58 protein-coding genes and 4 tRNA genes (2 of these 62 only partly in view) are annotated in these 55,127 nt (G+C 70.8%); 5 read left to right on the forward strand and 57 right to left on the reverse strand.

All coding sequences use genetic code 11. The features are described 5' to 3' along the window. The 32 genes from rpsE to H9624_RS04890 all read right to left on the reverse strand — a co-directional run. Window positions 1–221, reverse strand: partial view of a 30S ribosomal protein S5 gene (rpsE, locus tag H9624_RS04735; RefSeq protein WP_251838718.1) — the 5' portion only. It extends 457 nt beyond the left edge of the window; only the first 221 of its 678 coding nucleotides appear in the window; the start codon lies at window positions 219–221; its stop codon lies beyond the left edge, outside the window. Window positions 222–255: 34 nt separating this feature from the next. Continuing rightward, window positions 256–627: a 50S ribosomal protein L18 gene (gene rplR / locus H9624_RS04740; RefSeq protein WP_251838719.1), complete on the reverse strand. Its 372-nt coding sequence runs from the start codon at window positions 625–627 to the stop codon at window positions 256–258. Continuing rightward, on the reverse strand, window positions 627–1,166 hold the full coding sequence (gene rplF, locus H9624_RS04745) for a 50S ribosomal protein L6 (protein ID WP_251838720.1): 540 nt from the start codon (window positions 1,164–1,166) through the stop codon (window positions 627–629). Before rplF ends, rplR begins: the two co-directional genes overlap by 1 nt. Before the next feature lie 18 nt (window positions 1,167–1,184). Beyond that, entirely contained in the window at window positions 1,185–1,583 is a 399-nt protein-coding gene (gene rpsH / locus H9624_RS04750) for a 30S ribosomal protein S8 (RefSeq protein WP_110852542.1), read from the reverse strand. Between the two features lie 54 nt (window positions 1,584–1,637). After that, on the reverse strand, window positions 1,638–1,823 hold the full coding sequence (locus tag H9624_RS04755; protein WP_110852541.1) for a type Z 30S ribosomal protein S14: 186 nt from the start codon (window positions 1,821–1,823) through the stop codon (window positions 1,638–1,640). 1 nt (window position 1,824) lies between these two features. Beyond that, a complete protein-coding gene (gene rplE / locus H9624_RS04760; RefSeq protein WP_251838721.1) occupies window positions 1,825–2,391 on the reverse strand; it encodes a 50S ribosomal protein L5 in 567 nt (188 codons plus the stop codon). A 1-nt stretch (window position 2,392) separates the two neighbouring features. Then, on the reverse strand, window positions 2,393–2,734 hold the full coding sequence (rplX, locus tag H9624_RS04765; RefSeq protein ID WP_152187621.1) for a 50S ribosomal protein L24: 342 nt from the start codon (window positions 2,732–2,734) through the stop codon (window positions 2,393–2,395). Between the two features lies 1 nt (window position 2,735). After that, window positions 2,736–3,104, reverse strand: a complete 369-nt coding sequence (gene rplN / locus H9624_RS04770) for a 50S ribosomal protein L14 (RefSeq protein ID WP_110852538.1) — start codon at window positions 3,102–3,104, stop codon at window positions 2,736–2,738. A 73-nt stretch (window positions 3,105–3,177) separates the two neighbouring features. After that, window positions 3,178–3,462, reverse strand: a complete 285-nt coding sequence (gene rpsQ / locus H9624_RS04775; protein ID WP_152187619.1) for a 30S ribosomal protein S17 — start codon at window positions 3,460–3,462, stop codon at window positions 3,178–3,180. 8 nt (window positions 3,463–3,470) lie between these two features. Next, on the reverse strand, window positions 3,471–3,710 hold the full coding sequence (gene rpmC, locus H9624_RS04780; protein WP_110852537.1) for a 50S ribosomal protein L29: 240 nt from the start codon (window positions 3,708–3,710) through the stop codon (window positions 3,471–3,473). Then, window positions 3,710–4,129, reverse strand: a complete 420-nt coding sequence (gene rplP / locus H9624_RS04785; RefSeq protein WP_110852536.1) for a 50S ribosomal protein L16 — start codon at window positions 4,127–4,129, stop codon at window positions 3,710–3,712. Before rplP ends, rpmC begins: the two co-directional genes overlap by 1 nt. 5 nt (window positions 4,130–4,134) lie before the next feature. Further along, window positions 4,135–4,962 (reverse strand): 30S ribosomal protein S3, encoded by an 828-nt coding sequence (rpsC, locus tag H9624_RS04790; RefSeq protein ID WP_251304047.1) that lies wholly within the window; start codon window positions 4,960–4,962, stop codon window positions 4,135–4,137. Then, entirely contained in the window at window positions 4,962–5,360 is a 399-nt protein-coding gene (gene rplV / locus H9624_RS04795; protein WP_110852534.1) for a 50S ribosomal protein L22, read from the reverse strand. Before rplV ends, rpsC begins: the two co-directional genes overlap by 1 nt. 50 nt (window positions 5,361–5,410) lie before the next feature. Next, the gene (gene rpsS, locus H9624_RS04800; RefSeq protein WP_110852533.1) at window positions 5,411–5,692 is read right to left on the reverse strand and encodes a 30S ribosomal protein S19; all 282 of its coding nucleotides are present in this window, start codon (window positions 5,690–5,692) and stop codon (window positions 5,411–5,413) included. Between the two features lie 18 nt (window positions 5,693–5,710). Beyond that, a complete protein-coding gene (gene rplB, locus H9624_RS04805; RefSeq protein ID WP_152187613.1) occupies window positions 5,711–6,547 on the reverse strand; it encodes a 50S ribosomal protein L2 in 837 nt (278 codons plus the stop codon). A gap of 34 nt (window positions 6,548–6,581) precedes the next feature. After that, the gene (rplW, locus tag H9624_RS04810; protein ID WP_110852531.1) at window positions 6,582–6,887 is read right to left on the reverse strand and encodes a 50S ribosomal protein L23; all 306 of its coding nucleotides are present in this window, start codon (window positions 6,885–6,887) and stop codon (window positions 6,582–6,584) included. Continuing rightward, window positions 6,884–7,540, reverse strand: coding sequence for a 50S ribosomal protein L4 (gene rplD / locus H9624_RS04815; RefSeq protein WP_251838722.1), 657 nt, complete (start codon window positions 7,538–7,540; stop codon window positions 6,884–6,886). The genes rplW and rplD overlap by 4 nt, the downstream gene beginning before the upstream one ends. A 2-nt stretch (window positions 7,541–7,542) precedes the next feature. Next, window positions 7,543–8,211: a 50S ribosomal protein L3 gene (rplC, locus tag H9624_RS04820; RefSeq protein ID WP_251838723.1), complete on the reverse strand. Its 669-nt coding sequence runs from the start codon at window positions 8,209–8,211 to the stop codon at window positions 7,543–7,545. 11 nt (window positions 8,212–8,222) lie between these two features. Further along, window positions 8,223–8,531 (reverse strand): 30S ribosomal protein S10, encoded by a 309-nt coding sequence (gene rpsJ / locus H9624_RS04825; RefSeq protein ID WP_110852528.1) that lies wholly within the window; start codon window positions 8,529–8,531, stop codon window positions 8,223–8,225. 681 nt (window positions 8,532–9,212) lie between these two features. Then, complete coding sequence (gene tuf / locus H9624_RS04830) at window positions 9,213–10,406, reverse strand: elongation factor Tu (RefSeq protein WP_251838724.1); 1,194 nt, start codon at window positions 10,404–10,406, stop codon at window positions 9,213–9,215. 121 nt (window positions 10,407–10,527) lie between these two features. Continuing rightward, window positions 10,528–12,630 (reverse strand): elongation factor G, encoded by a 2,103-nt coding sequence (gene fusA / locus H9624_RS04835; protein ID WP_251838725.1) that lies wholly within the window; start codon window positions 12,628–12,630, stop codon window positions 10,528–10,530. A 48-nt stretch (window positions 12,631–12,678) separates the two neighbouring features. Then, window positions 12,679–13,149, reverse strand: coding sequence for a 30S ribosomal protein S7 (rpsG, locus tag H9624_RS04840; protein ID WP_110852525.1), 471 nt, complete (start codon window positions 13,147–13,149; stop codon window positions 12,679–12,681). Beyond that, window positions 13,149–13,523, reverse strand: a complete 375-nt coding sequence (gene rpsL, locus H9624_RS04845) for a 30S ribosomal protein S12 (RefSeq protein ID WP_110852524.1) — start codon at window positions 13,521–13,523, stop codon at window positions 13,149–13,151. The genes rpsG and rpsL overlap by 1 nt, the downstream gene beginning before the upstream one ends. A gap of 287 nt (window positions 13,524–13,810) precedes the next feature. Then, on the reverse strand, window positions 13,811–17,701 hold the full coding sequence (locus tag H9624_RS04850) for a DNA-directed RNA polymerase subunit beta' (protein ID WP_251838726.1): 3,891 nt from the start codon (window positions 17,699–17,701) through the stop codon (window positions 13,811–13,813). A gap of 92 nt (window positions 17,702–17,793) precedes the next feature. Beyond that, window positions 17,794–21,309: a DNA-directed RNA polymerase subunit beta gene (gene rpoB / locus H9624_RS04855; RefSeq protein ID WP_251838727.1), complete on the reverse strand. Its 3,516-nt coding sequence runs from the start codon at window positions 21,307–21,309 to the stop codon at window positions 17,794–17,796. A gap of 324 nt (window positions 21,310–21,633) precedes the next feature. Beyond that, entirely contained in the window at window positions 21,634–22,023 is a 390-nt protein-coding gene (gene rplL / locus H9624_RS04860; RefSeq protein ID WP_251838728.1) for a 50S ribosomal protein L7/L12, read from the reverse strand. A gap of 76 nt (window positions 22,024–22,099) precedes the next feature. Beyond that, window positions 22,100–22,624, reverse strand: coding sequence for a 50S ribosomal protein L10 (rplJ, locus tag H9624_RS04865; protein WP_251838729.1), 525 nt, complete (start codon window positions 22,622–22,624; stop codon window positions 22,100–22,102). Between the two features lie 291 nt (window positions 22,625–22,915). Beyond that, complete coding sequence (gene rplA, locus H9624_RS04870; RefSeq protein WP_251838730.1) at window positions 22,916–23,632, reverse strand: 50S ribosomal protein L1; 717 nt, start codon at window positions 23,630–23,632, stop codon at window positions 22,916–22,918. Window positions 23,633–23,738: 106 nt separating this feature from the next. Next, complete coding sequence (gene rplK / locus H9624_RS04875; RefSeq protein WP_251838731.1) at window positions 23,739–24,170, reverse strand: 50S ribosomal protein L11; 432 nt, start codon at window positions 24,168–24,170, stop codon at window positions 23,739–23,741. A gap of 91 nt (window positions 24,171–24,261) precedes the next feature. Next, window positions 24,262–25,059, reverse strand: a complete 798-nt coding sequence (gene nusG, locus H9624_RS04880) for a transcription termination/antitermination protein NusG (protein WP_251838732.1) — start codon at window positions 25,057–25,059, stop codon at window positions 24,262–24,264. A gap of 49 nt (window positions 25,060–25,108) precedes the next feature. Continuing rightward, entirely contained in the window at window positions 25,109–25,378 is a 270-nt protein-coding gene (gene secE / locus H9624_RS04885) for a preprotein translocase subunit SecE (RefSeq protein WP_251304060.1), read from the reverse strand. 62 nt (window positions 25,379–25,440) lie between these two features. Then, window positions 25,441–25,513 (reverse strand) — tRNA-Trp (locus H9624_RS04890). Window positions 25,514–25,703: 190 nt separating this feature from the next. Here H9624_RS04890 and H9624_RS04895 point away from each other — a divergent pair. The 3 genes from H9624_RS04895 to H9624_RS04905 all read left to right on the forward strand — a co-directional run bounded on the left by H9624_RS04895 (window position 25,704) and on the right by H9624_RS04905 (window position 29,196). Next, the gene (locus tag H9624_RS04895) at window positions 25,704–26,930 is read left to right on the forward strand and encodes a pyridoxal phosphate-dependent aminotransferase (RefSeq protein ID WP_251838733.1); all 1,227 of its coding nucleotides are present in this window, start codon (window positions 25,704–25,706) and stop codon (window positions 26,928–26,930) included. Window positions 26,931–27,015: 85 nt separating this feature from the next. Next, the gene (locus tag H9624_RS04900; RefSeq protein WP_251838734.1) at window positions 27,016–28,521 is read left to right on the forward strand and encodes a sensor histidine kinase; all 1,506 of its coding nucleotides are present in this window, start codon (window positions 27,016–27,018) and stop codon (window positions 28,519–28,521) included. Next, window positions 28,522–29,196 carry a response regulator transcription factor gene (locus H9624_RS04905; protein ID WP_251838735.1) on the forward strand — a complete coding sequence of 225 codons (675 nt, stop codon included), beginning with the start codon at window positions 28,522–28,524 and terminating at the stop codon, window positions 29,194–29,196. 131 nt (window positions 29,197–29,327) lie between these two features. Here the strand turns inward: H9624_RS04905 and H9624_RS04910 are convergent, their stop codons facing one another. The 3 genes from H9624_RS04910 to H9624_RS04920 form a co-directional block, all read right to left on the reverse strand. After that, window positions 29,328–29,798: a hypothetical protein gene (locus H9624_RS04910; RefSeq protein WP_251838736.1), complete on the reverse strand. Its 471-nt coding sequence runs from the start codon at window positions 29,796–29,798 to the stop codon at window positions 29,328–29,330. Window positions 29,799–29,895: 97 nt separating this feature from the next. Then, window positions 29,896–30,357 carry a hypothetical protein gene (locus H9624_RS04915; RefSeq protein ID WP_251838737.1) on the reverse strand — a complete coding sequence of 154 codons (462 nt, stop codon included), beginning with the start codon at window positions 30,355–30,357 and terminating at the stop codon, window positions 29,896–29,898. 94 nt (window positions 30,358–30,451) lie between these two features. Continuing rightward, complete coding sequence (locus H9624_RS04920) at window positions 30,452–31,666, reverse strand: aminoglycoside phosphotransferase family protein (protein ID WP_251838738.1); 1,215 nt, start codon at window positions 31,664–31,666, stop codon at window positions 30,452–30,454. Window positions 31,667–31,740: 74 nt separating this feature from the next. On the opposite strand from H9624_RS04920, the gene H9624_RS04925 reads away from it, so the two are divergent. Next, a complete protein-coding gene (locus H9624_RS04925) occupies window positions 31,741–32,757 on the forward strand; it encodes an adenosine deaminase (protein WP_251838739.1) in 1,017 nt (338 codons plus the stop codon). Here H9624_RS04925 and H9624_RS04930 read toward each other — a convergent pair. From H9624_RS04930 to H9624_RS04965, 8 genes are all read right to left on the reverse strand, one after another. Then, window positions 32,754–33,893, reverse strand: coding sequence for a UDP-N-acetylmuramate dehydrogenase (locus H9624_RS04930; RefSeq protein WP_251838740.1), 1,140 nt, complete (start codon window positions 33,891–33,893; stop codon window positions 32,754–32,756). The genes H9624_RS04925 and H9624_RS04930 overlap by 4 nt on opposite strands. A gap of 9 nt (window positions 33,894–33,902) precedes the next feature. Then, window positions 33,903–35,114 (reverse strand): MFS transporter, encoded by a 1,212-nt coding sequence (locus H9624_RS04935; RefSeq protein ID WP_251838741.1) that lies wholly within the window; start codon window positions 35,112–35,114, stop codon window positions 33,903–33,905. After that, on the reverse strand, window positions 35,111–35,527 hold the full coding sequence (locus H9624_RS04940) for a MaoC/PaaZ C-terminal domain-containing protein (RefSeq protein ID WP_251838742.1): 417 nt from the start codon (window positions 35,525–35,527) through the stop codon (window positions 35,111–35,113). The genes H9624_RS04935 and H9624_RS04940 overlap by 4 nt, the downstream gene beginning before the upstream one ends. Beyond that, window positions 35,527–36,000 (reverse strand): FAS1-like dehydratase domain-containing protein, encoded by a 474-nt coding sequence (locus tag H9624_RS04945; RefSeq protein WP_372435095.1) that lies wholly within the window; start codon window positions 35,998–36,000, stop codon window positions 35,527–35,529. The genes H9624_RS04940 and H9624_RS04945 overlap by 1 nt, the downstream gene beginning before the upstream one ends. 18 nt (window positions 36,001–36,018) lie before the next feature. After that, entirely contained in the window at window positions 36,019–36,189 is a 171-nt protein-coding gene (rpmG, locus tag H9624_RS04950) for a 50S ribosomal protein L33 (protein WP_251838743.1), read from the reverse strand. Window positions 36,190–36,241: 52 nt separating this feature from the next. Beyond that, window positions 36,242–36,315 (reverse strand) — tRNA-Met (locus tag H9624_RS04955). A 61-nt stretch (window positions 36,316–36,376) separates the two neighbouring features. After that, window positions 36,377–36,449: transfer RNA gene (locus tag H9624_RS04960), tRNA-Thr, on the reverse strand. A 130-nt stretch (window positions 36,450–36,579) separates the two neighbouring features. Continuing rightward, window positions 36,580–36,661, reverse strand: a tRNA-Tyr gene (locus H9624_RS04965). Window positions 36,662–36,760: 99 nt separating this feature from the next. On the opposite strand from H9624_RS04965, the gene H9624_RS04970 reads away from it, so the two are divergent. After that, complete coding sequence (locus H9624_RS04970; RefSeq protein ID WP_251838744.1) at window positions 36,761–37,264, forward strand: YajQ family cyclic di-GMP-binding protein; 504 nt, start codon at window positions 36,761–36,763, stop codon at window positions 37,262–37,264. Between the two features lie 141 nt (window positions 37,265–37,405). On the opposite strand, the gene htpX is transcribed toward H9624_RS04970, so the two are convergent. The 14 genes from htpX to H9624_RS05040 form a co-directional block, all read right to left on the reverse strand. Beyond that, window positions 37,406–38,275 carry a zinc metalloprotease HtpX gene (gene htpX / locus H9624_RS04975; RefSeq protein ID WP_251838745.1) on the reverse strand — a complete coding sequence of 290 codons (870 nt, stop codon included), beginning with the start codon at window positions 38,273–38,275 and terminating at the stop codon, window positions 37,406–37,408. A 2-nt stretch (window positions 38,276–38,277) separates the two neighbouring features. Further along, complete coding sequence (locus H9624_RS04980; protein WP_251838746.1) at window positions 38,278–39,645, reverse strand: FAD-dependent oxidoreductase; 1,368 nt, start codon at window positions 39,643–39,645, stop codon at window positions 38,278–38,280. A gap of 163 nt (window positions 39,646–39,808) precedes the next feature. Beyond that, window positions 39,809–40,813 (reverse strand): polyprenyl synthetase family protein, encoded by a 1,005-nt coding sequence (locus H9624_RS04985; RefSeq protein WP_372435096.1) that lies wholly within the window; start codon window positions 40,811–40,813, stop codon window positions 39,809–39,811. Then, window positions 40,810–42,372, reverse strand: coding sequence for an NADH-quinone oxidoreductase subunit NuoN (gene nuoN / locus H9624_RS04990; RefSeq protein WP_307784927.1), 1,563 nt, complete (start codon window positions 42,370–42,372; stop codon window positions 40,810–40,812). The genes H9624_RS04985 and nuoN overlap by 4 nt, the downstream gene beginning before the upstream one ends. Then, window positions 42,369–43,958: an NADH-quinone oxidoreductase subunit M gene (locus tag H9624_RS04995; protein ID WP_251838747.1), complete on the reverse strand. Its 1,590-nt coding sequence runs from the start codon at window positions 43,956–43,958 to the stop codon at window positions 42,369–42,371. The genes nuoN and H9624_RS04995 overlap by 4 nt, the downstream gene beginning before the upstream one ends. A gap of 17 nt (window positions 43,959–43,975) precedes the next feature. Then, window positions 43,976–45,934, reverse strand: coding sequence for an NADH-quinone oxidoreductase subunit L (gene nuoL, locus H9624_RS05000; RefSeq protein WP_286010676.1), 1,959 nt, complete (start codon window positions 45,932–45,934; stop codon window positions 43,976–43,978). 17 nt (window positions 45,935–45,951) lie between these two features. Then, window positions 45,952–46,251 (reverse strand): NADH-quinone oxidoreductase subunit NuoK, encoded by a 300-nt coding sequence (gene nuoK / locus H9624_RS05005; protein ID WP_251838748.1) that lies wholly within the window; start codon window positions 46,249–46,251, stop codon window positions 45,952–45,954. Further along, window positions 46,248–47,213, reverse strand: coding sequence for an NADH-quinone oxidoreductase subunit J (locus H9624_RS05010; protein WP_251838749.1), 966 nt, complete (start codon window positions 47,211–47,213; stop codon window positions 46,248–46,250). Before H9624_RS05010 ends, nuoK begins: the two co-directional genes overlap by 4 nt. A gap of 8 nt (window positions 47,214–47,221) precedes the next feature. Then, window positions 47,222–47,848, reverse strand: coding sequence for an NADH-quinone oxidoreductase subunit NuoI (nuoI, locus tag H9624_RS05015; protein WP_251839008.1), 627 nt, complete (start codon window positions 47,846–47,848; stop codon window positions 47,222–47,224). 91 nt (window positions 47,849–47,939) lie between these two features. After that, window positions 47,940–49,310 (reverse strand): NADH-quinone oxidoreductase subunit NuoH, encoded by a 1,371-nt coding sequence (gene nuoH / locus H9624_RS05020; RefSeq protein ID WP_504740242.1) that lies wholly within the window; start codon window positions 49,308–49,310, stop codon window positions 47,940–47,942. Further along, entirely contained in the window at window positions 49,310–51,946 is a 2,637-nt protein-coding gene (locus H9624_RS05025) for an NADH-quinone oxidoreductase subunit G (protein ID WP_251838751.1), read from the reverse strand. The genes nuoH and H9624_RS05025 overlap by 1 nt, the downstream gene beginning before the upstream one ends. Continuing rightward, entirely contained in the window at window positions 51,943–53,259 is a 1,317-nt protein-coding gene (nuoF, locus tag H9624_RS05030; RefSeq protein WP_251838752.1) for an NADH-quinone oxidoreductase subunit NuoF, read from the reverse strand. Before nuoF ends, H9624_RS05025 begins: the two co-directional genes overlap by 4 nt. After that, a complete protein-coding gene (nuoE, locus tag H9624_RS05035; RefSeq protein WP_251838753.1) occupies window positions 53,256–54,077 on the reverse strand; it encodes an NADH-quinone oxidoreductase subunit NuoE in 822 nt (273 codons plus the stop codon). Before nuoE ends, nuoF begins: the two co-directional genes overlap by 4 nt. Further along, a protein-coding gene (locus tag H9624_RS05040) for an NADH-quinone oxidoreductase subunit D (protein ID WP_251838754.1) crosses the window boundary here: on the reverse strand, window positions 54,077–55,127 show its 3' portion. It continues 293 nt past the right edge of the window; only the last 1,051 of its 1,344 coding nucleotides appear in the window; its start codon lies off the right edge, out of view; its stop codon occupies window positions 54,077–54,079. The genes nuoE and H9624_RS05040 overlap by 1 nt, the downstream gene beginning before the upstream one ends.

Genomic DNA, 55,127 nt, shown 5'->3' on the forward strand with positions numbered 1-55,127 from the left:
TTGCCGTCCCCGACGACGACGAGAGCGGTGAAGCTGAAGCGACGACCACCCTTGACGACCTTGGAGACGCGGTTGATCGTGACGACGCGCTCGATGAACTCGTTCCTCGGCTCGGCGGCGCCGCGACGGCCCTCGCCCCGGCGACCGCCGGAACGCTCGCCGCCGGCGGCGGGGCCGGCGCCGGTACCGGAACCGGTCCTGCTTCGCTGCGGTGCAGCCATCAGATGTTCCTTTGCTCTCGTACGTTCACGCTGGTCACAGGGCGAGCCCGCCCTCACGGGCGCCGTCGGCGACGGCGGCCACGCGGCCGTGGTACCGGTTGCCGCCGCGGTCGAACACCGCAGACTCGACACCGGCAGCCTTGGCCCGCTCGGCGACGAGCTCGCCGACGCGACGCGCCTTGGCGACCTTCTCGTCGTCCGACGCCCGCAGGTCGGCCTCGAGGGTCGAGGCAGACGCGATGGTGGTGCCGCTCGTGTCGTCGACCAGCTGCGCGACCATGTGGCGCGAGGAGCGGGTGACGACCAGGCGCGGACGCTCGGCCGTGCCGGAGACCTTCTTGCGGACTCGGAGGTGACGGCGCCCGCGAGCGGCGTTCTTGCCCTTGCCCTTGACGGACAGTGCCATCACTTACCTGCCTTTCCGGCCTTGCGGCGGACCTGCTCGCCGGCGTAGCGCACACCCTTGCCCTTGTAGGGCTCGGGCTTGCGGATCTTGCGGATGTTCGCGGCCAGCTCGCCGACCTGCTGCTTGTCGATCCCGGAGACCGTGAGCTTGGTGGGGGCGTCGACGGTGACCGTCACGCCCTCCGGCGGCTCGATGACGACCGGGTGGGAGAAGCCGAGCGCCAGCTCGACGGCGGAACCCTTGGCGACGGCGCGGTAACCCGTGCCGACGATCTCGAGCTTGCGCTCGTAGCCCTGGGTGACGCCCGTGACGAGGTTGGCGATGAGCGTGCGGGTGAGGCCGTGCAGCGAACGCGACTCGCGCTCGTCGTTCGGCCGGGTCACGACGATCGCACCCGCGTCGTCGCGAACGACGGCGATGGGGGCGGGAACGGTGTGGCTGAGGGTGCCCTTGGGCCCCTTGACGGTCACGACCGAGCCCTCGATGGTGACGTCGACACCTGCGGGGACCGGGACGGGGACCTTTCCGATACGGGACATGTCTCTACTCCTTCCCGGCTACCAGACGTAGGCGAGGACTTCCCCGCCAACGCCCTTGGTCTGTGCCTCGCGGTCGGTGAGCAGACCGGAGGAGGTGGACAGGATCGCCACGCCCAGCCCGCCGAGAACTCGGGGCAGGTTGGTGGACTTGGCGTACACGCGCAGTCCGGGCTTGGACACGCGGCGCACACCGGCGAGCGAGCGCTCGCGCTGGGGGCCGAACTTCAGCTGGAGCGTGAGGTTCTTGCCCACCGGGGCGTCCTCGACGTCCCAGCCGGCGATGTAACCCTCGGTCTTGAGGATCTCGGCGATGTTCTGCTTGAGCTTCGAGTACGGCATGGTCACCGACTCGTGGTACGCCGAGTTGGCGTTACGCAGACGCGTGAGCATGTCTGCGATGGGGTCAGTCATTGTCATCGGGCCTCGGCCCTTCCTCGTCGGGGTTTCCTACGGGACCTACGACGTAGTCGTTTACCAGCTGCTCTTCGTGATGCCGGGGAGCTGGCCGGCGAGGGCCATCTCCCGCAGGCAGATCCGGCACAGGCCGAACTTGCGGTAGACCGAGTGCGGACGGCCGCACCGCTGGCACCGGGTGTAGGCGCGCACCGCGAACTTGGGCTTGCGGTTCGCCTTCTGGATCAGGGCGGTCTTCGCCACGTCAGTTCTCCTTGAACGGGAAGCCGAGGTGCTTGAGCAGCGAGCGGGCCTCGTCGTCGGTCTTGGCCGTGGTGACGACCGTGATGTCCATGCCGCGCACGCGGTCGATCTTGTCCTGGTCGATCTCGTGGAACATCGACTGCTCGTTGAGACCGAAGGTGTAGTTCCCGTTGCCGTCGAACTGCTTGGGCGAGAGCCCACGGAAGTCGCGGATACGGGGCAGGGCGATCGACAGCAGGCGGTCGAGGAACTCCCACATGCGGTCGCCGCGCAGCGTGACGTGGGCGCCGATGGGCTGACCCTCACGCAGCTTGAACTGGGCGATCGACTTGCGGGCCTTGGTCACCTGCGGCTTCTGGCCGGTGATGAGAGCCAGGTCGCGGATCGCGCCCTCGATGAGCTTGGAGTCGCGTGCTGCGTCCCCCACGCCCATGTTGACGACGATCTTGGTCAGACCGGCGACCTGGTTGACGTTCGGGTGCTGGAACTCCTCGCGGAGCGCGGGGAGGATGTCCTCGCGGTAGCGCAGCTTGAGGCGCGGGCTCGTTGCGGTGGTGGTCTCGCTCATGTCAGATGTCCTTACCGGAGCGCTTGGCGACGCGGACACGCTGCGTGCGCTCCACGCCGTCGCGCTCGACCGTCTCGGTGCGGATCCCGACCCGGGTGCCCTTCTTGGTCTCCGGGTCGACGACCATGACGTTGCTGGCGTGGATAGCCGCCTCGATGGTCTCGATGCCACCCGTCTTGGCGCCGCGGCCGGACTGACCGACCTTGGTGTGGCGCTTCATGCGCTGCACACCCTCGACGACGACGCGGTCACGCTCGACGTCGACCTCGAGGACACGGCCCTGCTTGCCCTTGTCGCGGCCTGCGATGACGACCACGAGGTCGCCCTTCTTGATCCGAGCCATCTCAGATCACCTCCGGAGCCAGGGAGACGATGCGCATGAACTTCTTGTCGCGCAGCTCGCGGCCCACGGGGCCGAAGATGCGGGTTCCGCGCGGCTCGCCGTCAGCCTTGAGGATGACGGCGGCGTTCTCGTCGAAGCGGATGTAGGAACCGTCGGGGCGACGACGCTGCTTGGCAGCGCGCACGACGACGGCCTTGACGACGTCGCCCTTCTTGACGTTGCCGCCGGGGATGGCGTCCTTGACGGTGGCGACGATGACGTCACCGATACCGGCGTAGCGCCGGCCGGAGCCTCCGAGCACACGGATGCACAAGATCTCCTTGGCACCGGTGTTGTCGGCGACCTTCAGTCGCGACTCCTGCTGGATCATTCGATGTACTCCTGTCGTCGAGCCGGTTCTCAGCCGGAGCTGAGCCTTGCCGAACGGATGGGGGGCTGGTGGGCTACTTGGCCTTCTCGACGATGTCGAGAAGTCGCCAGCGCTTGGTCGCGCTCAGCGGCCGCGTCTCCATGATGCGGACGAGGTCACCGACGCCGGCCGAGTTGGCCTCGTCGTGCGCCTTGACCTTGCTCGTGCGGCGGATGACCTTGCCGTACAGCGGGTGCTTGACGCGGTCCTCCACCTCGACGACGACGGTCTTGTCCATCTTGTCGGACACCACGTAGCCACGGCGCACCTTGCGGTCGTTGCGCTCCTGCGTGGTGGTCTCTTCGGTGTTCTCGCTCATGGCCTCGATCACTTCTCGCTGCTGGGCGCGGTGCGGATGCCGAGCTCGCGCTCGTGCACGATGGTGTAGATACGGGCGATGTCGCGACGCACGGCCTTGAGCCGACCGTGGTCCTCGAGCTGCCCGGTGGCCGAGGAGAAGCGCAGCTTGAACAGCTCCTCCTTGGCCTTCGCGAGCTCTTCAGCCAGGGTCTCGTCGGTCATCCCGTCCAGGTCGAACGGAGTCAGGCCCTTGGAACCGATAGCCATCAGCCTTCACCACCCTCACGGCTCACGAAACGAGTCTTCATGGGGAGCTTGTGCTGCGCGCGGGACAGGGCCTCGCGTGCCAGCTCCTCGGGGACACCGGCCAGCTCGAAGAGCACGCGGCCGGGCTTGACGTTGGCGACCCACCACTCGGGCGAGCCCTTGCCGGAACCCATGCGGGTCTCAGCCGGCTTCTTGGTCAGCGGGCGGTCGGGGTAGATGTTGATCCACACCTTTCCACCACGCTTGATGTGCCGGGTCATGGCGATACGGGCGGCCTCGATCTGCCGGTTGGTGACGTACGCGGGCTCGAGAGCCTGGATCGCGAACTCGCCGAAGGCGATCTCGGTGCCACCCTTGGCCACGCCGGAGCGCTTGGGGTGGTGCTGCTTGCGGAACTTGGTCCGCCGGGGGATGAGCATCTCGCTCAGGCCTCCGTTCCTGACTCGGCGGGGGCTGCGGCCTGCTCGGCAGGCGCGCCCTCGGTCTGCTCGGCCTGGCGAGGACCACGGGCGCCCTCGGGCCGGCGGCCACGAGGACGGTCGGCGCCGCCACGCTCGCCGGCGCGGCCACGGCCACGCGGGGTGGCGTCGGCCTGCTCGCGGGCGAACTCACGCTCGGTCTGGTCGCCCTTGTAGATCCACACCTTGACGCCGATGCGCCCGAAGGTGGTGCGGGCCTCGAAGAAGCCGTAGTCGATGTTCGCGCGGAGGGTGTGCAGCGGCACGCGGCCCTCGCGGTAGAACTCGGAGCGGGACATCTCGGCGCCGCCGAGACGGCCGGAGCACTGCACCCGGATGCCCTTGGCGCCGGCGCGCTGGGCGGACTGCATGCCCTTGCGCATCGCACGACGGAAGGACACGCGGCTGGCGAGCTGCTCGGCGATGCCCTGGGCGACGAGCTGAGCGTCGATCTCGGGGTTCTTGACCTCGAGGATGTTCAGCTGCACCTGCTTGCCCGTGAGCTTCTCCAGCTCACCGCGCAGGCGGTCGGCCTCGGCGCCGCGGCGGCCGATGACGATGCCCGGACGCGCGGTGTGGAGGTCGACGCGGACCCGGTCACGGGTGCGCTCGATGTCGACCTTGGAGATGCCGGCGCGCTCAAGCCCCGAAGCCATGAGCTTGCGGATGGCGACGTCCTCGCGGACGTAGTCGCGATACCGCTGCCCGGGCTTGGTGCTGTCTGCGAACCACCGCGAGCGGTGGTCAGTGGTGATGCCGAGCCGGAACCCGGTCGGGTTGACCTTCTGACCCACTATCGGGTCCTCCCCTTCGTTCCAGCGGCGGATGAGCTCGCGCCGACCTTGCTGTCGTCGCCCACGACCACGGTGATGTGGCTCGTGCGCTTGAGGATCCGGCTCGCGCTGCCCTTGGCCCGGGGCCGGAAGCGCTTGAGCGTCGGTCCCTCGTCCACGAATGCCGCGCTGATGACGAGAGCGTTCTCGTCGAACGCCTCACCGGCCTGGTCGGCCTTGACGCGAGCATTGGCGATCGCGCTCTCCACGACCTTACGCACCGTCTCGGCTGCCGCCTGAGGGGCGAACCGCAGCACGGTCACGGCCTCAGAGGCGCGCTGACCGCGGATGGTGTCCACGACGCGCCGAGCCTTGAGGGGCGTGACGCGCACGTATCGCGCCTGCGCCTTGGCTTCCATCATTCCTGCCTTACTTGTCGGATGTGCGGGTTGCTGGGTCACCAGACGCCTCAGCGGCGTCGGGCCTTGCGGTCGTCCTTGTCGTGCCCGCGATAGGTGCGGGTCGGGGCGAACTCCCCCAGCTTGTGGCCGACCATCGACTCGGTGATGAAGACCGGGACGTGCTTGCGGCCGTCGTGCACCGCAAAGGTGTGGCCCAGGAAGTCGGGCGTGATGACCGACCGGCGGGACCAGGTCTTGATGACGTTCTTGGAGCCCGTCTCGTTGGCCGTGTCCACCTTCTTGAGCAGGTGGCCGTCGACGAAGGGACCCTTCTTGAGGCTGCGAGGCATCTCGTCGCTCTCCTACTCTCAGCGCTTCTTGCCGGTGCGCCGGCGGCGCACGATGAGCTGGTCGCTCGGCTTGTTCGGACGGCGGGTCCGGCCCTCGGGCTGACCCCAGGGGCTGACCGGGTGGCGACCACCGGAGGTCTTACCCTCACCACCACCGTGGGGGTGGTCGACGGGGTTCATCGCGACACCACGGACGGTCGGGCGCTTGCCCTTCCACCGCATGCGGCCGGCCTTGCCCCAGTTGATGTTCGACTGCTCGGCGTTGCCGACCTCACCGATGGTGGCGCGGCAGCGGGAGTCGACGTTGCGAATCTCACCGGAGGGCATCCGCAGCTGGGCCATCGTGCCCTCACGGGCGACGAGCTGGACCGACGCACCGGCCGAGCGGGCGATCTTCGCGCCGCCACCGGGCTTGAGCTCGATGGCGTGGATGACCGTACCGACGGGGATGTTGCGCAGCGGCAGGTTGTTGCCCGGCTTGATGTCCGCACCGGGGCCGTTCTCGATGACGGTGCCGACCGAGATCTTGTTCGGCGCGATGATGTAGCGCTTCTCGCCGTCGGCGTAGTGCAGGAGCGCGATGCGCGCCGTGCGGTTGGGGTCGTACTCGATGTGCGCGACCTTCGCCGGCACGCCGTCCTTGTCGTGACGGCGGAAGTCGATGACGCGGTAGGCACGCTTGTGGCCACCACCCTTGTGACGGGTGGTGATCCGACCGGTGCTGTTACGGCCACCGCTCTTGCTCAGCGGGCGGACCAGCGACTTCTCGGGCTGCGACCGGGTGATCTCGACGAAGTCGGCCACGCTCGAGCCACGACGGCCCGGCGTCGTCGGCTTGTACTTACGGATTGCCATGGGTGTCGATCCTCAATCTCTCCAGCGCGCGGCGTCAGCCGGCAACTTCACCGAAGATGTCGATGGTGCCCTCGCGCAGCGTGACGATCGCGCGCTTGGTGTCCTTACGCTTGCCGAGGCCGGTGCGGGTCCGCCGGGTCTTGCCCTGACGGTTCGCCGTGTTCACCGAGCTGACCTTGACCTGGAAGATCGCCTCGACGGCGTTCTTGATCTCGGTCTTGTTCGAGCGCGGGTCGACGAGGAAGGTGTACTTCCCCTCGTCGATGAGGCTGTAGCTCTTCTCGGAGACCACCGGGGCGATGATGACGTCCCGGGGGTTCTTGTTGTGCTCGATGCTCACTTGCCATCCTCCTCGCGCGGCGCGGCGGTCCCGAGGAACTCCTCGAGGGCGGCGGCCGTGAACACGACGTCGTCGTTGACGAGGACGTCGTAGGTGTTGAGCTGGTCGACCCAGATGAGGTGGGTGCTGGGGACGTTGCGCAGCGACTTGAGCGTGAGCTCGTCACCGCGGGTCAGCACGACCAGGGCGCTCCGCTCGGCCACGACGTTGCGCAGCGCGGCGAGTGCGGCGGACGTCTTCGGCACGTCGCTCGAGACGAGCTCGCTGACGACGTGGAGACGGCCGGCGCGAGCGCGGTCCGAGAGGGCGCCACGCAGGGCGGCGGCCTTCATCTTCTTGGGGGTGCGCTGGGTGTAGTCGCGCGGGACGGGCCCGTGCACGACGCCACCACCGGCGTACTGCGGCGCGCGGATCGAGCCCTGACGGGCGCGGCCGGTGCCCTTCTGGCGGTACGGCTTCTTGCCACCACCGCGGACCTCGGCCCGCGTCTTGGTCTTCGCGGTGCCCTGTCGCGCGGCGGCGAGCTGGGCGACGACGACCTGGTGGATCAGCGGCACGTTCGTGGGGACGTCGAAGATCGCGGCGGGCAGCTCGGCGGAGCCGGACTTCTTGCCCGTGGCGTCCAGGACGTCGACGGTCTGGGTGTCAGCCATGGTCACGCCCCCTTCACAGCGGTACGGACGACGACGACGCCGCGCTTCGGGCCGGGGATCGGGCCGGCAACGAGCAGCAGGCCCCTCTCGACGTCGACGGCGTGGATCGTGAGGTTCTGGGTGGTCTGGCGCTTGTGGCCCATGCGACCGGCCATCCGCTGGCCACGGAACACGCGGCCGGGCGTCGAGGCCCCGCCGATCGAGCCGGGCTTGCGGTGGTTGCGGTGCGCACCGTGGGAGGCGCCGACGCCGGAGAAGCCGTGACGCTTCATGACGCCCGCGGTGCCCTTGCCCTTCGTGGTGCCGATGACGTCGACGACGGTGCCGGCCTCGAACGCGTCAGCGCGCAGCTCCTGGCCGACGGTGTAGCTGTCGGACTCGGAGGTGCGGACCTCGGTGACGAAGCGGCGCGGCGTCGTGCCGGCCTTCTCGAAGTGGCCCTTGAGGGGCTGGGTGACCTTGCGCGGGTCGATCTCGCCGAAGGCGAGCTGTACGGCGCTGTACCCGTCGGTCTCGGGGGTCCGCAGCTGGGTCACCACATTGGTGCCCACCTGCACGACCGTCACCGGGACGAGGTGTCCGTCCTGGTCCCAGACCTGGGTCATGCCGAGCTTGGTGCCGAGCAGGGCCGTGACCGGCCTGCTCGCAGCCTGCTTGGTGAAGGTAGTCATTGTGGCGAACCTCAGAGCTTGATCTCGATGTTGACGTCGGCGGGCAGGTCGAGCCGCATGAGCGAGTCAACGGCCTTCGGCGTCGGGTCGATGATGTCGATGAGGCGCTTGTGGGTGCGCATCTCGAACTGCTCGCGGCTGTCCTTGTACTTGTGCGGTGAACGAATGACGACGAAGACGTTCTTCTCCGTCGGCAGCGGCACCGGACCCACGACCGTCGCACCAGCGCGAGTCACCGTGTCGACGATCTTGCGCGCCGAGCTGTCGATGACTTCGTGGTCGTAGGACTTGAGCCTGATGCGGATCTTCTGTCCCGCCATGGCGTCGTCTAACCTCTCTCGTACCGCTCTGTTACCGTCCCCCGCGCTCGGGCGTGTCGCGCTGTGCGCACACACCTGAGCACGGCGCATCGTCGATGCGGGGCCCTTGTGCTTGCTTGTGGAGCCAGGGCTCGGGGCCCGACTCAGCCTGACACCCGGGGGCACGCCCCCAGGCAACCGGAACAGTCTGCCAGACTCGACCGCCTCATGGCGAATCGACCCCGGCCTCACCGGTGTGTTCTTGGTCATCGGGGGGCCTGCGGCCCTCCGACAAGCTTGTCGGCGCTCGTGGTGCGGTCACCGCGAGCACGCATGCCGGGCTCTCACCCGACCCGATCTACCCTACCAGCCCGCGCGCCTCCTTGACGAGGCCGGTCGCGTGACCTCCCGCACCGCGGACACCGGCCGTCCCTCACGGGCGGCCGACCACCTCCTCTCCCCGCCGCAGCCGGCGCACGGAGCACCGGCACCCCAGCCGCACCGCCGGCCGACGGCGCCCCGACAGCCGGGTCCCGCCCGCAGCCTGCCGGCGGCGGAGCGCGGCGGCTGTCGGTGCGCGACGCGGGGCGGGATCCAGCTCTCGGCGAGGGGGTGGAGCGGGGCGGACGCCGAAGGGCCCGGCGAGCGTGCTCGCCGGGCCCTTCGGGTCGTGCTGGTGCTGGGTCTAGGCCCAGCGCAAGATCACTGCAGGATCTTGACGACGCGGCCGGAGCCCACGGTGCGGCCACCCTCGCGGATGGCGAAGCCGAGGCCCTCCTCCATCGCGATCGGCTGGATGAGGTCGACCGTCATCTCGGTGTTGTCGCCGGGCATGACCATCTCGGTGCCCTCGGGCAGCTGGATGACGCCGGTGACGTCCGTGGTGCGGAAGTAGAACTGCGGGCGGTAGTTCGAGTAGAAGGGGTTGTGACGCCCACCCTCGTCCTTGCTCAGGATGTAGACCTGGGCCTCGAACTTCGTGTGCGGGGTGATCGAACCCGGCTTGACGACGACCTGGCCACGCTCGACCTCCTCGCGCTTGGTGCCACGGAGGAGCAGGCCGACGTTCTCACCAGCCTCGGCGGTGTCGAGGAGCTTGCGGAACATCTCGACGCCGGTGACGGTCGTCTTGATGGACTTCTCCTTGATGCCGACGATCTCGACCTCGTCGTTGACCTTGAGCGCGCCGCGCTCGACACGGCCGGTGACGACGGTTCCACGACCGGTGATCGTGAAGACGTCCTCGATCGGCATGAGGAAGGGCTTGTCGATGTCGCGCTCCGGGGTCGGAACGTTCTCGTCGACGGCGGCCATGAGCTCCTCGACGGAGGCGACCCACTTCGGGTCACCCTCGAGGGCCTTGAGCGCGGAGACGCGCACGACCGGCGCGTCGTCGCCCGGGAACTCCTGGCTCGAGAGCAGGTCGCGGACCTCGACCTCGACGAGCTCGAGGATCTCCTCGTCGTCGACCATGTCGGACTTGTTCAGCGCGACGAGGACGTAGGGCACGCCGACCTGGCGGGCGAGCAGGACGTGCTCACGCGTCTGGGCCATCGGGCCGTCGGTCGCCGCGACCACGAGGATCGCGCCGTCCATCTGCGCGGCACCCGTGATCATGTTCTTGATGTAGTCCGCGTGACCGGGAGCGTCGACGTGGGCGTAGTGGCGCGCCTCGGTCTGGTACTCGACGTGCGAGACGTTGATGGTGATACCGCGCTGACGCTCCTCGGGAGCGTTGTCGACCTGGTCGAACGGGGTGAACGCGTTCAGGTCGGGGTACTTGTCCGCCAGCACCTTGGAGATGGCCGCGGTCAGCGTCGTCTTACCGTGGTCGACGTGACCGATGGTGCCGATGTTGACGTGCGGCTTGGTCCGCTCGAACTTGGCCTTCGCCACTTGTGTCCTCCTGGGACTCGGGTAGTTGTCTGCTCATCGTCAGGTGCGTGTGCGCCTGTCGGGGAGCAAGCCCTACGGGTCGGTTTGTGAAAAGGGGGTACTGCTGGTCGACCAGTGGGACTTACTCGCCCCGGGTCTTCTTGATGATCTCCTCGGCAACGTTCCGAGGAACCTCGGCGTAGCTGTCGAACTGCATCGAGTACACCGCGCGACCCTGGGTCTTGGACCGCAGGTCGCCGACGTAGCCGAACATCTCCGACAGCGGCACCAGTGCGCGAACGACCTTGATGCCAGTCGCGTCCGTCATGGACTGGATCATTCCACGACGGGAGTTGAGGTCGCCGATGACGTCGCCCATGTACTCCTCGGGCGTACGCACCTCGACGTCCATGACGGGCTCGAGGAGCACGGGGTCCGCCTTGCGGACACCCTCCTTGAACACCATCGAGCCGGCGATCTTGAAGGCCATCTCCGAGGAGTCGACCTCGTGGTATCCACCGTCGAGCAGGATCGCCTTGACACCCACCATGGGGTAGCCGGCGAGGACACCGTTCTGCATGGAGTCCTGGATGCCCGCGTCCACGCTCGGGATGTACTCGCGCGGGATGCGGCCACCGGTGACCTTGTTCTCGAACTCGTAGAGCTCGCCCTCGGCGGTGTCGAGGGGCTCGAAGGTGACCTGCACCTTCGCGAACTGGCCGGAGCCACCGGTCTGCTTCTTGTGCGTGTAGTCGACCTTCTCGGCCTTGCGGCGGATGGTCTCGCGGTAGGCGACCTGCGGCTTGCCGACGTTCGCCTCGACCTTGAACTCGCGACGCATGCGGTCGACGAGGACGTCGAGGTGGAGCTCACCCATGCCGCCGATGACGGTCTGGCCGGTCTCGTCGTCCAGGCGGACGGTGAAGGTCGGGTCCTCCTCGGCGAGCTTCTGGATCGCGGTGCCGAGCTTCTCCTGGTCGCCCTTGGTCTTGGGCTCGACCGCCACGTGGATGACGGGCTCGGGGAAGCTCATCGACTCGAGGACGATCGGGGCGTCCTGGGCGCACAGGGTGTCACCGGTGGTGGTGTCCTTGAGGCCGATGAACGCGTAGATGTGACCCGCGTGGGCCTCCTCGACCGGGTTCTCCTTGTTGGAGTGCATCTGGAAGAGCTTCCCGATGCGCTCCTTCTTGCCCTTGGTCGAGTTGAGGACCATGTTGCCCTGCGTCACCTTGCCCGAGTAGACCCGGACGTAGGTGAGCTTGCCGAAGAACGGGTGCACGGCGACCTTGAACGCCAGCCCGGAGAACGGCTCGTCCTCGCTGGGCTTACGGGTCAGCTCCTGCTCCTCGTCGTTGACGGCGTGGCCCACCATGGCGGGCACGTCGAGCGGCGAGGGGAGGTAGTCGATGACCGCGTCGAGGATCGGCTGCACGCCCTTGTTCTTGAAGGCGGTGCCGCAGAAGACGGGGAAGGCGTCACCGGTGACCGTGAGGGCGCGCACGCCCTTCTTGATCTCGTCGGTGGTCAGCTCCTCGCCGCCGAGGTACTTCTCGAGAAGCTCCTCGTCGGCCTCGGCCACGGCCTCGATGAGCTCGGCGCGGTACTGGGCGGTCTTCTCGACGAGGTCCGCGGGGACCTCCTCGATCGTGTAGTCCTCACCCTTGCTGACCTCGCCGCGCCAGGTGAGCGCGCGGTTGTAGACGACGTCGACGACGCCGATGAAGTCGGACTCGGAGCCGATGGGCAGCTGCATGACGAGCGGCTTGGCCTTGAGGCGGTCCTTGATGGTCTGCACGGTGAAGTAGAAGTCCGCACCGAGCTTGTCCATCTTGTTGACGAAGCAGATGCGCGGGACGTTGTACTTGTCCGCCTGCCGCCACACGGTCTCCGACTGCGGCTCGACGCCCTCCTTGCCGTCGAAGACGGCGACGGCGCCGTCGAGGACGCGCAGGGAGCGCTCCACCTCGACGGTGAAGTCGACGTGCCCGGGGGTGTCGATGATGTTGATCTGGTTGTCGTGCCAGTAGCAGGTCGTGGCGGCCGACGTGATCGTGATGCCGCGCTCCTGCTCCTGCTCCATCCAGTCCATCGTGGAGGCGCCGTCGTGCGTCTCCCCGATCTTGTAGTTGATACCGGTGTAGAACAGGATCCGCTCGGTGGTCGTCGTCTTGCCGGCGTCGATGTGCGCCATGATGCCGATGTTGCGGACCTTGGTCAGATCGGTCAGCACGTCAAGTGCCACAGGAGACTCTCTTCAGTCGATTGCGGGTGCAGGGCGAGGAGGCGCCGACTACCAGCGGTAGTGCGCGAAGGCCCGGTTGGACTCGGCCATCTTGTGGGTGTCCTCGCGGCGCTTGACCGCGGCACCGAGGCCGTTGGAGGCGTCGAGGATCTCGTTCATGAGGCGCTCGGTCATCGTCTTCTCGCGACGGGCGCGGGCGTAGTCGACGAGCCAGCGCAGCGCGAGCGTCGTCTGCCGGGACGGGCGGACCTCGACGGGCACCTGGTAGGTGGCGCCGCCGACGCGGCGGGAACGGACCTCGAGGGAGGGACGGACGTTGTCCAGCGCGCGCTTGAGGACGGCGGTGGGGTCACCGTCGGTCTTCTCGCGGACGCCCTCGAGGGCGTCGTAGACGATCCGCTCGGCGGTGGACTTCTTGCCGTCCCGCAGGATGCGGTTGACGAGCTGGGTGACGGTCGGGGACCCGTAGACCGGGTCGACGACGAGCGTCCGCTGAGGTGCGGGACCCTTGCGCGGCATTACTTCTTCTCCTTCTTCGCGCCGTAACGGCTGCGAGCCTGCTGGCGACCACGGACACCCTGGGTGTCGAGCGCGCCGCGCACGATCTTGTAGCGGACGCCGGGGAGGTCCTTCACGCGACCACCGCGGACGAGCACGATGGAGTGCTCCTGGAGGTTGTGACCGACGCCGGGGATGTAGGCCGTGACCTCGATCCCGCTGGACAGGCGCACGCGCGCGACCTTGCGGAGCGCCGAGTTCGGCTTCTTCGGGGTCGTCGTGTACACGCGGGTGCACACCCCGCGCCGCTGGGGGCTGCCCTTGAGGGCGGGCGTCTTCGACGTCGAGGTCTTGACGCTGCGGCCCTTGCGGACCAGCTGCTGAATCGTGGGCACTACGTCTCCGTCTCGGATGTGTTTCTCTGCTTGATGTTCGCCCGGCGAACCGGGTGGGCCGCCGGCCTGACCGTCTGACGGTCGTCTGCTGGCCCCTGCCCCCCGCGCTCGGGAGTGTCGCCGAGCCTGCGGATCACAAGCACGCACGAGGGACCCGATGTCGCGGGCACCGCCCAGTAGCGTACTCTGCCGCAGTTTCTTGCGTCAAAGCGTGGCGGCTTGACGTCCGTCACGCGTTCCGTGGGGGGGGGGGGGGGGGGCGGCGCTGCGGCCGCCCCACGGACTGGTCACACGCCGCGGAAGTCCACGCCGAAGGAGTCCGGACCGAAGTCCAGCTCCTCGAGCATGATCGGGTCCGAGCCGCCCTGGACGAAGTCCAGCTCGCTGTAACCCAGCTGGGAGAAGGCCTTCGCCTTCGCCTCCTCGGTCGGCTCGACGTCCACGTTGCGGTAGCGGGGCAGACCCGTGCCGGCGGGGATGAGCTTTCCGAGGATGACGTTCTCCTTGAGGCCGAGCAGCGGGTCGCGACGCCCGCTCATCGCGGCCTCGGTCAGCACCTTGGTGGTCTCCTGGAAGGAGGCCGCCGACAGCCACGAGTCCGTGGCCAGCGACGCCTTGGTGATGCCCATGAGCTCGGGGCGACCGGAGGCCGGCGTCCCGCCCTCGGAGACCGTGCGACGGTTCTCGTCCTCGAAGCGGCCACGCTCGGCGAGCTCGCCGGGCAGGAGCCGGGACTCGCCCGAGTCGAGCACGGTGACGCGCTTGAGCATCTGCCGGACGATGACCTCGACGTGCTTGTCGTGGATGTCCACGCCCTGGGAGCGGTAGACCTCCTGGACCTGGTCGACGAGGTGCTTCTGGACCGCACGCGGGCCGAGGATGCGCAGGACCTTCTTCGGGTCCACGGCGCCGGCGACGAGCTGGCGGCCGACGGCCACGTGCTCGCCGTCCTCGACCAGCAGGCGCACGCGCTTGGAGACCGGGTAGGCCAGGTCCTCACCGCCGTCGTCGCGGACGACGACGATCTTGCGGGTGCGCTCCGAGTCGTCGATCTTCACGCGGCCGGCGGCCTCGCTGATCGGCGCCTCACCCTTGGGGGTGCGGGCCTCGAAGAGCTCCTGGATACGGGGCAGACCCTGGGTGATGTCCTCGGCCGAGGCCGCACCACCGGTGTGGAAGGTACGCATCGTCAGCTGCGTGCCGGGCTCACCGATGGACTGGGCCGCGATGATGCCGACAGCCTCGCCGATGTCGACGAGCTTGCCGGTGGCCAGCGAGCGGCCGTAGCACTTGGCGCAGGTGCCCACGCGGGACTGGCAGGTGAGGACCGAACGGACCTTGACCTGCGTGACCCCGGCGGCGACGAGCCGTGCGATGAGGACGTCACCGACGTCCGCGCCCGCCTCGGCGACGACGGTGCCGTCGTCGGTCGTGGCGTCCTGCGCGAGCGTGCGGGCGTAGACGCTGGTCTCGACGGTGTCGAGCAGCAGCAGGCCCCCGGAGGAGTCCGTCTCCGCGATCGGCAGGGTCAGCCCCAGCGAGGTCCCGCAGTCGTCCTCGCGGACGATGACGTCCTGGGAGACGTCGACGAGACGACGGGTGAGGTAGCCGGAGTCGGCGGTCCGCAGCGCGGTGTCCGCCAGGCCCTTACGGGCGCCGTGCGTCGCGGTGAAGTACTCGAGGACGGACAGGCCCTCGCGGTAGTTCGACTTGATCGGACGCGGGATGATCTGGCCCTTGGGGTCGGCGACCAGACCACGCATACCGGCGATCTGACGCACCTGGTGCCAGTTACCACGGGCACCGGAGGTGACCATCCGGAAGATGTTGTTGTCCGCCGGGAAGTTCACCCGCATGGCCTGGTCGACCTCGTTGGTCGCCTGGGTCCAGATGTCGATGAGCTCGGAGCGACGCTCCTCCTCGCTGCGGCGACCGAGGTCGTACTCGCGCTGGACCTTCTGCGCCTTCTCCTCGTAGGACTCGAGGATGTGCGCCTTGGTGTCCGGGGCGACGACGTCGGAGATCGCGATCGTGACGCCCGAGCGGGTGGCCCAGTGGAAACCGGCCTCCTTGAGGGCGTCGAGGCTCGCGGCCACCTCGACCTTCGGGTAGCGCTCGGCGAGGTCGTTGACGATCCCCGAGAGCTCCTTCTTGCCGACGACGCCGTTGACGAACGGGTAGTCGATCGGCAGCGCCTCGTTGAACAGCGCACGGCCCAGGGAGGTCTCGAGGGTGATCGAGTCACCCTCCTCCCAGCCCTCCGGCGCCGTCCAGCCGAGCGGCGGGACGAGGTCGGTGAAGCGGATCCGCACGGTCGCGCCGAGGTCGAGCTCGCCGGCGTCGAAGGCCATCCGCGCCTCGGAGGGCGAGCCGAAGACCCGGCCCTCCCCCACGCCACCGGGCTTGTCGCCGGTGAGGTGGAACAGGCCGATGATCATGTCCTGGGTGGGCATGGTCACCGGACGGCCGTCCGAGGGCTTGAGGATGTTGTTGCTCGAGAGCATGAGGATGCGGGCCTCGGCCTGCGCCTCGGTGCTCAGCGGCAGGTGGACAGCCATCTGGTCGCCGTCGAAGTCGGCGTTGAAGGCGCCGCACACGAGCGGGTGGAGCTGGATGGCCTTGCCCTCGACGAGCTGCGGCTCGAAGGCCTGGATGCCGAGGCGGTGCAGCGTGGGGGCACGGTTGAGCAGCACGGGGTGCTCGGTGATGACCTCCTCGAGCACGTCCCACACCTGGGTGCGGGCGCGCTCGACCATCCGCTTGGCGGCCTTGATGTTCTGCGCGTGGTTGAGGTCGACGAGCCGCTTCATGACGAAGGGCTTGAAGAGCTCGAGCGCCATCTGCTTGGGCAGGCCGCACTGGTGCAGCTGCAGCTGCGGGCCGACGACGATGACCGAACGGCCGGAGTAGTCGACGCGCTTGCCGAGCAGGTTCTGACGGAAACGTCCCTGCTTGCCCTTGAGCATGTCGGAGATCGACTTGAGGGCGCGGTTGCCGGGTCCGGTGACCGGACGGCCACGGCGGCCGTTGTCGAACAGCGAGTCCACGGCCTCCTGGAGCATCCGCTTCTCGTTGTTGACGATGATCTCCGGCGCGCCGAGGTCGAGCAGCCGCTTGAGGCGGTTGTTCCGGTTGATGACGCGGCGGTAGAGGTCGTTGAGGTCGGAGGTCGCGAAGCGGCCACCGTCCAGCTGGACCATCGGGCGCAGGTCCGGCGGGATGACCGGGACGGCGTCCAGGACCATGCCCAGCGGCGAGTTCTCCGTGGTGAGGAACGCGTTGACGACCTTGAGGCGCTTGAGGGCGCGGGTCTTGCGCTGACCGGTCCCCGTGGAGATGGTCTCGCGCAGCGACTCCGCCTCGGCGGCCAGGTCGAAGGTCTCCAGGCGCTTCTGGATGGCCTCGGCCCCCATGTAGCCCTTGAAGTAGATGCCGTAGCGGGCCTGGAGCTCGCGGTAGAGCAGCTCGTCGCCCTCGAGGTCACCGACCTTGAGGTTCTTGAACCGGTCCCAGATCGTGTCGAGACGGTCGAGGTCCTGGTCGGCGCGCTTGCGGATCTGCGCCATCTCGCGCTCGGCGGACTTGCGCAGCTTCTCGCGGGCGTCGGCCTTGGCCCCGGCCTGCTCGAGCTCGGCGAGGTCCTCCTCCAGGCGCTTGGCGCGGGCCTCGATGTCGGTGTCGCGCTTGCGCTCGACGTCCTGCTTCTCGAGGTCCATCTCGTTCTGGAGGCTGGACAGGTCCTCGTGGCGCCCGTCCTGGTCCACCTCGGTGATCATGTACGCCGCGAAGTAGATGACCTTCTCGAGGTCCTTCGGGGCGAGGTTGAGGAGGTAGCCCAGGCGCGAGGGGACGCCCTTGAAGTACCAGATGTGGGTGACGGGGGCGGCGAGCTCGATGTGGCCCATCCGCTCACGGCGCACCTTGGAGCGCGTGACCTCGACACCACAGCGCTCGCAGATGATGCCCTTGTAGCGCACGCGCTTGTACTTGCCGCAGTTGCACTCCCAGTCCCGGGTGGGACCGAAGATCCGCTCGCAGAACAGGCCGTCCTTCTCAGGCTTGAGCGTGCGGTAGTTGATCGTCTCGGGCTTCTTGACCTCTCCGTGGGACCAACCACGGATCTCCGATGCCGTGGCCAGGCCGATGTGGAGCTGGTCGAAGACATTGACGTCGAGCAAGGTTTCCTACTTCCTTCGGTATGTCACCGTGTGGAATCCAAACGGGGCCGGCGGGGCTGCCGTGACGCGGGCGTCACGGCAGCCCCGGCCTCCTAGATGTCGTCGACGCTGCTGGCGTCGGGACGACGCGACAGGTCGATCCCGAGCTCGTCGGCGGCCCGGTAGACCTCCTCGTCGGCGTCACGCAGCTCGATGGCGTTGCCCTCCGCGTCCAGTGCCTCGACGTTCAGGCACAGGGACTGCATCTCCTTCATGAGCACCTTGAAGGACTCGGGGATGCCGGGCTCGGGGATGTTCTCGCCCTTGACGATGGCCTCGTACACCTTGACGCGTCCGGGGATGTCGTCGGACTTGATCGTCAGGAGCTCCTGCAGCGCGTAGGCGGCGCCGTAGGCCTCCAGTGCCCACACCTCCATCTCACCGAAGCGCTGGCCACCGAACTGTGCCTTACCGCCCAGCGGCTGCTGGGTGATCATCGAGTACGGGCCGGTGGACCGGGCGTGGATCTTGTCGTCCACGAGGTGGTGGAGCTTGAGGATGTACATGTAGCCGACCGCGACGGGCTCGGGGAAGGGCTCCCCGGAGCGGCCGTCGAACAGACGGGCCTTGCCGTCGGTGCCGACCATGCGCTCGCCGTCACGGTTGGGCGTCGTGTGGCCGAGGAGTCCGGTGAGCTCGTGCTCGTGGATGCCGTCGAACACCGGCGTCGCGACCGGAGTGCCGGCCTCTCCGCGCAGCGAGCCCTCGGGCAGGTTCTCGGTCCACGTGCCCTCGCCCTGCGGCGCGTCGGTGGCGTCCCAGCCCTGCTTGGCGACCCACCCGAGGTGGGTCTCGAGCACCTGGCCGACGTTCATGCGGCCGGGCACACCGAGCGGGTTGAGGATGATGTCGACGGGCGTGCCGTCCTCGAGGAAGGGCATGTCCTCGACCGGGAGGATCTTGGAGATGACACCCTTGTTGCCGTGGCGCCCGGCGAGCTTGTCGCCGTCGGTGATCTTGCGGCGCTGGGCGATGTAGACGCGCACCATCTGGTTGACGCCGGCGGGCAGCTCGTCGTCCTCGTCCGCGTTGAACTCCTGGATACCGATGACGGTCCCGGACTCACCGTGGGGCACCTTGAGGGACGTGTCGCGCACCTCGCGGGCCTTCTCGCCGAAGATCGCGCGGAGCAGGCGCTCCTCGCTCGTCAGCTCGGTCTCACCCTTGGGCGTGACCTTGCCGACGAGGATGTCGCCGGCGCTGACCTCGGCACCGATGCGGATGATGCCGCGCTCGTCGAGGTCGGCGAGGACGTCCTCGGAGACGTTCGGGATGTCCCGGGTGATCTCCTCGGCGCCCAGCTTGGTGTCGCGGGCGTCGACCTCGTGCTCCTCGATGTGGATGGAGGACAGGACGTCCTCGGCCACGAGGCGCTGGGAGAGGATGATCGCGTCCTCGTAGTTGTGGCCCTCCCACGACATGAACGCGACGAGGAGGTTGCGGCCCAGGGCCAGCTCGCCGTCGTCGGTCGCGGGGCCGTCGGCCAGCGCGGAGCCGACCTCGACGCGGTCACCCTCGTCGACCAGCACGCGCTGGTTGTAGGACGTGCCCTGGTTGGAGCGACGGAACTTCGCGACGCGGTAGATCTGGTTCGTGCCGTCGTCGGCGGCCACGTGGATCGCGTCCGCGGAGACCTCGCTGACGACGCCGGGCTTGCTCGCCGTGATGACGTCGCCGGCGTCGACCGCCGCGCGACGCTCCATGCCGGTGCCCACGAGCGGGGCCTCGCTGCGGACCAGCGGGACCGCCTGACGCTGCATGTTGGCGCCCATGAGCGCACGGTTGGCGTCGTCGTGCTCGAGGAAGGGGATCATCGCGGTCGCGACGGAGACCATCTGACGCGCGGAGACGTCCATGTAGTCGACGTCGGCGGCGGGGACGGCGGCCATCTCGCCGCTGCCGCCGCTCGCGCGGACGAGCACCTGCTCCTCGCGGAACCGGCCCTCGTCGTCGAGCTTGGCGTTGGCCTGCGCGATGACGTAGCGGTCCTCGTCGTCGGCGGTGAGGTAGTCGACGTCGTCGGTGACCTGGCCGTCGACGACGCGACGGTAGGGGGTCTCGACGAAGCCGAAGGGGTTGATCCGCGCGAAGGTCGCGAGCGAGCCGATGAGGCCGATGTTCGGGCCCTCAGGGGTCTCGATCGGGCACATGCGGCCGTAGTGCGAGGGGTGGACGTCACGGACCTCCATCGCCGCGCGGTCACGGGACAGACCACCCGGGCCGAGGGCGTTGAGACGACGCTTGTGCGTCAGCCCGGCCAGCGGGTTGTTCTGGTCCATGAACTGCGACAGCTGCGACGTGCCGAAGAACTCCTTGATGGAGGCGACGACCGGCCGGATGTTGATGAGGGTCTGCGGCGTGATCGCCTCGACGTCCTGCGTGGTCATGCGCTCGCGCACGACGCGCTCCATCCGGGACAGACCCGTGCGGATCTGGTTCTGGATGAGCTCGCCGACCGACCGGATGCGGCGGTTGCCGAAGTGGTCGATGTCGTCGGTCTCGACGCGCACCGTGACCTGCTCGCCGTCGCGCTCGACGGTGTACTCCGTCTCGCCCTTGTGCAGGGCGAGGAGGTAGCGGACCGCGGCCTTGATGTCCTCGACGCGCAGCACGGACTCGGTGAGGTCACCGCTCGTGCCGAGCTTCTTGTTCACCTTGTAGCGGCCGACCTTGGCGAGGTCGTAGCGCTTGGAGTTGAAGTAGTAGTTGTCGAGGAGGTTGCGACCGGCCTCGACCGTCGGCGGCTCGCCGGGGCGGACCTTGCGGTAGATGTCGAGCAGGGCCTCGTCCTGGGTGCTGACGTTGTCCTTCTCGAGGGTCTCCAGGAGGACCGGGTAGTCGGCGAACTCCTCGCGGATCTCGCTCTCGGTCATGCCGAGGGCGCGCAGGAAGACGGTGATCGACTGCTTGCGCTTGCGGTCGATGCGGATCCCGACGGCGTCGCGCTTGTCGATCTCGAACTCGAGCCAGGCACCGCGCGAGGGGATGATCTTCGTCGTGAAGATGTCCTTGTCGGACGTCTTGTCGGCGCTGCGCTCGAAGTACACGCCCGGGGAGCGGACGAGCTGGGAGACGACGACACGCTCGGTGCCGTTGATGATGAACGTGCCGCGCTCGGTCATGAGCGGGAAGTCACCCATGAAGACCGTCTGCGACTTGATCTCGCCGGTCTCGTAGTTGGTGAACTCCGCCGTGACGAACAGCGGAGCGGCGTAGGTGAAGTCCTTCTCCTTGCACTCCTCCGGCGTGTACTTCGCCGGCTCGAAGCGGTGATCGTTGAAGGAGAGGGACATCGACTGGCCGAAGTCCTCGATCGGGGAGATCTCCGCGAAGATCTCCTCCAGCCCCGAGGTGCGGGGAACGTTCTTGTCGCCCTGCTCGATGGCAGCGGCGACGCGGTCGCGCCACGCCGGGTTGCCGAGGAGCCAGTCGAAGCTCTCGGTCTGCAGCCCGAGAAGATCGGGCGCCTGGAGCGGCTCCTGGATCTTGGCGAACGAGACACGGCGCGAGGCGAGCCGTGTGGCGATGTCTTCAGCGGTGGGAACAGAAGAGGTGCGCGAGGCAGCCAAAGGGGGTCCTTCCCTGCGAATTGTGTGCACACTGCGCTGTCGGGACTGTCTCCTCGTCGCGTCGACCCAGCACACGGCAGGGTTCGGGGCGGCAGACAGGCAGGCAGAAGTCAGCGCAAAGCGACAGCATACACACGTGCGCAGGGCAATGTCCAGCGCACCCTCGCGCTGCAGGCCCTGGTCTGACCGACGCCGCTCACCATACGCCATCGCCCCGGGTGGGAGAAGTTGTGGCGCGCCGGGACTTTATGGGGAACGCCGACGGCCCGGCACCCCGAGGGGTGCCGGGCCGTGACGGGCCGTGAGGCCGGTGGAGCTATGAGGTCACTTGACGGAGACGGTGGCCCCGGCGCCCTCGAGGGCCTCCTTGGCCTTGTCCGCGGTGTCCTTGTCGACGCCCTCGAGGACGGCCTTGGGGGCCGAGTCCACGAGGTCCTTGGCCTCCTTGAGGCCGAGGCTCGTGAGCGCGCGGACCTCCTTGATGACCTGGATCTTCTTGTCGCCGATCGCGTCGAGGACGACGTCGAACTCGGTCTTCTCCTCCTCGGCCGCGCCGGCGTCGCCGCCGCCGGCCGGGGAGGCCGCGGCAACCGCGACCGGAGCAGCGGCGGTGACCTCGAAGGTCTCCTCGAACTGCTTCACGAACTCGGAGAGCTCGATGAGGGTGAGCTCCTTGAAAGCCTCGATGAGCTCGTCGGTGGTGAGCTTCGCCATGGGTGGCGTCCTTCCTGGTTGTTCTGCCCTGTGCTGTCTACTGCGTGGAGCAGGGTGGGGTGGGGGTACCGAAGCCTCAGGCGGCGTCGGCTGCCTGCTTCTCGCGCAGGGCCTCGATGGTGCGCGCGGCCTGGGTGGCCGGCGCGGTGAACATGTACGCAGCCTGGTAGAGCGCTGCCTTGAACGCGCCAGCCGCCTTGCCCAGCAGCACCTCACGGCTCTCGAGGCTCGCGAGCGTGTCGACATCCTTCGCCGACAGCGCCCGGCCCTCGAGCACGCCGCCCTTGATGACGAGCTGGGGGTTGCTCTTGGCGAAGTCACGCAGACCCTTGGCAGCCTCGGAGGGCTCCCCGGTCACGAATGCGATCGCCGTCGGGCCGGTGAGCTGGTCCTCGAGTCCCTCGAGCCCAGCCTCCTTCGCCGCGATGGAGGTCAGCGTGTTCTTCACGACGGCGTAGCTGGCATTGGTGCCGAGCGAGCGGCGCAGCTCCTTGAGCTGGCCGACGCTGAGCCCGCGGTACTCGGTGAGCACGACGGCGTTTGCCTCACGCAGCTGCTGCGTGAGCTCGGTGACTGCCGCCACCTTGTCAGGCCTCGCCATGGCCCTCCTTCTCGGTCGTGCCGCCGGAGGATGAGGTCGAGCAACAAAAAAGCCCCGCGCAGGGTGTGCACGGGGCGCGTCGCGAGACGGCGTCACATGATCACCTGCGCTGGCTCCGCTGCTGCGGACTTCGACCCGTCATGGCTGACGGGGGACCGGCGGTCTTGGGCAGAGGCAACAGTACCCCGGCAGCGGCCCCCGGTCCAAGTCCGTGGGCCGAGGTGTGCCCCACCCCACACCCAGCAGCGCCCCGGTCCTTGCGGGCCGGGGCGCTGCTGACGTGGTCTCAGGTCAGGACGGGGTGTCCGAGGTGAGGTTGCGCGTGAGGGTGGCGTCGAGCGGGATGCCCGGGCCCATCGTCGTGGCCATGGTGGCCTTGGAGATGTACCGGCCCTTGGAGGACGCCGGCTTGAGCCGCAGCACCTCGTCCAGGGCGGCGGCGTAGTTCTCCACCAGCTGCTCCTCGGAGAAGGAGACCTTGCCGACGATGAAGTGGAGGTTGGAGTTCTTGTCGACGCGGAACTCGATCCGCCCGCCCTTGATCTCCGTGACCGCCTTGGCGACGTCCATGGTCACCGTGCCGGTCTTCGGGTTGGGCATGAGGCCACGGGGGCCGAGCACGCGGCCGAGGCGGCCGACCTTGCCCATGAGGTCCGGCGTCGCGACGGCGGCGTCGAAGTTCGTGTAGCCCGCGGCGACCTTCTCGATGAGCTCGTCGCCACCGACCTCATCGGCTCCGGCGGCCTCGGCCTGCGCCGCGCGCTCGCCGACGGCGAAGACGAGGACACGGGCCGACTTGCCGGTGCCGTGGGGCAGGCTGACGGTGCCGCGCACCATCTGGTCCGCCTTGCGGGGGTCGACGCCGAGACGGAAGACGACCTCGACGGTCTGGTCGAACGTCGTGGTCGCGCTCTCCTTGGCGAGGCGGACGGCCTCGAGGGGGGCGTAGACCTGGGAGCGGTCGATCTTCTCGGCCGCCTTGCGGTAGTTCTTGCTGCGCGTGGTCATGCTGCTTCTCCTAGTTTGAGCAGTCGTGGTCTGCGGGTCCGCGCCGGACCCTGCCACGGGGCGCCGAGGCGCCTGGAACGACGGACGCGGGAGGCGTCCTGGCGCCTCAGTCCGAGACAGTGATGCCCATGGAACGGGCGGTGCCGGCGATGATCTTCGCGGCGGCGTCGACGTCGTTGGCGTTGAGGTCGACCATCTTGCCCTCGGCGATCTCGCGGACCTGCGCCATCGTGAGGCTGCCGACCTTCGCGGTGTGCGGGGTGCCGGAGCCCTTGGCGACGCCGGCGGCCTTCTTGATGAGCTCGGCGGCCGGCGGGGTCTTGGTGACGAAGGTGAACGAGCGGTCCTCGTACACCGTGATCTCCACGGGGACGACGTTGCCGCGCTGCGACTCGGTCGCCGCGTTGTACGCCTTGCAGAACTCCATGATGTTCACGCCGTGCTGGCCCAGCGCGGGGCCGATGGGCGGCGCGGGGGTCGCGGCGCCGGCCTGGATCTGGAGCTTGATCAGGCCTGCAACCTTCTTCTTGGGAGGCATGGTGCGTCCTTATGTTCCTGGGCGTCGGTGACCGCCGACGCCGCCTTGCGGGTCCGGCGCAGCAGGAAGCGTGCGCCGGGGAGCCGTCCGCTCAGATCTTGGCGACCTGCGAGAACGACAGCTCGACCGGGGTCTCCCGGCCGAAGATCGACACGAGCACCTTGAGCTTCTGCTGCTCCGGGCTGATCTCGGAGATCGTGGCCGGGAGGGTCTCGAAGGGCCCGTCGGTGACGGTGACGGACTCGCCGACGGAGAACTCGACCTCGATCGGGGTGCTCGGGGCACTCCCGCCGGCCGCGGCCTTGGCCGTCTCCTTGGGGGCGAGGGTCGGGGCGAGCATCGAGAAGACCTCGTCCTCGGTCAGCGGCACCGGCTGGTGCGTGTGGCCGACGAAGCCGGTGACACCGGGCGTGTGGCGCACCGCGCCCCACGACTCGTCGGTCAGGTCCATGCGCACGAGCACGTAGCCCGGGATACGGACCCGGGTGACGAGCTTGCGCTGGGAGTTCTTGATCTCGACGACGTCCTCCATCGGGACCTCGACCTGGAAGATGTAGTCCTCCATGTTGAGGCTCTGCGTGCGGTTCTCGAGGTTCGCCTTGACGCGCTTCTCGTAGCCCGCGTAGGAGTGCACGACGTACCAGTGGCCCGGCTGCAGCCGCAGCTCGCGGCGGAACTCCTCCTCGGGGGAGACGTCCTCGGCGTCCTCGGCGTCGTCCTCGGGGGAGTCCTCGACGACGGCCGACTGCTCGCCAGGGGTCGAGTCCTCGCCTGCGGCCTCGCTCTCCTCGACGGCTGCGGCGCTCTCGGCCTCCGCACCCGGCAGGTCGCTCGGGGTGTCGTCAGGAGCCTCGTCCGGGGCCGTGTGCTCCACGGTCTCCTCAGTCACGGGGTCACCAACTTTCTTGCGTCGTAGTTCGATGCTGCGGGGGGCGGGATCAGCCGCCGAACACCCACAGCGCCAGCCGCCCGAAGCCCAGGTCGACAAGGCCCACGTAGGCCATGATCGCCAGCACGAAGACGATGACGACGACGAAGAACGTGAACAGCTCGTTGCGGGTCGGCTTGACGACCTTCTTCAGCTCGGCGATCACCTGGCGGACGAACAGCGCGATCCGGGCGAAGAGACCACGCTTCTTGGTCGTCCCGTCCCCGGCGCGGCCGGCACGCTCGGGCTTGCCCGAGGTCGTGCTCGCGGACTCACTCACAGGCGGTCTTCCTCACTGGTCAGGGTGTCGTGGCCGAGGGCGCCGTGTCGACGCCGCTGCTGCAGGGCAGGAGGGACTCGAACCCACAACCGCCGGTTTTGGAGACCGGTGCGCTACCAATTGCGCCACTGCCCTTCGCGACTTCCTCCCCCGACCGACCGTCGCAGCGCGCGGTCGAGCCGGTGGGCGAGAGCCACCAGGGATCGAGTGTACGCGTCCGGGGCCGCTTGGTCGAATACGGCTCCCCGTGACGCTCGTCGCCGCCCCTCCGTCCGCGGGACGGGCGGGCCGGGACTGCGCGCGCGGGCCGTGCCACCATAGCCGGGTGAGCGAGCACACGAGCACCCCGAGCACCCCGTCCCCCACGCGCGTCTCCGCCCGGCTGGCGGCGATCGCCGAGAGCGCCACGCTGGCGGTCGACGCGAAGGCGAAGGCGCTCAAGGCCGCCGGCCGGCCGGTCATCGGCTTCGGCGCCGGCGAGCCGGACTTCCCCACCCCCCAGTACATCGTCGACGCGGCCGTCGCCGCGGCGCAGGACCCGGTCAACCACCGCTACTCCCCCGCCAAGGGCCTGCCCGTCCTGCGCGAGGCGATCGCGGCCAAGACGCTGCGCGACTCCGGCTACGAGATCTCCCCGGACCAGGTCCTCGTGACCAACGGGGGCAAGCAGGCGGTCTACCAGGCCTTCGCCGCGATCATCGACCCGGGCGACGAGGTCCTCCTGCCCGCCCCGTACTGGACCACCTACCCCGAGGCCATCGCGCTGGCCGGCGGGCGCACCGTCGAGGTCGTCGCCGGCTCCGACCAGGACTACCTCGTCACGGTCGAGCAGCTCGAGGCGGCCCGCACGCCCCGGACCAAGGCGCTGCTCTTCTGCTCGCCGTCCAACCCCACCGGCGCCGTCTACTCCCCCGAGCAGACCGCCGCGATCGGCCGCTGGGCCCACGAGCACGGCGTGTGGGTCATCACCGACGAGATCTACGAGCACCTCGTCTACGACGACGCCGTGTTCACCCCGGTCCTGCGCGCCGTCCCCGAGCTCGCCGACACGACGATCGTCCTCAACGGCGTCGCCAAGACCTACGCGATGACCGGCTGGCGCGTGGGCTGGATGGTCGGCCCGAACGACGTCATCAAGGCGGCGACGAACCTCCAGTCGCACCTCACCTCGAACGTCGCCAACGTCTCCCAGCGCGCCGCCCTCGCCGCGGTGTCCGGCGACCTCAGCGCCGTCGCGACGATGCGCGAGGCCTTCGACGAGCGCCGCCGGACGATGGTGAGCATGCTCCGGGAGATCGACGGCGTCGAGGTCCCCACCCCGCGGGGCGCGTTCTACGCCTACCCGAACGTCGAGGGCGTCCTCGGGCGCACCATCCGTGGCCGCACGCCGCAGACCTCCGCGGAGCTGGCCGCGCTCATCCTCGAGGAGGCCGAGGTGGCCGTCGTGCCCGGTGAGGCCTTCGGCCCCAGCGGCTACCTGCGCCTGAGCTACGCGCTGGGCACCGAGGACATGGTCGAGGGCATCCGGCGCATCCAGGAGCTCCTCGCCTGACGCGAGCACGCGACGAGAGAGGCCCGGGCGCAGCGCCCGGGCCTTTTCTCATCCCTGTCTCATGCCCGGCCCCGATACTGACCGGGTGAGCACCCGCCGTCGTCGTCCCCTCACGGTCCGCACCCGCATCCTCGCGACCGTGCTGGTGCTGAGCGCGCTCGCCCTCGTCGCGGCCGGCGGGACGGCGTGGGGGCTGCAGCGCATCCGCGTGGACCGGGACATCGACGAGGCCCTGGACCGGACGATCACCGAGCTGCGCACCCTCGCGGCGACGGGCGTCGACCCGGACACCGGCAGGGCCTTCCAGGACTCCGACCGTCTGCTCTACACGATGATGAGCCGCGAGGTGCCGGCGACCAACGAGGGCATGATCGCCTTCATCCGCGACAACGTCCGCTACCAGACGCAGGACATCGGTGTCCCCCTCGCCCTGGACCCCGAGCTCGTCCACGCCGTCTCCGACGCGTGGGAGTCGGAGGGGACCGTCATCGCGACGCTGCGGACCTCCCAGCGGCAGTACCGCTACGCCGCCGTCCCGGTCCGGGTCGGCGACTCGACCCCCGGGGCGATCATCCTCGCCTTCGACCGGGACGCGGAGCAGGCGGAGGTCGGCGCGACCTTCCGCACCTACGGGATCGTCGCGGCCGTCTCGCTCCTCGTCCTCGCCGTCGTCGCCTGGGTCCTCTCCGGTCGTCTCCTGCGGCCGCTGCGGACGCTGCGGGAGACGGCCGAGCAGATCAGCGACACCGACCTGTCCCGCCGTATCCCGGTGGACGGCGACGACGACCTCTCCGACCTCGCCCGCACCTTCAACGACATGCTCGGGCGCCTGGAGACGGCCTTCGCCTCCCAGCGCCAGCTCCTCGACGACGCCGGGCACGAGCTGCGCACGCCGATCACCATCGTGCGGGGCCACCTCGAGCTCATGGACCCGACCGACGAGCAGGACGCGACCGAGACGCGCGCGCTCGCGCTGCGCGAGCTCGACCGGATGCACCGGCTCGCCGACGACCTCGTCCTCCTCGCCCGGTCCGAGGCGCCGGACTTCGTGCGGACCGAGGCGACGGACGTCGGCACGCTCCTCGACAACGTCCTCGACCAGGCCCGGCAGCTGGGCAACCGGCGCTGGCGGGTGACCACCCGCGCCGAGGCCGTCGTCGACGTCGATCCCGAGCGCGTGACGCAGGCACTCCTCCAGCTCGCGGCCAACGCGGTGAAGTTCTCCGACGACGGCAGCACCGTCCGCCTCGGCTCCAGCCTCGAGGACGACCGCCTGGCCCTGTGGGTGGAGGACGAGGGCATCGGTATCCCGCCCGAGCAGCAGGGCCGGATCTTCGAGCGCTTCGCCCAGGTGACCGGGCCGCAGCGACGCTCGGCCGGCGGCTCCGGCCTCGGCCTGTCGATCGTCGCGGCGATCGCGGCGGGCCACGAGGGGCGCGTCGACGTCACCTCCACCCCGGGCAGGGGCTCGCGCTTCACGCTGCTCCTGCCGGCACCAGGCGTCCAGCCCGCCCCCATCCCCGACGACGAGATCGTCGTCGACCCCGACGAGCTCGGCGCAGAGGGCGCCGACCAGGACGGAGCCCGCTAGATGTCCCAGATCCTGATCGCCGAGGACGAGCCCGGCATCTCCTCCTTCATCACCAAGGGCCTGCGCGCCGCGGGCTACGCCTCGACGGCGGTGACCACCGGCCAGGAGGCGCTCGTCCTCGCGCTGGCCGGGGACGTCCAGCTCCTCGTCCTCGACATCGGCCTGCCGGACATGGACGGGTTCACCGTCCTGCGCCGGCTGCGGGAGGCCGGCTCGGCCCTGCCGGTCATCATCCTCACCGCCCGGACCTCCGTGGACGACACCGTCGCGGGCCTCGAGGGCGGGGCCGACGACTACATGCCCAAGCCCTTCCGCTTCGAGGAGCTCCTCGCGCGGATCCGGCTGCGCCTGCGCGCGCCCGAGCAGGGCGGCCAGACGACGAACGTCCGCTCCTTCGGTGACCTGTCCCTCGACCTGCGTACCCGGCACGCGACGGTCGCCGGCCGGGAGGTGGAGCTGTCCGCCCGCGAGTTCTCCCTCGCCGAGACCTTCCTGTCCCACCCGGGCCAGGTCCTCAGCCGCGAGCAGCTGCTCGACCGGGTGTGGGGCTACGACTTCGACCCCGGCTCCAACGTCGTGGACGTCTACGTCCGCTACCTGCGCAAGAAGCTCGGCGCCGAGCGGATCGTCACCGTGCGCGGCATGGGCTACCGCCTCGTCGACACCACCCGCTGACACGCCACCGCCCACTTCCGCATATGCGGAAGAACCACGGCTCCGCCACGCCTTGCGCCGCAGCTTTCGCGCATATGCGTGTCGAGATGGGGAGAGGCGGCCCTGACCAGGGCCGCCTCTCGCGCGGTGGGTCAGTCGGCGGAGTCGGCCGACCTCGGGCTGGGCGCACTGGCCGGGCTCGGCGGGGTGGCCGGGCTCTGGGCGCTCGCCGGGCTCGGCGGGGTGGCCGGGCTCTGCGCGCTCGCCGGGCTCGGCGGGGTGACCGGGCTCTGCGCACTCGCGGGGCTGGGCGGGGTGGCCGGGCTCTGGGCGCTGGCCGGGGTCGGCGGGGTGGGCGGCGTCTGGGCGGTCTGCGCGCTGACGGCGGTCTGGGCCGTGACGGCCGAGCCGGCGGTCGGTGAGGCCGGGTCCGTCGCGCGGGTGTCGGCCTTCGGGCTGGCCGTCTCCTGCGCCGTCGGCGCGTCCGTCGCGGCGGCGGCGACGTCGATGCTCGCGCCGGCGGTCGTCGGGGCCTCGTCCGCGGTGGCGCTGACGACGCTGCCGCCGATGACGGCGACGGCGCCGAGGGCTCCGGTGACGATCCAGCTCTTGCGTGCGCTCATCTTCTTCTCCTGTCGTCGGCCGCGGTGGCGGGCTGATGTCCCCTACTCAACCCGCCGTCCGTGAGACCTCGAGGAGGCGGGGATGAGGGGACTCTCATCAGTCGGCGGAGTCGGCGGACTGCGGGCTCTGCGGCGTCTGGGGCGTCACCGGGGAGGGCGCGGTCACCGGGCTCGGGGCGCTGACGGCGGTGGGGGCGCTCACCTGGGTGGGCGCCTGGCTGCGCTCGGTGCTCGGCGCCTGGGTGCGGGCCGGTGCCTGGGTGCGCTCCGGTGCGGGCTTGCGGGCGGGGGCCGTGCTGGCCCCCTCGCTCGGCGCCTCCGCGGGCGTCGCCGAGGTGGGTGCCGTGACCGCCGTCGTCGCCGTGCCCGCCGCCGGTGAGGACGGGTCGGTCGCCCGGGCGTCCGGGCTGGCGGACGGTCCGGGCTCCTCGCCGGCCACCCGCACCGCGGGCAGCGTCTGGCTGCCGGGGGGCTCGGTGATTGCTGCCGCGGCCAGTCCCGCACCGCCGATGCCGAGGGCCCCCAGGACCCCCGTCGTGACCCAGCGTCGTGCGCTCATGGCCCGTCCCTCCTCGTCGGGTGCGCCTGTCGCACCCTGGCCCCAGCCCACCGTCCCCGCATGAGAGGGGGAGGAGGGCCGGATGAGAGGACTCTCATCCGGCCCCGGCGAGCCAGGCCTCGGCCTCGGCCAGGCGCCCCTCGGCGTCGGCGCGCCACCCCGTCGCGCCCGTGCGGCGCGCACCGGCCACGAGCGAGAGCACGACACCCGCCGCCCGGGCGCGCAGCGCGCCGGGGTCCACGAGCCGTTCGCACTGCTCGGTCCACGTCCTCAGGACGGCGGGCACGCCGGGATAGGTGCGGGGGGCGAGGTGGGGCAGCACGCTGACGTGCGCGAGGAGGCAGGCGAGGTCGTCGACGCGGTGCCCCGGGCCGAGGGAGTCGACGTCGAGCAGGGTGCTGACCCGCCCGTCGGTCATGAGGAGGTTGGCCTCGTAGAGGTCGCCGTGCGTGGGCACGACCGGCCCCGGGTCGGTGCCGGCCAGGGCGGCCGCCACGCCGTCGGCGAGCACCTCGATGCGCGCGCGGTGCTCGGGCAGGACGACGCTCGCCGCGTGGGCGTAGTGCCCCGAGCGCTCGGCCCAGGCGGGGCGGCGGGGCAGCTCGAGCGCGGCCGCGGGCAGCCGGTCGAGGACGGCGACGACGTCGTCGAGGACGGCGCGCGCCCGCGCCGGCTCCATCCCGCGCGCCAGCGCGTTCGCCAGGGAGGTGCCGCGGCCCGCGCGGATGACGAGCAGGCCGTCGTCGTCCTCGTGGAGCACCTCCGGCGCCGGGACACCGGCGGCGGTGAGCATCCGGTGACGGGTGGCGAGCTGGTGCAGCCCCCGCGGCCGCACGACCTTCGCGTAGACCTCCCCGTCCGTGAGGCCGGTCCCCCGCGCCCGCACGACGGCGCGGCGCAGCGGCCGGTAGGCGAGGAGCTCGACGGTGGGCTGCCGCTCCACGCCCAGGCGCTGGGCCAGCCCGGCCGGTGAGCAGGCCGCCGCGAGCGCCGGCAGCTCGGGGTCGGCCGGGTGGCGCCACACGTGGACGACGCTGGCGCCGTTCTCCAGGCGGACGAGCCCGGCCCCCGCCGGCGCGGTGACGCGGCCCGTCGTCGCGCACAGGTAGTCGTCCGGGCCGTCGCCGCCGGTGCGCACCGTGTAGCCGACGGTGACGCCGGCACCGGGCCGGTGGTGGACCGTGTGGACCTGCCACGGACCCAGCGAGGCCCCCTCGACCGCGAGCGCCGCCCCCAGCACCTCCCCCGCGCCGGGGCCGGTGAGCAGGGCGACGTCGTCCCGCTCGGTCTGCGACACCGACTCGTCCATGGGGACAGTCCACCACGACCCGACGGGCCGGCGCCGCCCGTCGTCGTCGCCGGGTCCGTGACAGACTCAGGCCCGTGCGGGACCTGACGACGCTGCCCAAGACCCACCTGCATCTCCACTTCACCGGTTCGATGCGGCCGAGCACCCTGGCCGAGCTGGCCGTGGAGGCCGGGATCCGTCTCCCGCCGGCCCTGCTCGACGGGCAGGCGCTGCGGGTGCCCGCCGGGGAGCGCGGCTGGTTCCGCTTCCAGCGCCTCTACGACGCCGCCCGCGCGGTCGTCCGCAGCGAGGCCGCGATGCGGCGGATCGTGCGCGAGGCGGCCGAGGACGACGCCGCCGAGGGGTCGCGCCGCCTGGAGATCCAGGTCGACCCCACGTCCTACGCCCCCTTCGTCGGCGGGCTCACCCCGGCGCTGGAGATCGTCCTGGACGAGGCCAAGGTGGCGAGCCGGACGACGGGCGTGGAGGTCGGCGTCGTCGTCGCCGCCTCGCGCACCCGCCACCCGCTCGACGCCCGCACGCTGGCGCGCCTGGCGGTGCGCCACAGCGGCGACGGCCCGGGCGAGGTCATCGGCTTCGGGCTGAGCAACGACGAGCGCCGCGGGGACACGAGCGACTTCGCCCCGGCCTTCACCATCGCCCGGCAGGCCGGGCTGGCGAGCCTGCCCCACGGCGGGGAGCTCCTCGGCCCGGACCACGTCCGCTCCGTCCTCACCCACCTCGGGCCCACCCGGCTGGGTCACGGCGTACGCCTCGCCGAGGACCTCGCGCTGCTGGAGAAGGTCACCGAGGCGGGCGTCGCGCTCGAGCTGGCCCCGGCCAGCAACGTCGCCCTCGGGGTCTACCCCACGGCCGCGGACGTCCCGCTGCGCACCCTCCACGAGGCGGGGGCCCGGATCGCGCTCAGCGCCGACGACCCGCTCCTGTTCGTCTCGCGGCTCACCGACCAGTACCGCATCGCGCGGGAGGACCACGGCATGGACGACGCCGCCCTCGCCGAGCTGGCCCGTGGCTCGGTCCGCGCGAGCCTGGCCGCCGACTCGAGCAAGCGGCACTGGCTGGCCGAGATCGACGCCTGGCTGGAGTCCTAGAGGCTCACGCCGAGGAGGACCGGCTCGGGGACGAGCTCGACGCCGAAGCGCGCGCGGACGGTGTCGCGCACCGTGCGCGCGAGCTCGACGACGTCGGCGGCGCTCGCCCCGCCCCGGTTCGTCAGCGCCAGGACGTGCTTGCTCGACACCGCGGCGCGCCTGGGGTCGCCCTGTCCCCGCTCGACGCCGGAGCGGGAGATGAGCCAGGCGGCGGAGGTCTTGACCAGGCCCGGGACCGTGGGCGGGGTGGCGCCGAAGGCCGGCCGGGAGCGGTCCTCGACCGGGAAGCGGGGCGCGTCGGGCGGCAGCAGGGCGTCGGCCTGCTCGACCGTGAGCACCGGGTTGGTGAAGAAGGAGCCGGCCGACCAGGTGTCGGGGTCGGCGTCGTCCAGGACCATCCCCTTGCCGCGGCGCAGCTCGAGGACGGCGTGCCGGACCTCGGCGGCCGGCGCGCGGGCGCCGAGCTCGACGCCGAGCGCACGGGCGAGCTCCGCGTACCGGACGGGCGCCGAGGTGGAGCCGAGGGCGAGCTGGAAGCCGACCTCGAGGACGACGTAGCGGCCCGTGGGCCCCCAGGTGCGCCCCCCGCCGGCGCGGGTGTCGGTGAGGGAGCGCTTGAGCACGCTCGTGCGGTAGCCCAGCCCGAGCTCGCTGACGACGAGCGTGCGCGTGCGCTGCTCGAGGCGGTCGTAGACGCGCACCGCCTCGAGCGTCTCGGCGACCTCCTGGCCGTAGGCGCCGACGTTCTGCACGGGGGTGGCGCCGGTGGATCCGGGGATCCCGGAGAGCGCCTCCACCCCGCGCCAGCCCTCGGCGACCGCGGTGGCGACGAGGTCGTCCCACGGGTGACCGGCGGGCACGGTGATCGAGACGCCGGCGCACGCGTACTGCGACTCGGTGCGGATGCCGCGCCGCGCGTCACGCACGACGACACCGTCGAAGCCGTCGTCGGAGGCGAGGAGGTTGGAGCCGCCACCGAGGACGAGGAGCGCGGTGCCCTGCTCGTCGGCCTCCCGGACGGCGGCGACGAGCTCGGCCTCCGTCGTCGCCTCGACGAGGCGGGCCACCGGCCCACCGACGCGGAGGGTGGTCAGCTCGCCCAGGGTGGGCGGCAGGGCCGGGGACTCGGTGCTCACCGGACCAATCTAGACGTGGCCGGGCGCCGGTGCGTCCAGCGGGTGCCCGAGGGGGCGCGCGGCCCGGGAGACGAGGAAGGCGACGGCGAGCGGCACGGCGATCGCGAGCATCGCCCGGCGGTACCCGACGTGCTCGGCGAGCAGGCCGAGGAGCGGCGGGCCGCAGAGGAAGGCCGTGTACCCGATCGAGGCGACGACCGAGACGCGCGTGGCCGCCTTGAGCGGCTCGTCGCCCGCGGCGCTCATGCCGGCCGGGAAGCCGAGGGCCGCGCCCAGGCCCCACAGCGCGCCACCGATCAGCGCGAGCCACAGCACCGGGGAGAGGGCGAAGAGGAGGAGGCCGGCGAGCGCGAGGACGGTCGTGCCGCGCAGCACCGCCACCCGCCCGAAGCGGGCGAGCAGCCGCTCCCCCGCCAGGCGCATGACCGTCATCGCGGTGACGAAGACGCCGAAGCCGAGGGCGCCGACGGCGTCGGACGTGCCGAAGCCGTCGACGACCCCCAGCGCGAGCCAGTCGTTGGCCGCGCCCTCGGTGAGGGCGAAGGCGAGGACCATGACGCCGACGAGGACGGTGCGGGGCTCGCGCCACCCGCCGAGCGCGGCGGCGAGCCGGCGGCGGCGGCCGCTCTCGAGGGGCGCGGGCGCGAAGGGGAGGAAGCCGCGGGTGGCGACCACTCCCCCGACGGCGACGGCTGCCGCCACGACCGCGAGGTGAGCGACGACCGGCACCCCGAGGAGCGCCGCGCCGGCCCCCAGGACGGCCCCCGCCACGGTGCCGAGGGAGAAGCCCGCGTGGAAGCGCGGCATGATCTCCCGGTCGATCTCGTGCTCGACGAGACCGCCCTCGAGGTTCATCGCCACGTCCCAGGCGGCGATCCCCATCTGCGCGACGAGCAGACCCACGGCCAGCAGCGGTACCGCCCCGGAGAGCAGCCCGGCGGTGACGACGACGAAGCCCGCGACCGCGACGAGGACCCCGCCACGGACGGTCAGCGCCGCACCGACGCGCTGGGCGACGGCGCCCCCCACGGGCAGCGCGAGGAGGGAGCCGACGGAGCCGACGAGGAGGAGTGCGCCCATCTGACCGGGGCTCAGCCCGAGGGCGTCCCGGACGGCGGGCAGCCGGGAGACCCAGCTGGCGAAGAGGAAGCCGTTGAGGGCGAACACCCCGAGCACCGCTCCGGGCGCCCGCCGGCGGGCGGGCGAGGCGGTGACGCTCACCTGGGCCGGACCACGGCCTGGGCCTTGGCGAGCACCGTGACGCCCGCGGCCCGGGCGGTGAGGTCCACGCGCACGGTGCCGGCCTCGGCGTCCAGGGCGCCGACCTTCCCGCTCACCTCGAGCTCGACCACACCGGGGTCGGGCACGACGATCGGGCGGGTGAAGCGCACCCCGTAGTCGACGACGGCGCCCGGGTCGCCGGCCCAGTCGGCGACGGCGGCCGCGGCCAGGCCCATCGTCGCCATCCCGTGGGCGATGACGCCGTCGAGGCCGACCTCGCGGGCGACGCGCTCGTTGTAGTGGATGGGGTTGAAGTCCCCGGACGCGCCCGCGTAGCGCACCAGCAGCGCGCGGTCGACGGCGTAGGTGCGGGTGAACAGCTCGTCGCCGACGGCGAGGGCGGACAGGTCCATCAGCGTCCCTCCCCGCGCACGGCGAGCGTCGAGCGGACGGTCGCGACGGGCGTCCCGGCGTCGTCGGCGATCTCGGCCCTGGTGCTCACCATCGCGATACCCGCCCTCTCGGTGACGGAGTCGACGTGGACGGTGGTGCGCAGGAGGTCCCCGGCGACGATCGGGCGGTGGTGGGTGAAGCGCTCCTCCGCGTGGACCACCCGGGAGAAGTCGATCCCCGACTCGGGGTCGGCGATGTAGGCCTGCTCGGCGCGCTGGGCGACGACGACGGCGAAGGTGGGCGGCGCGACGACGTCGTCGTAGCCGAGCTCGCGGGCGGCGTCCCGGTCGGTGTGGGCGGGGTGCGCGGCACCGGTGGCGGCGGCCATCTCGGCGATCTTCGCGGCGGAGACGCGGTAGGTCTCCGTGGGGGCATACGAACGCCCCACGAGCGTCAGGTTGACGCTGGTGGGGCGGTCGGGACTCTCGTTCACGCGGTCAGCGTAGACCGGTCAGCGGGTCTCGCGGTGGATCGTGTGGCGGTTGTCGCGCGGGCAGAACTTCTTCACCTCGAGGCGGTCGGGGTTGTTCCGACGGTTCTTGTTGGTGATGTAGTTCCGCTCCTTGCACTCCTCGCACGCGAGGGTGATCTTCGGACGGACGTCGCTGGACTTGCTGGCCACGGTATTCCTCGCGTTCATCGGGGCTCCGGGGCCCCGGAGCCGTGTCGTTCAGTAGCGGGGGCGGGACTCGAACCCGCGACACCACGATTATGAGCCGTGTGCTCTAACCACCTGAGCTACCCCGCCATGATCGTCGACCATGGCCGGCACGCCATGTTACGTGACGCACGACGTGGACGTCGATCGGAGCCCCGAAAGGGAATCGAACCCTTGACCTTCTCCTTACCATGGAGACGCTCTGCCGACTGAGCTATCGGGGCGGCGCTGACAACCGTACATGCTGAGACGGCTCGGACGAAATCGTCCGGGCGTGGCCTGCCTCACGTCGCCGGCGGACGGTCACCACCGACGACGACGGCCCGGATCCGCGGGGATCCGGGCCGTCTCACGTGGCGGGTGCAGGATTCGAACCTGCGAAGCATTCCGCGGCTGATTTACAGTCAGCTCCCTTTGGCCGCTCGGGCAACCCGCCTTGGTCCGTGCAGGACCGAGTGGAACAATACCAAGCCGGAGCGGGTGCTCCCAACCAGCGGCCCGCGTGATCCACCTCGCACCCAAGGAGACCCCACCGATGGCAGCCGACTCGTCCTTCGACGTCGTGAGCAAGATCGACCGCCAGGAGGTGGACAACGCCGTCAACCAGGCCGCCAAGGAGATCGCGCAGCGCTACGACTTCAAGGGCGTCGGCGCCTCGGTCGAGTGGAGCGGCGAGGACGCGATCCTCATGAAGGCCAACTCCGAGGAGCGGGTGCTCGCTGTGCTCGACGTCCTGCAGAGCAAGCTCATCCGCCGCGGGGTGTCTCTCAAGGCCCTGGACACCGGCGAGAACGAGCCGCAGGCCTCGGGCAAGGAGTACCGCCTCATGGGCACCCTCAAGGAGGGCCTGAGCTCGGAGAACGCGAAGAAGATCACCAAGCTCGTCCGCGACGACGGCCCCAAGGGCGTCAAGACGCAGATCACCGGCGACGAGGTGCGGGTGTCCTCCAAGAACCGGGACGACCTCCAGGCCGTCATCGCGCTCCTCAAGGGCGCCGAGGACATCGACGCCGCCCTGCAGTTCGTCAACTACCGCTGACGCACTCCCGCGCGCCGCGGCCGCCTCGTCGCACTGTGCGCCTGCTGGCACCACTGTGCGCCCTGTCGACCGGGCGCACAGTGGCGGAGAGGGCGCACGGTGGCGCGCAGGCTGGAGAGGGGGCGCTGAGGCGCCCGCCGGTCAGTAGCCGGCCATCCGCTCCAGGCGGGCGATGCGCTCGGCCATCGGGGGGTGGGTGGCGAAGAGCTTGGTCATGCCGCGGCCCCGGAAGGGGTTGGCGATCATCATGTGGGAGACGTCCTCGAGCCGCGGCTCGGGCCGCAGCGGGGCGGCCGCCGTGCCGCGCTCGAGCTTGGCGAGGGCCGAGGCCAGGGCCATGGGGTCGCCGGTGAGCTGGGCGCCGTCCTCGTCCGCGTCGAACTCGCGGGTGCGGGAGATCGCCAGCTGGATGAGGGAGGCGGCGATCGGGGCGAGCAGCGCCGTCGCGATCATCGCCAGCGGGTTGCCGCCGCGGTCCCGGCCGCCTCCGAAGAACAGGAGGAACTGCGCCGCCGAGGTGATGAGTCCGGCGATGGCCGCGGCCACCGACGAGGTGAGGATGTCGCGGTTGTACACGTGCATGAGCTCGTGGCCCAGCACGCCGCGCAGCTCGCGCTCGTCGAGGACCTGGAGGATGCCCGCCGTGCAGCACACCGCCGCGTTGCGCGGGTTGCGGCCGGTGGCGAAGGCGTTGGGCTGGACGGTGGGCGAGACGTACAGGCGCGGCATGGGCTGGCGCGCCGTCGTCGAGAGCTCACGGACGATCCGGTACATGACCGGCGCCTCCGCCTCGGAGACGGGGCGCGCGCCCATGGCGCGGATGGCCAGCTTGTCGGAGTTCCAGTAGCTGTAGAACGTCGTGCCGACGCCGATGAGGGCGAAGAGCCAGATGAAGGCACCGGAGCCGGTGCCGCTGGAGATGAGGCCGCCGATCCCGAGGAGGACGGCCCACATGACGCCGAAGAGCGCCGCGGTCTTGACTCCGTTAAGGTGCCGTCGACCGCCGTCCATCGTCAGCTCTCCTCCCCCCGCGACACGCGGGTCATCTCGTCCCTGGGCACGACCTTGACGCGCTCGCGCCCCTCGGCCTCACCCAGGGAACGCTCGTAGGCGTCCAGGAGTTCCCAGCCGGACCAGCTCGTCGTCGGCACGCCGCGCTCCTCGAGGGCGGCGATGAGGGCGTCGGGCTCGGCCGGCGCGGCGCCCGGCGCGATGCGCCCGGCCTCGGCGTCGGCGACGAGGTGGGCGATCGTCTGCTGCGCGTCGGACTTCGTCGAGCCGATGAGACCGACCGGTCCCCGCTTGATCCAGCCGGTGGCGTACAGCCCGGTGACGATCTCGCCGTCCTCGTCGAGCACGCGGCCCTCGTCGTTGGGGACGACGCCCGCGACGTGGTCGAAGGCGACGCCGTCGATCGGGGAGCTGAAGTAGCCGACCGCCCGGTAGACGGCCTGGACGGGGGTGTCGACGAAGACGCCGGTGCCCCGCACGGTGCCGTCCCCGACGAGCTCGGTGCGCTCGGTGCGGATGCCCTCGACGCGGTCGGTGCCGAGGATCTCGACGGGCCGGTGGAGGAAGTGGAGGTGGATGCGGCGGGAGGCGGTGAGCTCCTCCGGGTCGCGCAGCGTCCAGTCGGTGAGCGTCTTGACGACCTGCTTGGTCTGGTTCGTCGAGCGGATCGCGGCCTCGGAGCCCTCGTCGAACTCGAAGTCCTCCTCGTAGACGATGACGTCGACGTCGGGGACCTTGCCGAGCTCACGCAGCTCGAGCGGGGTGAACTTCACCTGCGCGGGGCCGCGGCGGCCGAAGACGTGGACGTCGGTCACCGGGCTCTGGCGCAGCCCCTCGACGACGTTCGCGGGGACCTCGGTGGGCATGAGGTCCTCGACGTGCTTGGCGAGGATGCGGGCGACGTCGAGGGCGACGTTGCCGACGCCGAGGACGGCGACGCTCTGGGCCTCCAGCGGCCAGGTGCGCGGCACGTCCGGGTGGCCGTCGTACCAGGAGACGAAGTCCGCGGCGCCGTAGCTGCCGGGCAGGTCGATCCCGGGGATGGGCAGCGGGGCGTCCTTGTCGGCGCCGGTGGAGATGATGACGGCGTCGTAGTGCTGCCGCAGCTCCTCCATGGTGACGTCCGTGCCGACGTCGACGTTGCCGACGAGCCGGATGTCGCCGCGCGCGAGGATCTTCTGCAGCGCGACGATGATCTGCTTGATGCGCGGGTGGTCGGGGGCGACGCCGTACCGGACCAGGCCGAAGGGGGCGGGGAGGCGCTCGTAGAGGTCGATGGAGACCTCGAGGCCGGCCTTGGACAGGATGTCGGCGGCGTAGATGCCGGCCGGGCCGGCGCCGATGAGGGCAACGCGCAGTGGCTTGGTCACAGAGCCTCGTCTGGTCGGTGGTGCGGGCGGGGAAATCCGCCGTCCAGTCTATGCGCTGCAGGACTCGTCGCCCCCCACCACCCCCACCTCGCGCATATGCGCGGAATTTGCCGCCCTGCGCGCGGAGGGCATGCAGTTTTCCCGCATATGCGGAGGGAGGGGGTCAGGCGAGGCGGTCGACCATGAGTCCGGCGAAGTCCTTGAGGGCTTCCTTCACCGTGCCCTCGGGCAGCGGGGCGAGCTCGGCGACGGCGTCGCGGGCCCACTGACGGGCCAGCTCGCGGGCCTCCTCGAGGACGTCGTGGTCCCGCAGCTGCTCGACGGCCGCACGCAGCGCGGAGTCCGACCCGAGGTCGCTGGCGAGCCGCTCGAGGACCGCGGCCCCCTCGGGGTCGATCCGGCCCTCAGCGGCCCGGCGCTGCAGGAGGAGCACGGGCATGGTGGCCACGCCCTCGCGCAGGTCCGTGCCGGGCGTCTTGCCGGTGGTCTCGGAGTCCGAGGCGAGGTCGATGACGTCGTCGGCGAGCTGGAAGGCGACGCCGACCTTCTCGCCGTACTGCTCGAGGACCGCGGCCAGCTCCTCCCCCGCGCCGCTGAAGACGGCGCCGTAGCGCGCCGAGGCGGCGATGAGGGAGCCGGTCTTGTCCGCGAGGACCTGGATGTAGTGCTCGATGGGGTCCTCCCCCTCACGGGGCCCGAGGGTCTCGTGCAGCTGGCCCAGGCACAGCCGCTCGAAGGTCTCGGCGTGCACGAGCACCGCCTCGGCCCCGAGCGACGCGACGAGCTGGGAGGCCCGGGCGAAGAGGAGGTCACCGGTGAGGATCGCGACGGAGTTGTCCCACACGGCGTGCGCGCTCGGGGCCCCGCGCCGCAGGGCGGCGGAGTCCATGACGTCGTCGTGGTAGAGGGTGGCGAGGTGGGTGAGCTCGACGGCGACGGCCGCGCGGGCGACCTCCTCGCGCCCGGCGGTGCCGAGCTCCGCGGTGAGGAGGGTGAGGGCCGGCCGCAGGCGCTTGCCGCCCGCGGCGGCCAGGTGCTGCATGGGGGCGTCGACGAGCTCGTCGGCGCCGGTGACGGCCTGGCGCAGGCGGTCCTCCACCTCCTCCATGCGGACGAGGAGGCGGTCGCTGAGCTCGTCGTCGCCGAGCTGGAACATGGAGGCGGTCACGGCAGGAACGTCGCCGCCTGCTCGGCGAGGTCGAGCACCGGGCCGGGCACGACTCCGAGGAGCACCGTGCCGAGGGCGCAGACGGCGATCGCCACCGAGGTGAGGCCCTCGGAGCGGACGACGGCCGTGCGCTCGCCGTCGGGCTCGGTGAAGAACATGAGCACGACGAGGCGGACGTAGAAGAAGGCGGCCGCGGCGCTGGCGAGGACCGCGACGACGACGAGCACGGTGGCACCGCCCTCGACGCCGGCGGCGAAGACCGCGAACTTCCCGATGAAGCCACCGGTGAGCGGGATGCCGGCGAAGGACAGGAGGAACAGCGTCATCGCCAGGGCCAGGCCCGGGCTGCGACGGCCCAGGCCCGCCCACTGGGACAGGTGCAGGGCCTCACCGGTGACGTTGCCGGCCGCGTCACGCTCGCGGACGAGGGTGACGACGGCGAAGGCGCCGACCGTGGCCAGGCCGTAGGCGAGGAGGTAGAAGAGCACCGCGCTGATGCCGTCCTGGACCAGGGCGATGACGCCGACGAGGACGAAGCCGGCGTGGGCGATCGAGGAGTAGGCCAGCATCCGCTTGACGTCCGTCTGGACGAGCGCGATGACGGTGCCCACCCCCATCGTGAGGATGGCGATGCCCCACAGGAGCGGCTCGAGGTCCCAGCCGAGGCCGGGGACGACGACGTAGACGAAGCGCAGCAGCGCACCGAAGGCGGCGATCTTCGTGGCGGCGGCCATGAAGCCGGTGATGGGCGTCGGGGCGCCCTGGTAGACGTCCGGGGTCCACATGTGGAAGGGCGCCGCACCGACCTTGAAGAGCAGGCCGACGATGAGGAGGACAGAGCCGGCGAGGAGCAGGCCGTCCATGCCGCCGGTGCTCGGCACCGCGACCGCGAGCTCGGAGAGCCGCAGGCTGCCGGAGAAGCCGTAGAGCAGGGCCGCGCCCATGAGGAAGAACGCCGAGGAGAAGGCACCGAGCACGAAGTACTTGAGCGCGGCCTCCTGGGACAGCAGGCGACGACGGCGGGCCATCGCGGTGAGGAGGTAGAGCGGCAGCGAGAGGACCTCGAGCGCGACGAACATCATGAGGAGGTCGCCGGCGGCGGGGAACAGGAGCATGCCGCCGGTCGCGAAGAGGACGAGCGGGAAGACCTCGGTCTGGCTGAGGCCGGCGCGCTGCGCCTCGGCCTCCTCCGGGCTGCCCGGCCGGGTGCCGACCTGGGCGGCGAAGGCGTCCTCGCCCCACTCGGAGCGGTCGGCGATGACGAGCAGCGCGATGAGCGCGACGATCGCGATGATCCCCTGGGCGAGGAGGGCGGGGCCGTCCTCGATGAGGGTGCCTCCGGCCACCTCCTGGGGGCCGTCGACGCTCACGACGGTCCAGCGCCAGACGACGGCGACGAGCGCGCCGGCGATCGCCAGCGCGGAGAGCGCGACCTGGGTGCCCCGGCGTGCCCCGCGGGGCACGAAGGCGGCGACGAGGATGCCGAGGAGGCCCGCGCCGAGCACGATGAGGACGGGGGTCAGGGCCGCCCATTCGATGTGCGGTGGGACGAAGTTCACTGCTCGCTCCCCTCGGCGCCCGCGGCTGCGGCGTCGTTCGATCCGTCAGGTCCTGCCACAGCCGCCGAGTCCAGCGTGCTGGGCTGCTCGATCGCGGCCTCCTCGGCCACCGGCCGCACGACGTCCATGACCGGCCCGGGCACGAGGCCCAGGGCGAGCATGCCGGCGACCAGCGGGGCCACGACCCACTTCTCGCGGGCGCCGAGGTCCGGCAGCGCCGCGAGGGTCTCGTTGCGTGGCCCGGTGAACATCCGCTGGTAGGGCAGCAGGACGTACAGGGCCGCGATGATGACGGCCAGCACGGCGAAGACCGCCGCGACGACGTTCACCCGGAAGGTGCCGAGCAGGACGAGGTACTCGGGCACGAAGCCCGACAGTCCCGGCAGGGCGATGGTCGCGAGGCCGGCGACGAGCCAGCTGCCCGCGAGCACCGGCGTCACCCGCTGCATGCCGCCGTACGCGGCGATCTCCTGCGTGCCACCGCGCTGGGTGAGGAAGCCGGAGACGAGGAACAGCGCGGCGGTCGAGACGCCGTGGGCGACCATGTAGAGCATCGCGCCGGTGAGGGCGACCTCCTCGCGCACGAAGATGCCCAGGACGATGAAGCCGAAGTGGGACACCGAGGTGAAGGCGATGAGGCGCATGACGTCGCGCTGCCCCACGGCGACGAGGGCGCCGTAGAGGATCGAGACGACCGCGAGCACGATGATGACCGGCGCGGCCCAGCGGGAGGCCTCCGGGAACAGCGGGAGGCACAGCGCGAGCATCCCGAAGGTGCCGACCTTGTCGAGGACGCCGACGAGGAGCGCGGAGGTGCCGGGCGAGGCCTGCTGGGCGGCGTCGGGCAGCCAGGTGTGGACCGGCCACATCGGCGCCTTGACCGCGAAGGCGATGAAGAAGGAGATGAAGATCCACCGCTCGGCCCACACGCCGAGCTCGGTGCCGGCGAGGGTGTCGATGAGGAAGGCCTGCTCCCCGCCGGGACCCATGACGCCGAGGGCGATGACGCCGACGAGCATGATGAGGCCGCTGGCCAGGGAGTAGACGAGGAACTTGATCGCGGCGTGGCGCCGCTTGGGGCCGCCGTAGTTCCCGATGAGGAAGTACACCGGGATGAGCATCGCCTCGAAGACGACGTAGAAGAGGAAGACGTCGCGGGCGGAGAAGACCGCCACCATCGTCGCCTCGAGGAGGAGGACGAGGGCCACGAAGCCGGCCTGACGGCGCGCGACGACCGCACCCTCGGGCACGATCTCCTGCTCCCGCCAGGCGGCGAGCAGCGCGAGCGGCACGAGGAGGACCGACAGGCCCACCATCGTCAGGCCCAGGCCGTTGATCCCGACGGCGTAGGAGACGCCGAGCTGCGGGATCCACGACAGCTGCTCGGTGAACTGGTGCTCCGCGGCGGCGCCGAGGTCGAAGCCGGTCGCCATGACGACGAAGCCGGCGAGGACGACGAGGGAGACGACGAGGCCGACGGTGCGGGCCACCCGGTGGAGGGCGGGCACGAGCCAGATCACCGCGGCCGCGACGAGCGGCACGACGATGAGCAGGCTCAGCCAGGGAAGGTCACTGATGTTCTGCATTGGTCGCTTCCTCCAGCTCAGCCGCGCGAGGCCAGGACGACGGCAAGGGCGACTACGACACCGACGAGCATGATCGCGGCGTAGGAGCGGATGTAGCCGGTCTGCAGGCGGCGCAGCCACCCGCCGGTCCCGGCGGTGCCACGGGCCAGGCCCATGACCGCGCCGTCGACCACGGCGGAGTCCCCGTAGACGAGTGCGCGGGTGAGGTACTGCCCCGGGCGCATGAACACTCCTTCGTTGACGGCGTCCTGGTAGAGGTCGCGGCGGGCGGCGCGGGTGAGCACCGAGCCGCGGGGGGCCTCGACCGGGACGGTGGACGCGGCGTACTGACGCCACGCGAGGAACACGCCGATCGCCATGAGGACGATGGTCGAGCCCATGATGGCGGGGATCGGGAGCACGGGGTCGTGGTGCTCGGCGTGCCCGGTGACCGGCTCGAGCCAGGTGACGAAGCCGTCACCGAGGGCGAGGACCGCACCCAGGGCCACCGACCCGACGGCGAGGATGACCATCGGCACCGTCATGAGCAGCGGGGACTCGTGCGGGTGCTGCTTCTTGCCCTCGCGGGTGGGCGCCCAGCGCTCCTTGCCGTGGAAGGTCATGAAGAACAGCCGCGACATGTAGAAGGCGGTGAGCCCGGCGGCGAGGAGGGTGACCGTGCCGAAGACCCACGGGCGCCAGCCCTCGCCGACGAAGGCGGCCTCGATGATGAGGTCCTTGCTCCAGAAGCCGGACAGACCGGGGAAGCCGATGATCGCCAGCCAGCCGGCCCCGAAGGTGAGCCAGGTGATCTTCATGTGCTTGCTCAAGGCCCCGAAGCGGCGCATGTCGACCTGGTCGTCCATGCCGTGCATGACCGAGCCGGCCCCGAGGAACATCCCGGCCTTGAAGAAGCCGTGGGTGACGAGGTGGAAGATGGCGAAGGCGTAGCCGACCGGGCCGAGGCCCGCGGCGAGCATCATGTAGCCGATCTGGGACATCGTCGAGGCGGCGAGCACCTTCTTGATGTCGTCCTTGGCCGCACCGACGATCGCCCCGAAGACCAGGGTGATCGCGCCGACGATGACGACGACGAGCTGCGCGGTGGGCGCGCCGTCGAAGACCGGCGCCGAGCGCACGATGAGGTAGACGCCGGCGGTGACCATCGTCGCGGCGTGGATGAGCGCGGACACAGGCGTGGGGCCGGCCATCGCGTCACCCAGCCAGGCCTGCAGCGGGAACTGGGCCGACTTGCCGCAGGCGGCGAGGAGGAGGAACAGCCCGGTGATCGTGAGGATCGTCGTGCTGGCGCCCTGCGCGCCCTCGAAGACGCCCTCGAACTCGACGGTGCCGAAGGCGGCGAACATCATCATCATCGCGAGGAGGAGGCCGACGTCGCCGACGCGGTTCATGACGAAGGCCTTCTTCGCGGCCACCGCGTACTCGGTGCGGAAGTTCCAGAAACCGATGAGGAGGTAGGAGGCCAGGCCCACGCCCTCCCAGCCGACGAAGAGGAGCACGTAGGAGTCGGCGAGGACGAGCAGGAGCATCGCCGCGACGAAGAGGTTGAGGTAGGCGAAGAACCGGCGGCGGTCGACGTCGTGCTCCATGTAGGCCACCGAGTACACGTGGATGAGCGTGCCCACGAAGGTGACGAGCAGGACGAAGGTCATCGACAGCGGGTCGATGCGCAGGCCGGCGTCCACCGTGAGGTCACCGGCGGGCAGCCAGGTGAACAGGTGCAGCCCCATGACCCGCTGCTCGGGGTCGAGCCCGAACAGCTGGAGGACGACGAGGAGCCCGACGACGAAGGAGCCGGCGGAGGCGAGCACGCCCAGCCAGTGGCCCCAGCCGTTGGAGCGGCGGCCGGCGAGCAGCAGCACGGCGGCACCGACGAGCGGCAGCGCGACCATGAGCCACGCGTAGGAGGCCGCACCGCCTGCCGCGGCGGCGTCCACCACGTCAGTGGGCACGGTCAGTGCCGGAGTTCCCAGCATTAGCACGTTGCTCCCCGTCAGTTCTTGAGCAGGTTGACGTCGTCGATGGACGCCGACCGGCGGGTTCGGAAGATGGAGACGACGATCGCCAGGCCGATGACGACCTCGGCGGCGGCGACAAGCATGACGAAGAAGGCGAAGACCTCACCGTGCAGGTTGCCGTGCCACCGGGCGAAGGTGATGAGCGTGAGGTTCGCGGCGTTGAGCATGAGCTCGACCCCCATGAGGGCGATGATGCTGTTGCGCCGCAGCAGCACCGCGACCGCCCCGATGGAGAAGAGGATCCCGGACAGGACCAGGTAGTTGACCAGGGTCATCGCTGCTCCTCCTGCTGGTCCGGCACGTGCGCTCGCTTCGTGTCGGTGTCCTCGGTGCTCTGGCTCGTGGGCACCTCGCCGTCGACGGTCTCGGTCCCCGGTGCCGGCGTGGTGCCGGGCATCCCCGGCATGCCGGACTGGGTGACGCTGCGCGCCCCCAGGTCGCCGGGGTGGGAGCTGGTGGACGTCGCGAGCTGCGCGGCGAGCTCGGGGCTGACCGAGGCGATGCTGCGCTGCTGGCCGCGGATGCGCAGCACCCGGGGCACGGACTCGTCGATCGGCTGGCCGTCCGCGCCGAGGGCGGGGACGTCGGCGGCGTTGTGCCGCGCGTAGACACCGGGGGCCGGCAGGCTGCGGATGCGCCCGCCCTCCGCGGCGTAGGCGGCCATCTTGGCCTCGGCGACGTCCCGCTGGGTGCGCTTCTTGCGCAGCCGCTCGGCGCGCGTGAGGACGACGGCGCCCACGGCGGCGGTGACGAGCAGGACGCCCGCCACCTCCATCGCCACGACGTAGTCGGAGAAGAGGAGCCGCGCCACGCCCACCGGGTTGGTGTCGGCGTTGGCGGCCTCGAGGCCGCGCGGCGCGGGCAGGGCGGCGCGCAGGCCGACGGCGGCGACGAGGGCGACGAGCCCGGCGCCCCCGAGGAAGCCGATCCAGCGCTGGCCCTTGAGCGTCTCGACGACCGAGTCGGAGGAGTCGACGCCGACGAGCATGAGGACGAAGAGGAAGAGCATCATGATCGCGCCGGTGTAGACGACGATCTGCGCGACCCCGAGGAAGATCGCCTCCTGGACGATGTAGAACCCGGCCAGCGCGATCATGACGAAGACGACGCACATGGCGGCGTACATCGCCTTGCGGGCGAAGAGCAGGCCCAGGGCCGCGAGCACCGCGAGGGGCGCGACGATCCAGAAGAAGACCTCCTCCCCCGTGCTCGTGACGCCGGTCTCGGCCAGTGTCATGGGCAGGATCATGCGGGGGCCCCCTCGACGGGACGCGCGGTCTGCAGGCTCTCGTCCTCGGGACGGTTCTCGCGCACCCACTCGACCTGTGCCTCGGTGGGGCCGGTGACCTCGCCGCGGTAGTAGGTGTCGTCGTCGGCGTCCTCGACCATCGGGTGGGGCGGGGCGAGCATGCCGGGCATGAGCGGGGCCAGGAGGTCCTGCTTCTCGTAGATGAGGCCCTCACGGGTGGGGCCGGTGAGCTCGTAGTCGTTGCCCATGGTCAGCGCCCGCGTGGGGCAGGCCTCGATGCAGTACCCGCAGAAGATGCAGCGCAGGTAGTTGATCTGGTAGACGCGGCCGTAGCGCTCCCCGGGGGAGTACTGGGCGTCGGGGCTGTTGTTGGCGCCCTCGACGAGGATCGCGTCCGCCGGGCACGCCCAGGCGCACAGCTCGCAGCCGATGCACTTCTCCAGGCCGTCCGCGTAGCGGTTGAGCTGGTGGCGGCCGTGGTAGCGCGGCTGCGTCGGCACCTTCTCGAACGGGTACTGCTCGGTGACCGTGGGCCGGAACATCGAGGAGAAGGTGACCCCGAAGCCGGCGACGGGTGCGAGGAGCTCGCCGACCGGGCCCTTCTTGTCGGGCTGGTAGTCCATGGGGAGCCGCTTGCCGACCTCCCCCCGGCGCTTCGAGGGCTTGGCAAGCTGCTTGCGCAGGTTCTCCTTGCCAGGCTCGTGGTCCTGCCGCTTACTCATCGGTGGCCTCCTGTGCAGGTGCCGACTTGGTCTGGGTCGCGGTGCCGGCCTCGGCGAGGCGGCGCCGCGGGGAGGGCGGGAGCTGCTGGCCCGGCATCGGCGGCACGGGGAAGCCGCCGGCGAAGGCGTCGAACTCGGAGTCGACGACGACGCCGTCAGCGCCCGTGGGCGCCGCCTCCTCGGCGTCGGGCTCCGTCTTCTTCTCCGGCCACACGAGGGTGAGGACGAGGATGACGACGAAGATCCCGGCGAGGACGAAGAGCATCGTGCGCAGGTCGATGTCGGAGAACTGGAGCAGCCCCTGGACGACGGCGACGGCGACGAGCCACGCGAGGGCGGCGGGGATGAGGATCTTCCAGCCGAGGTTCATGAACTGGTCGTAACGGAAGCGCAGGAGCGTGCCGCGCAGCCAGAACATGAAGAACATGACGAGCCAGATCTTGGCGATCAGCCACAGCGGCGGCCACCAGCCCTGGTTGAACATGCCGTCGTTGATCGTCGAGAGCGGCCAGGGGGCGCGCCAGCCGCCGAGGAAGAGGGTCGCGGCGACGGCGGAGACGTTGAACATGTTGATGTACTCGGCGAGGAAGAACCACGCGAACTTCATCGAGGAGTACTCGACCATGTGGCCGGCGACGAGCTCACCCTCGGCCTCGGGCAGGTCGAAGGGCAGACGGTTGACCTCACCGACCATCGACACGAGGTAGATGAGGAAGGCGGGCAGCAGGATGATCGCCCACCACACGCGGGTCTGGGACTCGACGATCTGGGACGTCGAGGCGGAGCCGGCGACGAGGAAGACCGAGGCGAGGGCCAGCGCCATGGCCAGCTCGTAGGAGATGACCTGCGCGGAGGAGCGCACGGCGCCCAGCAGCGGGAAGGTCGAGTTCGAGGACCAGCCGCCCAGGACGATGCCGTACACGCCCAGGGCGGTGATGCCGAGGATGTAGAGCACCGACACCGAGGAGTCGGCGAGCTGGAGCGGGGTCTCGATCCCGAAGATCGACACCTCGGGCCCGAAGGGGATGACCGCGTAGATGAGGAAGGCGCACAGCGCGGCGATGAACGGCGCGAGCAGGTAGACGAAGCGGTCGGCGCCCTTGAGGTTGATGTCCTCCTTGAGGAGCAGCTTCATCGCGTCGGCCGTCGACTGGAGCAGACCCATGGGGCCGTGCACGTTGGGGCCGGGCCGCGTCTGCATGCGCGCCAGGACCTTGCGCTCGGCCCAGATGGCGATGAGCACGAAGACCAGCAGCATGACGATGATCGCCACCGCCTTGATCACCCAGATCCACCAGGTGTCGTTGCTGAAGTCGGCGGTCGGGGCGGCCGTGGGGTCGCTGACCACCATGGGCGCGAACATCATCGCGTCACCTCCAGGTCGACGAGGGAGCCGGCGCCCGCGCCGAGCATCTCGTGCACGTGGGACCCCGGGGAGTTCTCCGGGACCCAGACGATGTCGTCGGACATCGTCGTGACGGCCAGCGGCAGGGTGATGCTACCGGCCGGGCCGCGAACGGTGACCGCGGTCCCGTCGACGGCACCGAGGCGGGCCGCGCGGTCCGCCGAGAGGCGCAGGACGGGGCGGTGGGCGGTGCCCGCGAGGTGCGGCTCACCGTCCTGGCCGCGGCCGGCGTCGAGCTGGAGCTTCCAGGTGGCCAGGACCGCCTGGTGCTCGCCCACCGCGGGGGCCGGCGCGGCGCTGACCGGTGCGGGGACGGGCGCCTGCGCGGGCTGCCACCCGGCGAGCTCGGTGAGCTGGGCGTGGACGTCGGCAAGCGTGCCGCAGCCCAGGCTCGTGCCCATCTCGGCCGCGAGGGCGTCCAGGACGCGCTGGTCGGCCATCTGGTGGGAGACGAGCACCTGCCCGAAGGGCCGGCGACGACCCTCCCAGTTGACGAAGGTGCCGCCCTTCTCGACGGGCGGGGCGACCGGCAGGACGACGTCGGCGTGCTCGGTGACCTCGCTGCGGCGCACCTCGAGCTGGACGACGACGCCGGCGGCGGCCAGCGCGCGCCGCGCGAGGGCCGGGTCCGGCAGGTCGCGCAGCTCGACGCCGCCGACGAGGAGGCCGCCGAGGCGTCCGGCGGCCGTGTCCTCGAGGATGGCGGTGAGGTCGCGTCCGGCGGCGGAGGGCAGGCGGTCCACGCCCCAGGCGGCCGCGACGTCGACGCGGGCCTCGGCGTCGGACACGTGCCGTCCCCCGGGCAGCAGGGCGGGCAGCAGCCCGGCCTCGACGGCGCCCCGCTCGCCGGCGCGGCGCGGCACCCAGGCCAGGCGCGCGCCGGTGCGGTCCACGAGACGCTCGACGGCGGTGAGGACGCCGGGCAGGGCACCGGCGCGCTCGCCCACGAGGACGACGGCGCCGGGCTCGGTGAGCGCGGTGGCGACCGCGGCGGCGGCGACCTCCGTGGCGTCGGGCGTGATGCTGTCGAGCACGGCTGCCTCGGCGCCGGGGACGGCCGGCAGCAGGGAGGCGCGCAGCTTGGTCGTGCCGCGGGTGGCGAAGGGCGCGACGGTGCTCACCGCGACGGTGCCGGCGAGGACGCCCTTGCGCAGGCGCAGGAACATCGTCCCGCTCTCCTCCTCCGGCTCGAGGCCGACGAGCAGGACGTGCCCGGCGTGCTCGAGGGCGGAGAAGGTGACGTCCGTCGGGGCGCCGGCGACCCGGCGCGCGAGGAAGTCGGCCTCCTCGGCGGAGGAGGGGCGGGCCCGGTGGTCGACGTCGTTGGTGCCGAGCACGGTCCGCGCGAAGCGGGACCAGGCGTAGGAGTCCTCGAGGGTGAGGCGGCCACCGGGCAGGACGCCGACGCCGCCGGCCGAGCGGGCGCGCTCAAGGCCGCGGGCGGCCAGGTGGAGCGCCTCGGACCAGCTCGTCTCGACGAGCTCACCGGTGTCCTCGTCCCGCACGAGCGGGTACTCCAGGCGGTCCGGCGCGGACTGCCAGGTGAAGGCGAAGCGGTCCTTGTCGGTGATCCACTCCTCGTTGACCTCGGCGTCGTCACCGGCGAGGCGGCGCACGACGACGCCGCGGCGGTGGTCGACGCGGATGGCCGAGCCACCGGCGTCGTGCTCCGCGACGGACTCCGTCGAGATGAGGTCGAAGGGGCGGGCACGGAAGCGGTAGGTCGCGGAGGTGAGCGCACCGACCGGGCAGATCTGGATCGTGTTGCCCGAGAAGTAGGAGGAGAACGGGCGTCCGGTCGTGTCGGTCTCGGCGACGCCGACGGGGCCGGCGGACAGGCCGACGACAACGCCGGGCTCCCCCTCGACGGGGCCGCTGAGGCCGCGGTCGGTGACGCGCTGCGCCTCGCCGCCCTCGTAGGCGAAGTCGAGGACGTCGGCGTCGAAGGTGCCGATCTGCGAGCCGTGCGTCGCGTGGACGTCGCGGCCCGGCGTGCCGCCGCCCCGGCCCTGGAGCGCGATGAACGGGTCACCGGCGATCTGGTCGGAGAAGCGGGTGCAGCGCTGGCACAGGATGCAGCGGTCGCGGTCGAGGAGGATCTCGCTGGAGATCTTCAGCGGCTTGGGGAAGGTCCGCTTGATGTCGACGAAGCGGGTGGTCGCCCGGCCGTTCGTCATCGCCTGGTTCTGCAGCGGGCACTCCCCGCCCTTGTCGCAGACGGGGCAGTCGAGCGGGTGGTTGATGAGGAGGAACTCGATCATCCCGTGCTGCGCCTTGTCGGCGACGGCGGAGGTGTGCTGGGTGGCGACGACCATGCCGGGGGTGGCCTCGAGCGTGCACGAGGTCTGCGGCTTGGGCATCGCGCGGAGGTTGCCCTCCCGGTCCGGGGTGGACACCTCGACGAGGCACTGGCGGCAGGCGCCGGCGGGCTTGAGCAGGGGGTGGTCGCAGAACCGCGGGATCTGGATGCCGACCTGCTCGGCCGCCCGGATGACGAGCGTGCCCTTGGGCACGTCCACCTCGACGCCGTCGATGGTGACGGTGAGGAGGTCGCGCTGCTCCGTCGTCGCGGGAGTGGAAGCCGTCGTCGTCATCGGGCACCTACTTCGGAGAACACGGCCGAGGCCTCGTACGGGAAGAGCTCGTGCGCGGGGGTGTGCGTGCCGGCCTCGAACTCCGAGCGGAAGTGCTTGATGCCGCTCTGGATCGGGACGGCGGACGCGTCGCCGAGCGCGCAGAAGGAGCGTCCGGCGATGTTCGCCGAGACGTCGAGGAGGAGGTCGATGTCGGTGGGCAGGCCCTTGCCCGCCTCCAGCCGGTGCATGACCTGCTTCATCCAGTACGTGCCCTCGCGGCAGGGGGTGCACTTGCCGCAGGACTCGTGCTGGTAGAAGTCCGTCCAGCGGGACACGACGCGGACCACCGAGACCGTCTCGTCGAAGACCATGAGCGAGCGGGTGCCGAGCATCGAGCCGGCCGCCCCCACGGACTCGTAGTCGAGCGGGACGTCGAGGTGCTCCTCGGTGAGGATCGGGCTCGAGGAGCCACCGGGGGTCCAGAACTTCAGGCGGTGCCCGGCGCGGATCCCGCCGGCCATGTCGATGAGCTCGCGCATCGTGATGCCGAGCGGCGCCTCGTACTGGCCGGGCCGGACGACGTGGCCGGACAGGGAGAACAGGCCGTGGCCGGCGGACTTCTCGGTGCCCATCGAGGAGAACCAGTCGGTGCCGCCGCGCAGGATGCCGGGGACCGAGGCGATCGACTCGACGTTGTTGACGACCGTCGGACGGGCGTAGAGGCCCGCGACCGCCGGGAACGGCGGCTTGAGGCGCGGCTGGCCGCGGCGGCCCTCGAGGGAGTCGAGCAGCGCCGTCTCCTCACCGCAGATGTAGGCGCCGGCGCCGGCGTGGACGGTGATCTCGAGGCTGTAGTCGCCGTTCGGGCCCAGGTTCGTCCCGATGAGACCCGCCTCGCGGGCCTCGCGGACCGCGGCCAGGAGGCGGCGGTAGACGTGGACGACCTCCCCGCGCAGGTAGATGAAGGCGTGGTTGCCGCCGATGGCGTAGGACGTGATCGCCACGCCCTCGATGAGGGCGTGCGGGTTGGCCATCATGAGCGGGACGTCCTTGCAGGCGCCCGGCTCGGACTCGTCGGCGTTGACGACGAGGTAGCGGGGACCGCCGTCGGGAGCCGGGAGGAAGGACCACTTGAGGCCGGTGGGGAAGCCGGCGCCGCCGCGGCCGCGCAGGCCGGAGCCCTTGACGGTCTCGACGACGTCGCCCGGGGCCATGTCCATGGCCGTGGCCAGGGCCTGGTAGCCGCCGCGGGAGCGGTAGGTCTCCAGGCTCCAGGAGCGCTCGGCGTCCCAGATGTCCGACAGGATCGGAGTCAGCTGCGTCTGGCTCACTGCTTTCCCTCCTCGGCCGTGGCGCCCTCGCCGGCCGGGCCACGCTTGCCCGCCGGGTCGGTGTCGTCAGGGGTGGTCGGCGGGCGCTCGGCGCTGCCGTAGGGGTTGGGGACGGTGCCGCCCTCGACGGCGCCGCCGCCTCGGGCCTCGTCGGTCGCGGGGGCGGTCCAGCCGCGCTCGCGGGACAGCTGCAGCCCGGCGAGGGTCGCCGGACCGGCGCCCACGCCCTCGTCCGCGCGGCCGTCCTCGAAGCCGGCGAGGACGTGGGAGATCTCCTTGAAGGTGCCGACGGTCGCCGCCCCACGCGTGGGGGTGACCGGGCGGCCGGCGCGCAGCTCGTCGACGAGCTCGATGGCCGACGTCGGGGTCTGGTTGTCGAAGAACTCCCAGTTGACGACGACGACGGGCGCGTAGTCGCAGGCCGCGTTGCACTCGACCTGCTCGAGGGTGATGACACCGTCCTCGGTGGTCTCGTCGTGGCCGATGCCGAGGTGCTCGGAGACCTTGTCGTAGATGATGTCGCCGCCCATGACGGCGCACAGCGCGTTCGTGCACACCCCGACCGTGTACTGGCCGTTGGGGTGGCGCTTGTACTGGGTGTAGAAGGTCGCGACCGCGGAGACCTCGGCGCGGGTGAGGCCGAGGAGCTCGGCGCACAGCGCGATGCCGCGGGCGCTGACGTAACCGTCCTCGGACTGGACGAGGTGCAGCATCGGCAGCAGGGCCGAGCGTGCCTGCGGGTAGCGGGAGATGATCTGCCCGGCCTCGCCGCGCAGCCGCTCCTCCACCTCGGGTGCGTACGTGGTGACGACGCTCATCAGCGGTCCACCCCTCCCAGGACAGGGTCGATCGAGGCCAGCGTGACGACGACGTCGGCCAGCTGGCCACCCTCGCTCATGATCGACGTCGACTGCAGGTTGGAGAAGGACGGGTCACGGAAGTGGGCCCGGTAGGGCCGCGTCCCGCCGTCGGAGACGAGGTGGACGCCCAGGACCCCGCGCGGGTGCTCGATGGTCTGGTACACCTGCCCGGCCGGGACCCGGAAGCCCTCGGTGACGAGCTTGAAGTGGTGGATGAGCGACTCCATCGAGGTGCCCATGATCTCGCGGATGTGGTCCAGGGAGTTGCCCTGGCCGTCGCTGCCGATCGACAGCTGCGCGGGCCAGGCGACCTTCTTGTCCGCGACCATGACCGGCCCGGGGGTGGCCTCGAGGCGCTCGAGGACCTGGTCGATGATCTTCATCGACTCGTAGCACTCGGCCCAGCGGACGCGCACGCGACCGAAGGCGTCGCAGCTGTCGTCGGTGATGACGTCGAAGTCGTAGGTCTCGTAGCCGCAGTACGGCGCGATGCGGCGCATGTCGAGCGGGTAGCCCGACGCGCGCAGCGCGGGGCCGGTGAGCCCGAGGGCCAGGCCGGCGGCCAGCGAGATGTGGCCGACGTCCTCGTGACGCAGCTTGTAGATGGGGTTGGCCATCGTGAGGTCCTGGAGCTCACCGATGTCGCGGCGCACCTTGGGGAGCAGCTCGCGGACCATCTCGATCGTGTCGGCCGGGATGTCCTGCGCCACGCCGCCGGGGCGGATGTAGGCGTGGTTCATCCGCAGGCCGGTGATGTGCTCGAGGATCCGCAGGATCTCCTCGCGGCCGCGGAAGCCGATCGTCATCATCGTCGTGGCGCCCAGCTCGTTACCGGCCGTGGCGATCGCGACGATGTGCGAGGCGATGCGGTTGAGCTCCATGACGAGGACCCGGATGAGGGTCGCGCGCGCCGGGATCTCGTCGGTGATGCCGAGGAGCTTCTCCACGCCGAGGCAGTAGGCGGCCTCCTGGAACAGCGGGGCGACGTAGTCCATGCGGGTGCAGAAC

This window comes from Oceanitalea stevensii (assembly GCF_014837105.1).
Lineage (GTDB): Bacteria > Actinomycetota > Actinomycetes > Actinomycetales > Actinomycetaceae > Oceanitalea > Oceanitalea stevensii.

Excerpts from the sequence above, each read along its gene's own strand:
- rplR (WP_251838719.1), bottom strand. The coding sequence starts at position 627 with ATGGCACTGTCCGTCAAGGGCAAGGGCAAGAACGCCGCTCGCGGGCGC.
- rplF (WP_251838720.1), bottom strand. The coding sequence starts at position 1,166 with ATGTCCCGTATCGGAAAGGTCCCCGTCCCGGTCCCCGCAGGTGTCGAC.
- rpsH (WP_110852542.1), bottom strand. The coding sequence starts at position 1,583 with ATGACAATGACTGACCCCATCGCAGACATGCTCACGCGTCTGCGTAAC.
- rplE (WP_251838721.1), bottom strand. The coding sequence starts at position 2,391 with ATGAGCGAGACCACCACCGCAACGAGCCCGCGCCTCAAGCTGCGCTAC.
- rplX (WP_152187621.1), bottom strand. The coding sequence starts at position 2,734 with ATGGCTCGGATCAAGAAGGGCGACCTCGTGGTCGTCATCGCAGGCCGC.
- rplN (WP_110852538.1), bottom strand. The coding sequence starts at position 3,104 with ATGATCCAGCAGGAGTCGCGACTGAAGGTCGCCGACAACACCGGTGCC.
- rpsQ (WP_152187619.1), bottom strand. The coding sequence starts at position 3,462 with ATGAGCGAGAACACCGAAGAGACCACCACGCAGGAGCGCAACGACCGC.
- rpmC (WP_110852537.1), bottom strand. The coding sequence starts at position 3,710 with ATGGCTATCGGTTCCAAGGGCCTGACTCCGTTCGACCTGGACGGGATG.
- rplP (WP_110852536.1), bottom strand. The coding sequence starts at position 4,129 with ATGCTCATCCCCCGGCGGACCAAGTTCCGCAAGCAGCACCACCCCAAG.
- rplV (WP_110852534.1), bottom strand. The coding sequence starts at position 5,360 with ATGGAAGCCAAGGCGCAGGCGCGATACGTGCGCGTCACGCCCCTCAAG.
- rpsS (WP_110852533.1), bottom strand. The coding sequence starts at position 5,692 with ATGCCTCGCAGCCTCAAGAAGGGTCCCTTCGTCGACGGCCACCTGCTC.
- rplB (WP_152187613.1), bottom strand. The coding sequence starts at position 6,547 with ATGGCAATCCGTAAGTACAAGCCGACGACGCCGGGCCGTCGTGGCTCG.
- rplD (WP_251838722.1), bottom strand. The coding sequence starts at position 7,540 with ATGGCTGACACCCAGACCGTCGACGTCCTGGACGCCACGGGCAAGAAG.
- rplC (WP_251838723.1), bottom strand. The coding sequence starts at position 8,211 with ATGACTACCTTCACCAAGCAGGCTGCGAGCAGGCCGGTCACGGCCCTG.
- rpsJ (WP_110852528.1), bottom strand. The coding sequence starts at position 8,531 with ATGGCGGGACAGAAGATCCGCATCAGGCTCAAGTCCTACGACCACGAA.
- rpsG (WP_110852525.1), bottom strand. The coding sequence starts at position 13,149 with ATGCCGCGCAAGGGTCCCGCACCTCAGCGGACGCTCGTCGTCGACCCG.
- rplL (WP_251838728.1), bottom strand. The coding sequence starts at position 22,023 with ATGGCGAAGCTCACCACCGACGAGCTCATCGAGGCTTTCAAGGAGCTC.
- rplJ (WP_251838729.1), bottom strand. The coding sequence starts at position 22,624 with ATGGCGAGGCCTGACAAGGTGGCGGCAGTCACCGAGCTCACGCAGCAG.
- rplA (WP_251838730.1), bottom strand. The coding sequence starts at position 23,632 with ATGACCACGCGCAGCAAGAACTACCGCAAGGCGGCCGAGAAGATCGAC.
- rplK (WP_251838731.1), bottom strand. The coding sequence starts at position 24,170 with ATGCCTCCCAAGAAGAAGGTTGCAGGCCTGATCAAGCTCCAGATCCAG.
- H9624_RS04905 (WP_251838735.1), top strand. The coding sequence starts at position 28,522 with ATGTCCCAGATCCTGATCGCCGAGGACGAGCCCGGCATCTCCTCCTTC.
- H9624_RS04910 (WP_251838736.1), bottom strand. The coding sequence starts at position 29,798 with ATGAGCGCACGCAAGAGCTGGATCGTCACCGGAGCCCTCGGCGCCGTC.
- H9624_RS04915 (WP_251838737.1), bottom strand. The coding sequence starts at position 30,357 with ATGAGCGCACGACGCTGGGTCACGACGGGGGTCCTGGGGGCCCTCGGC.
- H9624_RS04920 (WP_251838738.1), bottom strand. The coding sequence starts at position 31,666 with ATGGACGAGTCGGTGTCGCAGACCGAGCGGGACGACGTCGCCCTGCTC.
- H9624_RS04940 (WP_251838742.1), bottom strand. The coding sequence starts at position 35,527 with ATGGACCTGTCCGCCCTCGCCGTCGGCGACGAGCTGTTCACCCGCACC.
- H9624_RS04970 (WP_251838744.1), top strand. The coding sequence starts at position 36,761 with ATGGCAGCCGACTCGTCCTTCGACGTCGTGAGCAAGATCGACCGCCAG.
- htpX (WP_251838745.1), bottom strand. The coding sequence starts at position 38,275 with ATGGACGGCGGTCGACGGCACCTTAACGGAGTCAAGACCGCGGCGCTC.
- H9624_RS04995 (WP_251838747.1), bottom strand. The coding sequence starts at position 43,958 with ATGCAGAACATCAGTGACCTTCCCTGGCTGAGCCTGCTCATCGTCGTG.
- nuoL (WP_286010676.1), bottom strand. The coding sequence starts at position 45,934 with ATGCTGGGAACTCCGGCACTGACCGTGCCCACTGACGTGGTGGACGCC.
- nuoK (WP_251838748.1), bottom strand. The coding sequence starts at position 46,251 with ATGACCCTGGTCAACTACCTGGTCCTGTCCGGGATCCTCTTCTCCATC.
- H9624_RS05010 (WP_251838749.1), bottom strand. The coding sequence starts at position 47,213 with ATGACACTGGCCGAGACCGGCGTCACGAGCACGGGGGAGGAGGTCTTC.
- nuoI (WP_251839008.1), bottom strand. The coding sequence starts at position 47,848 with ATGGACTACCAGCCCGACAAGAAGGGCCCGGTCGGCGAGCTCCTCGCA.
- nuoH (WP_504740242.1), bottom strand. The coding sequence starts at position 49,310 with ATGTTCGCGCCCATGGTGGTCAGCGACCCCACGGCCGCCCCGACCGCC.
- H9624_RS05025 (WP_251838751.1), bottom strand. The coding sequence starts at position 51,946 with ATGACGACGACGGCTTCCACTCCCGCGACGACGGAGCAGCGCGACCTC.
- nuoE (WP_251838753.1), bottom strand. The coding sequence starts at position 54,077 with ATGAGCGTCGTCACCACGTACGCACCCGAGGTGGAGGAGCGGCTGCGC.